This is a genomic window from Anaerocolumna sp. MB42-C2, assembly GCF_030913705.1.
Classification (GTDB): domain Bacteria; phylum Bacillota; class Clostridia; order Lachnospirales; family Lachnospiraceae; genus Anaerocolumna.
Map to the genome: position 1 here is coordinate 3364898 of NZ_CP133190.1, position 57671 is coordinate 3422568.

The 57671-nt window shown below is 35.8% G+C and carries 53 protein-coding genes and 2 tRNA genes (2 of these 55 running past the window's edge); 20 read left to right on the forward strand and 35 right to left on the reverse strand.

Annotation, left to right across the window (positions count from 1 at the left end; genetic code table 11):
- The 6 genes from RBU59_RS14835 to RBU59_RS14860 all read right to left on the reverse strand — a co-directional run.
- Nucleotides 1–561: the 5' portion of a ThuA domain-containing protein gene (locus RBU59_RS14835; RefSeq protein WP_308143301.1), read on the reverse strand. 219 nt of this gene lie to the left of the window's left edge; 561 of the gene's 780 nt are visible here — the first part of the coding sequence; the start codon lies at nt 559–561; its stop codon lies off the left edge, out of view.
- Nucleotides 562–816: 255 nt separating this feature from the next.
- Complete coding sequence (locus RBU59_RS14840; protein ID WP_308143302.1) at nt 817–1542, reverse strand: 6-phosphogluconolactonase; 726 nt, start codon at nt 1540–1542, stop codon at nt 817–819.
- Between the two features lie 122 nt (nt 1543–1664).
- Entirely contained in the window at nt 1665–2618 is a 954-nt protein-coding gene (locus RBU59_RS14845) for an ROK family protein (RefSeq protein WP_308143303.1), read from the reverse strand.
- A 181-nt stretch (nt 2619–2799) separates the two neighbouring features.
- The gene (locus RBU59_RS14850; protein WP_308143304.1) at nt 2800–4440 is read right to left on the reverse strand and encodes a DUF3502 domain-containing protein; all 1641 of its coding nucleotides are present in this window, start codon (nt 4438–4440) and stop codon (nt 2800–2802) included.
- 131 nt (nt 4441–4571) lie between these two features.
- Complete coding sequence (locus RBU59_RS14855; RefSeq protein WP_308143305.1) at nt 4572–5477, reverse strand: carbohydrate ABC transporter permease; 906 nt, start codon at nt 5475–5477, stop codon at nt 4572–4574.
- A 10-nt stretch (nt 5478–5487) separates the two neighbouring features.
- Nucleotides 5488–6465: an ABC transporter permease gene (locus RBU59_RS14860; protein WP_308143306.1), complete on the reverse strand. Its 978-nt coding sequence runs from the start codon at nt 6463–6465 to the stop codon at nt 5488–5490.
- A gap of 316 nt (nt 6466–6781) precedes the next feature.
- Here RBU59_RS14860 and RBU59_RS14865 point away from each other — a divergent pair, with 316 nt between their 5' ends.
- Together RBU59_RS14865 and RBU59_RS14870 are read left to right on the forward strand one after the other, a co-directional pair.
- Nucleotides 6782–7861 carry a LacI family DNA-binding transcriptional regulator gene (locus RBU59_RS14865; RefSeq protein ID WP_308143307.1) on the forward strand — a complete coding sequence of 360 codons (1080 nt, stop codon included), beginning with the start codon at nt 6782–6784 and terminating at the stop codon, nt 7859–7861.
- Between the two features lie 20 nt (nt 7862–7881).
- Nucleotides 7882–8082, forward strand: a complete 201-nt coding sequence (locus tag RBU59_RS14870) for a hypothetical protein (RefSeq protein WP_308143308.1) — start codon at nt 7882–7884, stop codon at nt 8080–8082.
- A gap of 177 nt (nt 8083–8259) precedes the next feature.
- On the opposite strand, the gene RBU59_RS14875 is transcribed toward RBU59_RS14870, so the two are convergent.
- Entirely contained in the window at nt 8260–8790 is a 531-nt protein-coding gene (locus RBU59_RS14875) for a spore maturation protein (protein WP_308143309.1), read from the reverse strand.
- 129 nt (nt 8791–8919) lie between these two features.
- A complete protein-coding gene (locus tag RBU59_RS14880; RefSeq protein WP_308143310.1) occupies nt 8920–9504 on the reverse strand; it encodes a nucleoside recognition domain-containing protein in 585 nt (194 codons plus the stop codon).
- A 227-nt stretch (nt 9505–9731) separates the two neighbouring features.
- Here RBU59_RS14880 and RBU59_RS14885 point away from each other — a divergent pair, with 227 nt between their 5' ends.
- Nucleotides 9732–9989 (forward strand): AbrB/MazE/SpoVT family DNA-binding domain-containing protein, encoded by a 258-nt coding sequence (locus RBU59_RS14885; RefSeq protein ID WP_308143311.1) that lies wholly within the window; start codon nt 9732–9734, stop codon nt 9987–9989.
- A 55-nt stretch (nt 9990–10044) separates the two neighbouring features.
- Here RBU59_RS14885 and rsmI read toward each other — a convergent pair whose 3' ends face one another.
- From rsmI to RBU59_RS14920, 7 genes are all read right to left on the reverse strand, one after another.
- Nucleotides 10045–10893, reverse strand: a complete 849-nt coding sequence (gene rsmI / locus RBU59_RS14890; protein WP_308143312.1) for a 16S rRNA (cytidine(1402)-2'-O)-methyltransferase — start codon at nt 10891–10893, stop codon at nt 10045–10047.
- Nucleotides 10894–10920: 27 nt separating this feature from the next.
- Nucleotides 10921–11658: a tRNA1(Val) (adenine(37)-N6)-methyltransferase gene (locus RBU59_RS14895; RefSeq protein WP_308143313.1), complete on the reverse strand. Its 738-nt coding sequence runs from the start codon at nt 11656–11658 to the stop codon at nt 10921–10923.
- 206 nt (nt 11659–11864) lie between these two features.
- Nucleotides 11865–12773, reverse strand: a complete 909-nt coding sequence (locus tag RBU59_RS14900) for a PSP1 domain-containing protein (protein ID WP_308143314.1) — start codon at nt 12771–12773, stop codon at nt 11865–11867.
- Nucleotides 12766–13767, reverse strand: coding sequence for a DNA polymerase III subunit delta' (gene holB, locus RBU59_RS14905; RefSeq protein WP_308143315.1), 1002 nt, complete (start codon nt 13765–13767; stop codon nt 12766–12768). The genes RBU59_RS14900 and holB overlap by 8 nt, the downstream gene beginning before the upstream one ends.
- Nucleotides 13768–13786: 19 nt before the next feature.
- On the reverse strand, nt 13787–14227 hold the full coding sequence (locus tag RBU59_RS14910; protein WP_308143316.1) for a YaaR family protein: 441 nt from the start codon (nt 14225–14227) through the stop codon (nt 13787–13789).
- A gap of 139 nt (nt 14228–14366) precedes the next feature.
- The gene (locus tag RBU59_RS14915) at nt 14367–14963 is read right to left on the reverse strand and encodes a guanylate kinase (RefSeq protein ID WP_308143317.1); all 597 of its coding nucleotides are present in this window, start codon (nt 14961–14963) and stop codon (nt 14367–14369) included.
- Between the two features lie 22 nt (nt 14964–14985).
- The gene (locus tag RBU59_RS14920) at nt 14986–16524 is read right to left on the reverse strand and encodes an aminotransferase class I/II-fold pyridoxal phosphate-dependent enzyme (protein WP_308143318.1); all 1539 of its coding nucleotides are present in this window, start codon (nt 16522–16524) and stop codon (nt 14986–14988) included.
- Nucleotides 16525–16933: 409 nt separating this feature from the next.
- Between RBU59_RS14920 and RBU59_RS14925 the strand changes: the two genes are divergently transcribed.
- Nucleotides 16934–17557, forward strand: a complete 624-nt coding sequence (locus tag RBU59_RS14925) for a flavodoxin family protein (RefSeq protein WP_308143319.1) — start codon at nt 16934–16936, stop codon at nt 17555–17557.
- 283 nt (nt 17558–17840) lie between these two features.
- On the opposite strand, the gene RBU59_RS14930 is transcribed toward RBU59_RS14925, so the two are convergent.
- The 6 genes from RBU59_RS14930 to dcm form a co-directional block, all read right to left on the reverse strand.
- On the reverse strand, nt 17841–18836 hold the full coding sequence (locus RBU59_RS14930; protein ID WP_308143320.1) for an SPL family radical SAM protein: 996 nt from the start codon (nt 18834–18836) through the stop codon (nt 17841–17843).
- Between the two features lie 395 nt (nt 18837–19231).
- On the reverse strand, nt 19232–20965 hold the full coding sequence (gene ilvD, locus RBU59_RS14935; RefSeq protein ID WP_308143321.1) for a dihydroxy-acid dehydratase: 1734 nt from the start codon (nt 20963–20965) through the stop codon (nt 19232–19234).
- Between the two features lie 459 nt (nt 20966–21424).
- Nucleotides 21425–22315, reverse strand: coding sequence for a damage-control phosphatase ARMT1 family protein (locus tag RBU59_RS14940; RefSeq protein ID WP_308143322.1), 891 nt, complete (start codon nt 22313–22315; stop codon nt 21425–21427).
- Nucleotides 22316–22332: 17 nt separating this feature from the next.
- Nucleotides 22333–22866 (reverse strand): GNAT family N-acetyltransferase, encoded by a 534-nt coding sequence (locus RBU59_RS14945; protein WP_308143323.1) that lies wholly within the window; start codon nt 22864–22866, stop codon nt 22333–22335.
- A gap of 50 nt (nt 22867–22916) precedes the next feature.
- Nucleotides 22917–24122, reverse strand: a complete 1206-nt coding sequence (locus RBU59_RS14950; protein ID WP_308143324.1) for a restriction endonuclease — start codon at nt 24120–24122, stop codon at nt 22917–22919.
- On the reverse strand, nt 24119–26641 hold the full coding sequence (gene dcm / locus RBU59_RS14955) for a DNA (cytosine-5-)-methyltransferase (RefSeq protein WP_308143325.1): 2523 nt from the start codon (nt 26639–26641) through the stop codon (nt 24119–24121). The genes RBU59_RS14950 and dcm overlap by 4 nt, the downstream gene beginning before the upstream one ends.
- Before the next feature lie 356 nt (nt 26642–26997).
- Between dcm and RBU59_RS14960 the strand changes: the two genes are divergently transcribed.
- Nucleotides 26998–27552 carry a sensor histidine kinase gene (locus RBU59_RS14960; RefSeq protein ID WP_308143326.1) on the forward strand — a complete coding sequence of 185 codons (555 nt, stop codon included), beginning with the start codon at nt 26998–27000 and terminating at the stop codon, nt 27550–27552.
- A gap of 68 nt (nt 27553–27620) precedes the next feature.
- On the opposite strand, the gene RBU59_RS14965 is transcribed toward RBU59_RS14960, so the two are convergent.
- The 4 genes from RBU59_RS14965 to trmB all read right to left on the reverse strand — a co-directional run bounded on the left by RBU59_RS14965 (nt 27621) and on the right by trmB (nt 29310).
- A tRNA-Lys gene (locus RBU59_RS14965) sits at nt 27621–27693 on the reverse strand.
- Between the two features lie 341 nt (nt 27694–28034).
- The gene (trxA, locus tag RBU59_RS14970; RefSeq protein ID WP_308143327.1) at nt 28035–28352 is read right to left on the reverse strand and encodes a thioredoxin; all 318 of its coding nucleotides are present in this window, start codon (nt 28350–28352) and stop codon (nt 28035–28037) included.
- A 106-nt stretch (nt 28353–28458) separates the two neighbouring features.
- Nucleotides 28459–28599, reverse strand: a complete 141-nt coding sequence (locus tag RBU59_RS14975; protein ID WP_308143328.1) for a hypothetical protein — start codon at nt 28597–28599, stop codon at nt 28459–28461.
- Between the two features lie 75 nt (nt 28600–28674).
- The gene (trmB, locus tag RBU59_RS14980; RefSeq protein ID WP_308143329.1) at nt 28675–29310 is read right to left on the reverse strand and encodes a tRNA (guanosine(46)-N7)-methyltransferase TrmB; all 636 of its coding nucleotides are present in this window, start codon (nt 29308–29310) and stop codon (nt 28675–28677) included.
- A 274-nt stretch (nt 29311–29584) separates the two neighbouring features.
- Between trmB and RBU59_RS14985 the strand changes: the two genes are divergently transcribed.
- The 14 genes from RBU59_RS14985 (at nt 29585) to RBU59_RS15050 (ending at nt 46124) form a co-directional block, all read left to right on the forward strand.
- A complete protein-coding gene (locus tag RBU59_RS14985) occupies nt 29585–29896 on the forward strand; it encodes a hypothetical protein (RefSeq protein WP_308143330.1) in 312 nt (103 codons plus the stop codon).
- 15 nt (nt 29897–29911) lie between these two features.
- The gene (locus RBU59_RS14990) at nt 29912–30946 is read left to right on the forward strand and encodes a V0D/AC39 family V-type ATPase subunit (RefSeq protein ID WP_308143331.1); all 1035 of its coding nucleotides are present in this window, start codon (nt 29912–29914) and stop codon (nt 30944–30946) included.
- Nucleotides 30947–30964: 18 nt separating this feature from the next.
- Nucleotides 30965–32863 carry a V-type ATP synthase subunit I gene (locus tag RBU59_RS14995; RefSeq protein ID WP_308143332.1) on the forward strand — a complete coding sequence of 633 codons (1899 nt, stop codon included), beginning with the start codon at nt 30965–30967 and terminating at the stop codon, nt 32861–32863.
- 14 nt (nt 32864–32877) lie between these two features.
- Nucleotides 32878–33297: an ATP synthase subunit C gene (locus tag RBU59_RS15000; protein WP_308143333.1), complete on the forward strand. Its 420-nt coding sequence runs from the start codon at nt 32878–32880 to the stop codon at nt 33295–33297.
- Nucleotides 33298–33316: 19 nt separating this feature from the next.
- Nucleotides 33317–33625 (forward strand): V-type ATP synthase subunit F, encoded by a 309-nt coding sequence (locus RBU59_RS15005; RefSeq protein ID WP_308143334.1) that lies wholly within the window; start codon nt 33317–33319, stop codon nt 33623–33625.
- 34 nt (nt 33626–33659) lie between these two features.
- A complete protein-coding gene (locus tag RBU59_RS15010; protein WP_308143335.1) occupies nt 33660–34229 on the forward strand; it encodes a V-type ATP synthase subunit E in 570 nt (189 codons plus the stop codon).
- A gap of 57 nt (nt 34230–34286) precedes the next feature.
- Entirely contained in the window at nt 34287–36053 is a 1767-nt protein-coding gene (locus tag RBU59_RS15015) for a V-type ATP synthase subunit A (RefSeq protein ID WP_308143336.1), read from the forward strand.
- A gap of 12 nt (nt 36054–36065) precedes the next feature.
- A complete protein-coding gene (locus RBU59_RS15020; RefSeq protein ID WP_308143337.1) occupies nt 36066–37463 on the forward strand; it encodes a V-type ATP synthase subunit B in 1398 nt (465 codons plus the stop codon).
- A 403-nt stretch (nt 37464–37866) separates the two neighbouring features.
- Entirely contained in the window at nt 37867–38490 is a 624-nt protein-coding gene (locus RBU59_RS15025) for a V-type ATP synthase subunit D (protein ID WP_308143338.1), read from the forward strand.
- A gap of 285 nt (nt 38491–38775) precedes the next feature.
- Nucleotides 38776–39864: a GntR family transcriptional regulator gene (locus tag RBU59_RS15030; protein WP_308143339.1), complete on the forward strand. Its 1089-nt coding sequence runs from the start codon at nt 38776–38778 to the stop codon at nt 39862–39864.
- Between the two features lie 153 nt (nt 39865–40017).
- Nucleotides 40018–41685 carry a ribulokinase gene (araB, locus tag RBU59_RS15035; protein ID WP_308143340.1) on the forward strand — a complete coding sequence of 556 codons (1668 nt, stop codon included), beginning with the start codon at nt 40018–40020 and terminating at the stop codon, nt 41683–41685.
- A gap of 193 nt (nt 41686–41878) precedes the next feature.
- The gene (gene araA, locus RBU59_RS15040) at nt 41879–43363 is read left to right on the forward strand and encodes an L-arabinose isomerase (RefSeq protein WP_308143341.1); all 1485 of its coding nucleotides are present in this window, start codon (nt 41879–41881) and stop codon (nt 43361–43363) included.
- A 23-nt stretch (nt 43364–43386) separates the two neighbouring features.
- Nucleotides 43387–44094 (forward strand): L-ribulose-5-phosphate 4-epimerase, encoded by a 708-nt coding sequence (gene araD / locus RBU59_RS15045; protein WP_308143342.1) that lies wholly within the window; start codon nt 43387–43389, stop codon nt 44092–44094.
- A gap of 575 nt (nt 44095–44669) precedes the next feature.
- Nucleotides 44670–46124: a D-alanyl-D-alanine carboxypeptidase family protein gene (locus RBU59_RS15050; protein WP_308143343.1), complete on the forward strand. Its 1455-nt coding sequence runs from the start codon at nt 44670–44672 to the stop codon at nt 46122–46124.
- A gap of 72 nt (nt 46125–46196) precedes the next feature.
- Here the strand turns inward: RBU59_RS15050 and RBU59_RS15055 are convergent.
- The 3 genes from RBU59_RS15055 to RBU59_RS15065 all read right to left on the reverse strand — a co-directional run bounded on the left by RBU59_RS15055 (nt 46197) and on the right by RBU59_RS15065 (nt 48700).
- Nucleotides 46197–46270, reverse strand: a tRNA-Arg gene (locus RBU59_RS15055).
- A gap of 57 nt (nt 46271–46327) precedes the next feature.
- A complete protein-coding gene (locus tag RBU59_RS15060; protein WP_308143344.1) occupies nt 46328–47218 on the reverse strand; it encodes a DUF3881 family protein in 891 nt (296 codons plus the stop codon).
- A gap of 417 nt (nt 47219–47635) precedes the next feature.
- Nucleotides 47636–48700 carry an HD-GYP domain-containing protein gene (locus RBU59_RS15065; protein WP_308143345.1) on the reverse strand — a complete coding sequence of 355 codons (1065 nt, stop codon included), beginning with the start codon at nt 48698–48700 and terminating at the stop codon, nt 47636–47638.
- A 412-nt stretch (nt 48701–49112) separates the two neighbouring features.
- Here RBU59_RS15065 and adhE point away from each other — a divergent pair, with 412 nt between their 5' ends.
- Nucleotides 49113–51734 carry a bifunctional acetaldehyde-CoA/alcohol dehydrogenase gene (gene adhE, locus RBU59_RS15070; protein ID WP_308143346.1) on the forward strand — a complete coding sequence of 874 codons (2622 nt, stop codon included), beginning with the start codon at nt 49113–49115 and terminating at the stop codon, nt 51732–51734.
- A 230-nt stretch (nt 51735–51964) separates the two neighbouring features.
- Here adhE and RBU59_RS15075 read toward each other — a convergent pair whose 3' ends face one another.
- From RBU59_RS15075 to rsmG, 7 genes are all read right to left on the reverse strand, one after another.
- Nucleotides 51965–52477 carry a DUF4446 family protein gene (locus tag RBU59_RS15075; protein WP_308143347.1) on the reverse strand — a complete coding sequence of 171 codons (513 nt, stop codon included), beginning with the start codon at nt 52475–52477 and terminating at the stop codon, nt 51965–51967.
- Between the two features lie 16 nt (nt 52478–52493).
- The gene (locus tag RBU59_RS15080) at nt 52494–53393 is read right to left on the reverse strand and encodes a ParB/RepB/Spo0J family partition protein (RefSeq protein WP_308143348.1); all 900 of its coding nucleotides are present in this window, start codon (nt 53391–53393) and stop codon (nt 52494–52496) included.
- Nucleotides 53394–53629: 236 nt separating this feature from the next.
- The gene (locus tag RBU59_RS15085; RefSeq protein ID WP_308143349.1) at nt 53630–54397 is read right to left on the reverse strand and encodes a ParA family protein; all 768 of its coding nucleotides are present in this window, start codon (nt 54395–54397) and stop codon (nt 53630–53632) included.
- A 320-nt stretch (nt 54398–54717) separates the two neighbouring features.
- Nucleotides 54718–55368 carry a response regulator gene (locus RBU59_RS15090; RefSeq protein ID WP_308143350.1) on the reverse strand — a complete coding sequence of 217 codons (651 nt, stop codon included), beginning with the start codon at nt 55366–55368 and terminating at the stop codon, nt 54718–54720.
- Complete coding sequence (locus RBU59_RS15095) at nt 55368–56474, reverse strand: sensor histidine kinase (RefSeq protein WP_308143351.1); 1107 nt, start codon at nt 56472–56474, stop codon at nt 55368–55370. Before RBU59_RS15095 ends, RBU59_RS15090 begins: the two co-directional genes overlap by 1 nt.
- A 110-nt stretch (nt 56475–56584) precedes the next feature.
- A complete protein-coding gene (locus RBU59_RS15100) occupies nt 56585–57049 on the reverse strand; it encodes a GNAT family N-acetyltransferase (RefSeq protein WP_308143352.1) in 465 nt (154 codons plus the stop codon).
- Nucleotides 57050–57554: 505 nt separating this feature from the next.
- A protein-coding gene (rsmG, locus tag RBU59_RS15105) for a 16S rRNA (guanine(527)-N(7))-methyltransferase RsmG (RefSeq protein WP_308143353.1) crosses the window boundary here: on the reverse strand, nt 57555–57671 show its 3' end. Its footprint extends 603 nt past the window's final position; 117 of the gene's 720 nt are visible here — the last part of the coding sequence; the start codon falls outside the window, past its right edge — the gene reads right to left on this strand; its stop codon occupies nt 57555–57557.

Here is a 57671-nt window from a genome sequence, read left to right on the forward strand (position 1 = left end):
AAGTCCCCATCTGGATACTACATCCGGATCGGAATAAGCCGTTGCCAGAACTTTCACGGGCACATTCCACGGATTAGTTAATAAGCAGAACAGTTCTTCCTTGGTACGAAAAGGTGTTACTCCCTTTGTAATGGGATGTTTTATTTCTGAATCAGCATCATTCATGGATACATCAAAATAGTTAAAATCACCATGGTTTGCAATATCTCTCCATAAAAGGCCAATCATTTTTTCAATTTCCGGATTGTTTTCAAAACAAGGATGAAGCCCATGATAGAATAAAACACCTTTACCCTCTCTTACAGCCTCAGCCAGATTATCTTCCGTTTCTTTCTTCTTCCAATACTCATCAGAGCAAAGGAAGAAAAATAAATCCGCATTTAAAACTTTAGTACGGTCTAACATATAATCTTCTATAGAAAGCTTTGCATCCGGGTATGTACCGGCTACTTCTACATTAAAAATACCAGTTTCCGTTAACCACCTGCTGACTATGGTACAGATCCGGTTTACATCATGTCCCATTGGGCTGACCAATAAGACAACACGATATTTATCCATCTTAACACCCATTGCGTAGCACATCTGTTTACAGATGTGTTACTGCCACAAATAAAAAGTGTGCTTTAGAATCAATTTGTGGCATTCCTTTCAGTTATTATATTTTTCTAATGACTAGCATGTCTTGGCGAGGCTTTTCACACTACACCCATGCTTTTTGAGCATAAATCTCGATGAATGGCTCGTATGTCTTACGCGGAACTATTCACAATACGCCACCTAAAACTCGTCTGCATGTTTGACTAATTCTTTATATTATAACATTGATGCCGCATCTGCATCCAGCAATACTTCACAATTAGGATGAAGCTGCAATACCGAAGCCGGAATATCCGTTGTCACCGGTCCTTTCAGCGCTTTCTTAATTATTTCCGCTTTATGTTTACCCTTTGCTATTAATACAACTTTTTTCATATTCATAATACTTTTGATTCCTAAGGTTAAACCGCCTAATGGATAATTATCATCTACTCCGGTTTCTTTTCTTACCCTTGCTTCAAAAATCGGATCCATGGGTGATACCCAGGTTGTGCTATGAAAAGGCGTCCCCGGCTGATTGATTCCGATATGACCGTTCCAGCCAATTCCAAGCATCTGCAAATCCACGCCGCCGGCCTTTTCTAAGGATTCATCGAAATTCCTGCATTCCAGCTCAAAATCATCGCTAAAAGTTGGCGGCATTATAAAATGTTCCTCCGGTATATTTAAATTATCACAAATCTGCGTTTTTATCATAGAAAAGCAGCTTCCAGCGTAAGTCCTCGGTAAATTTGTCAATTCATCTACATTGAAAATCCTTACCTCCTCAGTAAGAAAAGGATTTGCCTTATATATATCACTTACAATTTTATGCATGTTTTTGGTTGTCTCACCTGTTGACAATCCAATTACGGAATTCGGTTTTGATAACATCTGACCAATAATAGTCCAGGCTGCCCTTTGGTCAAATTTCTGTTCATTTTTCGTTATGGTTATCTTCATATTAACACCATTGCATAACACATCTGCAGACAGAGGTGCTATTACCACATTATAAATGTGAAGAATCTACATGTGGCACCCTTTCTATTCTTTTTCTTTTCATTTAATACCATGATCTAATGTCAGCTATGTAATTCCCTGTATATCTCAATTCCCTGTGCACCTGCACCTATTAATCCTACTAATCCGGGATTAAAGCTGGATTGAATTACACCGTTTCTAACCCCTCTCATAGTAGAGGCATTAAATTTTTCACAAATCTTAGGCAAAAGCCAACCATCACTCAAAACTCCACCTCCTAATATAATGGTATCCGGGTCAGTGGTACGTACCAGATTCATAATTAAATTACTTATATTTAGAATAGCTTGTTCCGTTAACTTTTTACAAAGCCCGTCACCCTCATCCGCTAAATGAAAAATCTCTGAAATATTTGCTTTATCACCTGTATTCAGTTTGCCAAGTTTAGTAGGATACTGATCATATAAGCAAAAAACCTGATTGGTAAATCCGGAACCGGATGCAATACTCTCCACACAGCCGTGCCTTCCGCAGATACATAATTCTTCTCTTGTTATATCTACTACACAATGCCCTACTTCTCCGCTGTTATTGTTGGCACCTCTTAATATTTTCCCTTCTACCACAAATCCAGCAGAAATACCTGTACCAATATTAAGATATATAAAATTATCGCTGTATTTACCCTGTCCGAACATCATCTCAGCTTTTGTGGCACACTTAACGTCGTTATCCACAGCAACCGGTACACCTAATAGTTCCGATATATTGGAAGCTAAAGGGATAGGGGTGTTTTCAACATGATCTATGGATTTCCATATACCATTTTCATAATCTACCACACCTACGACTCCTGCTCCTGCTGCTTTTGGTGTTCCAAGAAAGCCGACCTGATCTTTATAGTCAGTAAGACAGGAAAGTATGTAATCTGCTGCTTCCGTATGTTTTTTAATCCCTGTATCATACCGTTTACTTTGCAGTATCTTACCGTCTTCATCTATTTCACCGATCAGCAGTTTTGTACCGCCAAAGTCACATCCTATGAATGTATCCATTATTTCCTCCAAATTTTAAATACTAAAGTAATTGGAAAACAAGATTATTAAATAGCTATCCAATTGCCTATTTTAAAAAAGGGCTGCCTTATCCGTTTACCTGGTAAACACTGTTCCTGACAACCCTTTTATATTTTTGGCAAAAGCCAAGAAAAACTTAACTTAATTATTTGCCTGTCCTTTATTGTTGCGTGCTGCTATTGTATTCCTGCATCTGGCGCTCGACCTCTTCTATATAGGAATCCATTCCGGCATTGGTAAGAGCATCTCGGTATTGTTTTACTGCATCTTCCGGATCGCCGGCCTTACCAAACTGAATGGCCGGCAGCCAGGTGGTTCCTGCTTCATTAATTGCAGTAACCTGTGAATTGACTGCTGAGGTATCTACAATAAAGGAACCCCAAGGATACATTTTAGTCCATGGTTTAATTTTAGCATTTACTGCATCAATCTGTTCTTTAAAAGGATTGTATTCCGGAATTTCGAGCGCATCATTTCTGGTGCTCCACATATCCCAAAAATATTCATCCTTGTCTTTATTATACCCCTCCGGTTTTTCACGGAACCCGTCTTTATTTACAACATATTGCTGTCCCTCAATACCATATTGGGTAAGATGATAAATATCTTTATCATACTGGAATAAGTCGTACATCATTAAAGCTCTCTCCGGATTTTTTGCATTTGCCGTAATGGAGCAGGCATCCTGAGTCATTACATCCGAAATGCAATAACCTCTCTTTTCATCAAAGAAAAATGCATCAAGTTCTGCATCCGGATTTTCCTTATCCAGATCCTGGAACAGTGGATAATAATTAGATACATTCATACTGTAGATACCGGATTTGCCGGAAAGAAAAGCTGTTTTTGTATCAACTGTTGCAGACATAACATCTTGAGGCCAGAAACCTGCGTCGCCCCATTCTTTCATTTTCTTAGCAAAATCTAAAAATTTATCATCAAATACAGGAGATGCCAGCTTCCAGCATTCCTCGTAACTTTTGTTTACTACAGGCGCCGCCATACCTACGCAGCCCGGTCCCTCAACATAATCCGTGTTCTGACGCATCCACATGGAATATAATTCGTTGGAAGATGCACTACCGCCTACATTATATGGTACTACACCTGGTTTATTTGCTAAAATACCTTTGCAGTATTGTTCCAGAGTATCCATGGAATCCACTTTTTCTATCCCGAATTCTTTTGCCCAGTCTTTACGGTATGCAAATATGGGGGTGGATAACTGCCATTTTCTATGCTCAGGAAGAGCTACAATTTTACCTTTATAGGTACATCCATCCCACTCTTCTTTCTTGGTATCCGCCCATAACTGAGGCGCATAATAAGGAATCATTTCCGTCATATCCATAAAAGCGTCTTTCTGAGCATTATCCCATAAATTAAGCCAGGTAGAAGATGTGAAAATCAAATCGATATCACTGCCTGAAACTAGTTCCATCTGGTATTTCGTTTCATAGTTGTTCCATTCAATCCATTGAATATCTAATTCTGCATTTAAACGTTCTTTAAATATTTTATTTAATTCTGCAAGAACATTTTTATCGGCACCACTTTTTGGCGGATCTCCTAAAACAAGCATTTTTACAGTAACAAATTTAGAGGTGTCAATTTTACCGTCAACAACAGGGGTATTACCGCTGGGACCTTTATAGCTATTGCTTTTAGAATCTCCGCTTTGTGCTGACTGGGTACCGTCTGTTTCATTAGAATTTGTTTCTTTTGATTTGCTGCAGCCGGCTAAAGAAAGACTTAGCATTACCACAAGCACTACCATAGAAATAAGCCTTTTCATTTTCATATCACTTCTCCTTTTATTTTGATCTGGTTAGGTAATTGAGAAACTACATAATTTACTGGTTATGGCATAAAATTTAATACATGTTTTAAGCTCCCGTCACGTTCAGTCTCAGATTCAGTTCTGAAATATTATCAACCTTTAACGGCTCCTACGGTAATCCCCTGAATAAAATATTTCTGGACCATAGGATAAGCTAAAATTACCGGACCGGTTGCCAGTACCGCGGTTGCCATTTTAACCGTTTCAAGAGGCAGATCCTGCATTTGTATATTTTGACCGGCCATGGAATTTTTTAAGTACTCTGCCTGGTTGATTAAATTATATAAAAGCAGCTGTAAGGGGCGAAATTTAACACTATTGTCTAAAAACAGCATAGCATTATACCATTCATTCCAATACCCAAGTCCGATAAATAACCCAATGGTAGCAAGGGCCGGCTTCGACATAGGAAGAATTACCTTCATAAAAGTTACAAAGGGGGAAGCCCCGTCTATATTGGCTGCCTCACTTACGGAATGTGGAATACTGTTTTTAATAAAGTTTTTAATCATGATAATATTCCAGGCACTGATTAAGGACGGCAGTAATACTGCCAAATAATTGTTCTTTAACATCAGATATCTGGTCATTAATAAATAAAACGGAACCAGCCCGCCTGAAAATAAAGTTGTAAAAAACAAAAATAAAGATATCATATTTCTTCTCTGAAAATCAGGTCTTTGTAAAGCATATCCAGTCATAGCTGTAACAAACAGACCAAGACTTGTTCCAACCACAGTCAATAATATGGTTACGATATAGGAACCGACGATTTCATTGCTACCTTTTAAAATTACATCATAAGCAAATGTGGTGAAATTTCTTGGAATCAGACTATAGCCCTCTAATACTAATGTTTTCTCATTCTCAAAAGATGCCGACACCATTATCAGGAAAGGCAGTAAACAGGCTAATGCTAAGATGCCAATGAATATGTAACCAATCACACGTATGATACGCCCTGATAAATCTTCCTTTTTCTTATTTTTCTTATACATAAGCCTTCTCCTAAAATAGTGCATAATCTGGTTCGATTTTTTTAACAATTGCGTTCGTAGTGAGTACTAATATAAATCCGAATACGGATTGTACAAAGGATACTGCAGCTGCCGTACTGAATTGGAAGTTACTGGTCATTGCGCGGAAGATATAGGTTTCCAAAACATCGGTAGAATTTTGTAATATAACATTGCTTTTTCCTACCAGGTTATAGGTCAGATCAAAATTACCGTGTAAAATTCCGCCGATGGATAATAATACTAAGATAATTACAGTCGGTTTCAGACTTGGAAGCGTAATATAACGTATTCTTTGAATCGTACTGGCCCCATCTACCTGTGCAGCTTCTAAAATCTCGTGGTCCATACCGGTTAATGCAGCAAAATAAACAATTGATCCATATCCGGCACCTTTCCATAAATTTACTAAGACCAAAATAAGCGGCCACGCGGAAGGCATAGAATATACCGATACATTTTCTTTTCCGAATCTGGTCAGGATTTCACCAAATATACCATTCGTACTGTTAAAAATCGCAAAGCTGAATAAACCTACTAAGACATAAGAAATAAAGTTCGGTAAAATCAAAAATGACTGGGAGAATTTACGGAATTTTTTACTCCTGATTTCATTTAACAAGATCGCTATAGCGATCTGTACTACATTACTGGTAATTAAAAATGCCAGATTATAGAGTACTGTATTACGAATAAGTAAACCCAGTTTACCTGACATAGTAATAAATTTAAGATTATCCAGTCCTACAAAAGAACTTCCAAAAATCCCCTTCGCATAGTTAAAATTAGTAAATGCTACATATATTCCCGGCATCGGCAGATATGCAAAAATCAGGAAATATAGGATTGTTGGTATACACATGATTAAAAACGCCCTGTCTTTTCTCATAGAAACTTTCCAGCTGCTGAATTTACCTTTCGGCAAAAACTTTATTTGCCCAGCTGAGTTTTTATTTGTCGCTTTAATCAAATAATCACCCCTTTGCTTTATTTTGAAAACGTTTTCACTTCTTCAATATATCATACAGTTATTTTATTGTCAATACATTGTAAAATTGATTTATAATTTTAATATTATTTTGTTTTTATTGTGCATTATATTTAATTATTTTATTTTTATTTTTTATAATTATCAAAATAAGAAAACCTTTTCATATTCTATTGCATTTTTTTACAAATCATGTTATATTAATTAAGCTAGCTGTTCTGCTGCTTATCGTATCAATAGCAAAAATTATTAAAGGTATAAGAAATCCATATAACCATTATGAAAGGAAACATGTTTTATGTCTGAAAAAGAACATATTACCATAACACAGATAGCAAAGGAATCTAATGTATCAATTTCCACCGTATCCAGAGTATTAAACGGGAATGCTCCGGTATCGCCGGATAAGCGTAAACGAGTGGAAGAGATCATTCAGAAATATAATTTTACACCTAACGCACTTGCGAGAGGTCTTATATCCAAGCAGACAAAAACTTTAGGTGTCATATTACCCGATATTTCAAATCCTTATTTTTCATCCATGTTTCTGGAAATTGAACGTTACGCACTGGAATCCGGTTATACCCTTTTGCTCTGTAATACATTATTCGGCGGTTCTTCCCATGGCATCCGCAATACGAAAGAAGAGTCCTATTACTTCCAGATGTTAATTGATAAACAGGTGGATGGGGTTCTGATTATAGGCGGCCAGGTAGACTTAACTACTGTAGACAATTCTTATAAATTGGCTCTTAAGAGGCTGGCTGAGCAGCTACCGGTTGTGGTTATCGGTCAGGAAATAGAAGATGTCGACTGCATTTTTATACAGGCTGAGACCGGTCAAGGCGTGGTTACTGCCCTGAATTATCTTTATATGCTGGGGCACAGAAAAATAGCTTTTGTAGGCGGCCAACCAAATGTTACGATTACGGAGATCCGTATCAATGCCTATCGGAATGCCTTGAAAGCTTTAGGTCTCCCTGTGGATGAACAGCTTATATCTCTGTCTGATTATTACTCGGAAGACGGATATAATGCAATGAATACCCTTATAAGCCGTAATGCCTCTTTTACCGCATTTCTCGCCATTAATGATAATGTAGCTCTTGGAGCAGAACGTGCTTTATATGACCAGGCTTTAAAAGTACCGGATGATATTGCTGTAATCAGTTGTGATTTATTCCTTACCGGCGAGTATCATATACCCAGACTCACCAGTATTAATCAGCATCATGACCTCCTGGGCCGTCTTGTGATAACTACTCTTATCAATTCCATAAAAGGTATTGGCAAACCGCCTAAGTTTTCTTTTACCCCTGAGTTAGTCATCCGTGAGAGCTGCGGGAGTCACCTTGGTATTAGAACTAATCTATTATAAAAAGAAAAAGGAGTACTATTATGAATCGAACCGAATATTACGAGACCCTGGAACAGATTTACGAAGACCTTGAAAATGCCAACGGCAATTTTCAAAATTCCTTTCCCACGTCTGGAAAAGAACTGACAGATCTAAAAAAATATGCAGCTGTTTCCCTTATGGTAACAGACCGATACTATACCAATTTATCCAAGCTGCAGCATGAAAGAAAGAAATTATAAATGACCTTTTAACATAAAGCAGGGCTGTTGTAAATTTTTAAGTTATTAGACTGATATACTTACCGCAAATGACTTAATATTATACAACACCCCTGCTTTTTTACGTATAAAATCATATATTAACTCAGTACTTTTGATGTAATTAAAGCCTGCGACATACTTTTATTTATTAGATATCTACCTGAATATCAGATTTGTAAGTATGAGACTGGCTATAATACCAATTATACTGGTAAACAACGCGCCTGCCAGAGTATATCTGGTTTTCTTAACTTTAGCTGTCATAAAGTATACGCTCATGGTATAAAAAACTGTTTCTGTACAGCTCATAATAATAGAAGAAAGCCTTCCAAGGTAAGAATCCGGACCGTATTCCTTGAAAATATCAAGCAACAGGCTGGTTGCCGCCGAGGAAGAAAACAGTTTTACCGTAACTAACGGTACAAGTTCCGATGGGAATTTAAGAAAATTTGTAAGCGGCTTCATAATATCTGCTAATATATCAAGGGTACCGGAAGCCCTTAGTATTCCAATAGCCACCATTAACCCGATCAGGGTAGGCATTATATTAAACACTACCTTAAAGCCGTCTTCCGCTCCTTTCGTAAATTCATGAAATACCGGAGCTTTCATAAGTAATCCAAATCCAACAATATAAAAAATAACAAACGGTATGATATAATCCGAGATATAAAGTAAAAATTTCATGTTTACACCACTGCATATCGCAGGCCGGCCTGCGATACTGCCACAAATAAAGAAGAGTGAAAGAATCATCTTGTGGCAGCCTTTCTTTATTCTATATTTTCTTTCACTCTTACCTCTCATTCTGCCAACTTATTTCGACTTACTTAATTTTCTGGCTGCAACAGAAAAAATAATGCCGGCGATGGTAGATATGGTTGTAGCAACCAGTGCCGAACCTAAAATTTCCGTAGGGCTGATAGACCCATATTGGCTTCGGTAAGCAATTATATTAACAGGTATTAACTGAAGGGAGGATATATTTATTATGAGAAAGGTACACATGTCGCAACTGGCTGTTTCGCCGTTTTTATTTAGTTTCTGTAGTTCTCCCATTGCTTTTAACCCCATGGGAGTAGCTGCCCACCCCAGTCCTAATATATTTGCAATCATATTGGAAGCTATGTATTCATTGGCCGGATTGTCCCTGGGGATATCCGGAAATAATAAGCGCAGTATGGGATTTAAGGCTTTCGTTAAGGCATCCATGATCCCCGTAGCTTTTGCTACCTGCATAATACCAGTCCACAAAGACATAATTCCTAACATGGTAATGCATAATGTTATGGCTTCTTTGGCAGAATTAATGGAAGCCGTGCTTACATCATCAATTTTCCCATTTAAAACACCTACGATAATTCCTATTACAATCATGAAACCCCATAAATAATTTAACATAAGTAAGTCCTTTAACAAGTTTCTTATTAATTACTATATTCTGACTTAATAAAATACATTACAACTAAGTAAATCAAATCGACCCACCGCTATTTTTTTTACTTTTTAATACTCTTTTTACAATATTTCCTATAAAATACTAAATAATTGCTAAAATATCATAATTAATTTATTGACTTATCAATTCGTGTATGCTATTTTATTAAAGTATTGTAGGAGGTACATATATGAAAAGCACAGGAATAGTAAGAAAATTGGATGAATTGGGAAGAATCACTCTCCCTATTGAGCTAAGAAGGACTTTAGGCGTAAGCGAAAGAGATCCTCTTGAAATTTTTGTTGATGAGGATAGAATCATATTAAAAAAATATGAACCTACCGATATCTTCAACGGTTCAAAAGATAATCTTTATGATTATTGCGGTAAGAAGATTTCGAAAGAATCTATCTTAGAACTTGCTAAGTTAGCAGGCATTACTGAATAAAATAAGCTCAAGGAAAGAGCCTGTCCAAAAGGACAGGCTCTTTAACATTCCGCTTTTATTCTTTATTATCCAGAAGCATCTGATATATCTCCCTTTTAGGTACTCCTCTGTCAACGGATACAGCTTTCATGGCTTCCTTTTTATCCATACCTTTATCTAAATAAATATCCATGTGTTCCTGTATTGATAAAGCCATCCATTTATCCTGCCCTTCTTTTTCGATATCTTTCTGCAATTTTCCTTCTATAAGAATGACACATTCTCCTTTGGGTTCCTGTTCGCTATAGTATAGAGTCGCTTCTGATAAAGTTGTTTGGAACGCAGTTTCATATCTCTTAGTCAGTTCCCTGACTAAAGTCATTCTTCTTTCACCCAGAGCTTCCAGCAATTCCTTTAAAGTCTTAACCAACCGGTGTGGTGCTTCATATAATATTATGGTTCTGGTCTCATTTTGTAATTCCTTTAAAACCAGCTGCTTTTCTTTTTTATCCGTGGGAAGAAAAGCTTCAAAAGCAAACCGTCTGGTTGATAAACCGGATAGGGTAAGCGCCGTAATACAGGCACACGGTCCGGGAAGCGAGGTGACCTCAATTCCGGCCTCATATGCCATCTTAACCAGTTCCTCTCCGGGGTCGGATATACCAGGTGTCCCTGCATCGGTTATAAGTGCTATATTTAAACCTGACCTTAACTGTTCAACTAGATACTTCCCTTTTTCTATTTTGTTAAACTCATGATAACTGGTCATAGGAGTATTTATCTCAAAATGATTTAATAGCTTAATACTGTGCCTGGTATCCTCTGCTGCAATCAGATCAACTTCCTGTAAAGTTCGTACAACACGAAAGGTTATATCCTCCAGGTTACCAATGGGAGTGGCGCACAAAAATAATTTCCCTTCCATTTGACTATGCCTCGTTTCTTAAATTAATTAATATCCATAAATATCGTAAATTTCATCTGTATATACATTCTGTTCTTTATATACAATCAAGGGTGCCTCCACTTTAATCATGGAACCGCCGCCCTTAACGCATTCTATCAGTACCATGTTGGGTTCCTTATGAACAAAGGGATGCACCAGTTTCATTCGTTTCGGTTCCAGCTTATAAGCGGATAAGGTGTTAATAATCTCCACCAGCCGAAAAGGACGGTGTACCATATAAAAGCGCCCTCCAGGCCTTAATACTTTCCCGGCCTCCCTTACCACATCTTCTAATGTACATAATAATTCATGTCTGGCGATGGCTTTTGGCAAATTCGGATTGGTAATACCATGATTGTCGTTCATATAAGGAGGGTTACTGGTTACTACATCAAAGGAGGCTAAACCAAATATCCTGGATGCCTCCTTTATATCACCTGTAATAATATCTATTTTGGTATTAAGCTGATTTATAGCTACACTTCTTCTTGCCATATCCGCACTTTCTTCCTGAATTTCCAGTCCGATAAAATGCTTTCCTTCCGTTTTGGCCTCCAGCAGAATGGGAATAATACCGGTTCCGGTTCCTAAATCCAATGCTGTTTCATTCTGCTTTACTTTAGCAAAACCGGATAATAAAACAGCATCCATTCCAAAGCAAAACTTATTCATATTCTGAATAATCTTATAACCATTTCTATGAAGTTCATCAATTCTTTCATCTGCTTTCAGATTATCATTCACATTCACACTTCCAATCATGATGACGCAACGCGGCATCTTAACTAATCTTTTAAAAATATGCAAGGAGTACTCTTTGTACTTTTATATATAATAGGGCTGTTCTCAACTTTTTGTTTCTATTACTTAAAAGTTGCATCTTTTCAACCAAAATAAGTAATATAAACTTGAAATTGCAACAGCCCTTACTAATTATAACCTGTTTTTTATTATTCATCATCCAGATGGGATTTTACTTCTTTCATTTCAAGCATTTCCAATGCCCTTAATTCTTCATCTATCGCAATCTTTTCTTTCCGTTTTCTCGGTTTGAATTTTAAGTCAGTGGTTTTATATTCTCTTACTTCCTTTTCATCGTTTTCCAGGGTAACGATAACCTTAACTAACTGCTTTAATACCGTAACGCTTAGTACTTCACCTTTTAATCCATCGCTTGTAGTTACAAAGTCTCCTACATTGGGCAAGGTACTGTTTAGCTCTTCATATGCTTCTTCTTCATTCTTAAGACAACACATTAAACGTCCGCATACACCGGAGATTTTGGTAGGATTCAAAGAGAGATTCTGTTCTTTTGCCATCTTAATAGAAACGGGTGCAAACTCTGACAGATGTGTGTGACAGCATAACGCTCTTCCGCAGATACCAATCCCACCGACTACCTTAGTTTCGTCCCTTACTCCGATCTGCCGCAGTTCAATACGGGTTTTAAAAACAGATGCCAGGTCTTTTACCAATTCCCTGAAATCAATTCTTCCGTCTGCCGTAAAATAAAACAAGACTTTATTATTATCAAAGGTATATTCCGAATCAATTAATTTCATCTCAAGCCCGTGTTTCTGGATCTTTTCCAGACAGATAGCAAAGGCTTCTTTTTCTTTCATTTTATTCTTACTCTCTATTTCATCATCCTCAGGTGTAGCTGTCCGTATAACCGGTTTTAAAGGCTGAATAATTCTGCTTTCTTCCACATCCCTTGGGCCGATTACAACTCGTCCGTACTCCACCCCTCTTGCTGTTTCAACGATGACATTATCGCCTTGATTTATTTCATAACCGGCAGGGTCAAAGAAATATATCTTACCTGCCCTTCGAAATCTTACTCCAATTACATTAATCATTACTGTTCTCCTTTATAGTAAATAACATTAATTCTATCGCTATATCAAAATTAACATTTGCATTTAATCGTATTTTCGCTTTTTCAATGGCATTTATGATTTTCTCAATTCCTTCATAACTTTTTAAATTAGCCTGTTTCGTTATATCTAAATATTCCTCTTTATATGTTAACAGATTCAGGTTCCTGGTCACTTTATACATTAATACATCCCGATACCAAAGAATCATTAAATCCAGGTAGTCATTTATATTGCTCTTTTTCTCTGAAATCCTTTTCAAGCCATCAATAATTTCATATAGTTCCATGTCATCTATATATTTTAAAAGATGAAGAACATCCTTTTTTATTTCAACAAATTCATCGGAAGAAGCGTATTTAACAGCTTTACCTACATTACCCTGTGCAAATACGGCGCTTAATTCTGCCTGATAATCCGGAATTTTATATTCTTCCATTAGTAATTTCTTAATTAATTCCTTATCAGCCGCCTTACATTTCAGGGTCACACATCTGGATAAAATGGTGGGCAGCAACGCATTTAAATTGTTAGTAAGTAATAGTATAACCGCATAAGCTGGCGGTTCTTCTATCGTTTTAAGCAGAGCATTCTGTGCCGCTTCCGTCAGCTTTTCTGCTTCGTCTATGATATATATTTTATAAGGGCTGCTATATGGCTTTATCTGAATATCATTATTAACCTGAATTCTGATATCATCAACGCCAATGCTGGCCTTTTCGTGTGTTACTCTTATTATATCCGGATGATTATTTGATGCAGCCTGGATACAGGACTTGCATTTGCCGCAGGTTTCTGATTTATCTTTCCTGTCTTCACACTGCAGACTCGCAGCAAAAGCGCTAGCCAGCAGATTCTTACCCGAACCGTCTTCTCCGACGAAAATATAAGCGTGGGATACTTTCCCTGACTTAATTGCATCCTTCAAATGCTGTATTATCTGCTCATGTCCAACAATATGATTAAAATCTAACATTAACAGCACCTCACTTCCATTACGCAATAAGATCTAACAGCATACCTCTTATTTCATCTATTTTGTTTAATATGGAAATATTATCTTTCTCCTCCTTTATAAGTTCCATGGCTAATTCGTCCAGGTTCTGGTCAATGAGTTTAATCATTCCGTATACACGGTGACGGCCTCTTCGATCCAGGAAGTTTTCCCTGCTGAATTTGTGAGAGCGGTTTACGATTTCATTCATGAAATTTTTGATTAACTGACGATACCGTCTCATATCCCGAACATCCATATGTTTGGACAGACGTTTTCCCTGCTGGGTAATGTCTTCCATCATAAGGTTCAGCCGTGCCTGTAATTCCTGTTCCTCAATATTACTGATAAGGGTAAATTTAAAAGAACCGTCTGCTTCCGGCAGGGGCGCTTTCTGTTCCGCTTGATTTACAATAGGTGTCTGGTTTACCTTAATATCCATAGGAGTCACCGCCTCACTTTTATTATGTGTTTATGATCTTGTTGCTCCGATCGGAATTTACAAGCAAGCTTGCAATTCCTCACTACGCTTTCATTATATCATAGATTAATTATAATAAATAGAAAAATTTTATGGGTGTTTATTCATCCGCACAGCCCTGTTTTATGTCCTTTATTATTTCATTAAGACAAATATCTATATCCTTATTTTCGTAACGTTTTGTGATATTTAATTTTTTTAAATTCTCCTCTGAGAAGTCCTCCTCATCAGCTAAATACCGCCGGCACAGTTCTGCATACTTTGGGTTTTCCTGGCTTTGTTCCCTATGTAATGCCCTTTCTAAACGTAAACCGTCTTCTACTTGGATATAGACAGGTACTACATATTTCTCACCATAAAAGTTTCTTATCTGTTCAAAGGTCTCCAAAGTACCGATCATTATATAATTGGAGTGGCACAGGTCAATCTGCCCGTCGTCGGCTGTAAAGTAGTTCCAGATTCCATGCATGGTATGATAGGCTCTGTGTTCTATCACTTTATTGTTTTGTTTTAGCTCCATCAGTTTCTCTTCCGTAACGAAGTAGTATTCCACTCCTTCCGTCTCACCGTTTCGAATAGGACGGGTTGTATAACCTACTACGGATTTTAGACCCAGTGCTGCATTTTCTTTGAGTTTTTTAAAAATACTATCTTTTCCGGTAGCACTTTTCCCCATAACAATAAATAATTTGGACATATTATAGTTCTCCTCCCGCAGCTTAAGTTTCGTTTTTAATAACTTTTATACACTTTCCGGTATCCTCCAACCCCTGAATCGATAGCCCGCTCTCTTGATAACCGATTATTTTTAAATAAATATCTTTGCTGATTTTCTCGCCGGGCACAAGTAAGGGTATCCCCGGGGGATAAAGGTTAATATATTCTGCTGTAATTCTTCCGATGCTGTCTGATAAAAGAATAACTTCACGGGGTCTGTTATATGCATCATTGGAGGACATTACCCTTTGTGGGTATACATGGTTATCTGCATAATCACCAACTTGTTTGTTATCTGATTTTTCTATGGTATTCTTTTGTAACATCAGATCTTTTTCATTTCTGCTGTTGTTTCCTGATTCGTCTTCATTTTCTTTCTTGTCAGAATTCTTATTATCCTGCAAACGACATTCTTTATATTGGTTATCTATTTCTAATAATGCATCTCCCAGCCGTTTAAAACCCTCACGGGTATCTCCGATACTAGTCATACCAAGAATATAATCTTTAGATACCATTTCCATTTGTATATGGTATTGCTTTAATAGACAGGTATATAAATCAATGCCGTTTTTCTCCAGACCTTTTACTGAAATAACGATTTTAGATGGATCAAAGGCAAAATATCCGTTACTTTTAACCCTGTCACCGGTTAGTATTCTTAAATACTTTAACCCTTCCATTCGATTATAAAATAAAGTAAGCTGATTATAGTATTCTTCAAACAGTTCCTCTCCCTTTTCTTTAAGCAGCGTTATGCACTGTTCAATTCCTGCCATTAACAGATAGGAGGGGCTGGAACTCTGATAGATCGCAAGATATCTTTTTATTTCTTCTACATCTGCCAGATTACCGTTAACATGGATTAATGCAGACTGAGTAAGAGCAGGTAATGTTTTATGAATGCTGTGGATGACTATGTCAGCCCCCAGTCCCACGGAACCTTTCGGAAATCCGGGGTGGAAACCCAAATGAGCTCCATGTGCTTCGTCTACCATAAGAGGCACACCGTATTTATGAGTTATATCTGCTATGGATTTTATATCCGATAGAATTCCCTCATAAGTAGGTGACGTTAAAACCACCAGCTTGATATCCGGATGTTTTATCAACATCTCTTCGACTTTTTCAGGAAAAATTCCACCGCTGATGCCAAATTGGGGTTCTGTCTGTGGATAAATATAAACCGGTTCCAATTCATTTAAATAAATCCCATGATATACTGACTTATGGGAATTTCTCGCCACCAAAATCTTATCTCCCTTTTTGGTACAGGCAGATATTCCGGTTAAAATTCCTGCTGTACTGCCGCCTACCAGATATCCTGTAAAATGAGATTTATAAAGGTCTGCTGCCCGTTCCATGCCCTGTAAGAGAACTTCCTCTGCATGGTGCAGGTTATCAAAACCGTCAATCTCCGTAATATCGATGGAATATGGATTAACCATGGTAAGAAGATCCTTATTCCGCTTATGTCCGGGCATATGCATGGGATAATAATCAGATACCCTGTATTTTAGCAATTTATCATATAAATTCATATGCCAAAAACTTACCTTTCTATATTATTCGGTACTTTTTTTGGTTTTATTAACCAATTTACTCTCCCTTTAAACACTATTTTTATTTTACATGGTACGGCTTGTTTATTCAATCTTTTATTTGATATGATCCTGTCCCCACTTACCTTTTCTATAGTATGGCACTAAATAGTAACTTCTTTCTTTTTTTGCATAAATGATTTATACTGTTAATAAAATTAATAACTTGGGATGCTTTTTTATATACCGTTAAATGAGTGGGAGTAATGACAGCTCTGTCTTATATAAATTGCATCCGGTTTTGGAGCAACGGTTGACTTAACCAGGTTTCGTCCTAAAAAACTTTATACCGGGTATGCCGTACAAGATTTTATGTATGCGGATTTCAAACATCAGAATGGAGGATAATATGAAAGTATTACTTATTAATGGAAGCCCTAAAATTCACGGATGTACTTATACTGCACTAGAGGAAATTGTGAAAGAATTAGAAAAAGAAGCTATCGAAACGGAAATTTTTCATATCGGAAATAAACCTATAAGAGGTTGTATGGCTTGCGGCGGTTGTTATGACGGTTCCGGTAAATGTATTTACAATGACGACACCGTAAATATAGCATTAGAAAAAGCAAAAGAAGCAGATGGTTTTATCTTTGGTTCACCGGTTCACTATGCCGCTGCATCAGGACAGATAACTTCCTTTTTAGATCGTTTTTTTTATGCGGGAGACGGTTACCAGTACAAACCCGGTGCAGTTATTGTCAGCTGCCGCCGCGCAGGTTCCACTGCCGCTTTCGAACAATTGAACAAGTACTTAACAATTTCTAGTATGCCTGTGGTTTCTTCCCAATACTGGAATATGGTTCACGGCAATACTCCGGATGAGGTTAAAAAAGATTTAGAGGGTATGCAGACCATGAGAACAATCGGTAAAAATATGTCCTGGCTGTTAAAATGCATACAGGCCGGAAAAGAAGCCGGAATCGCTCTGCCTGAAAGAGAAACAAGAGTGGCTACAAATTTTATTCGTTAATTTATAATACATATTTGTGCGCTCTCTGCAATAAAGGGCTTTGAACACCTTTACGCTGGCGTGATACTGAATTTAGTTCAATGAGTAACTGTATGAAGTCATTGGTACATCAGGTCTGTAGTTTAGGTCCTGATGTACCGCTACGTACTTCATCCAAGCGAGAATGCGTTACAAATGAACTATATTCTGTATCCCATGGTCAGAAATAAAATTGTGCAAATTGATGATCCATAATCTAAAATTGACCTTTTAACACTCGAATCCTATTTATATATTAATTTTCCTAGCTAAAATACAATATTTTATCTTTTCCAAATCTTTTGTCAATCTCGTTTAGAAGCCAGGCTTCTCCTTCCTCCCTGACTTCTGCCTTATAGCAATATTTTCCCATACCCCTGCCTTTCATACGTTCTTTATCATATAATTCCATAGCATCCGGAAAGGCTTCATTATTTATCTTTCTATGAATAAAACTATATGTCATAAAAATAATCTCAATAAACATCTGCTTCTGTATTTTCTCAGATAACTCGTCTTTTAGTTGATCTAACATTTCCAGATAAAGCTCTTTCCAATTATCTAACATTATAACAGGTGCAATCAGTATACCTACTTTATAATCGGCCTCCCCCATTTTATTAATGGCTTGTATACGGTGTTTTAAGGACGCGGTGCCTACTTCAGCATTGCTTATAATATATTGGGGATTCACCGACATTCGAAAAATTACCCGACCCTGATGGGAAAGAGGAAGAAGAGGCTCTACCATATTGAATTTTGTGGGAAAAGTTAATTTTCCTTTTTTATTTTTTAAAAAGTTTTCAATTGTCCACGGAAGATTTCCGGTAATGGTATTCTCCAGAACAAGATCACTGTTACTTCCGATTTCAAAGGTAAGTTCCTTTTCGCTTTTATTGGAGAAACGGATTAACCTGTCCATCATCTGCTCCCGGTTTACAAAAAGCCTCAGATAGGAGCATTTATTATAGTTACATACCAGATAGCAATACAGGCACATTGCGGTGCATCCTGAGGAGGTATACGGCACCAGATAATCCGATACTTTATAATTTTCAGTATATTTATGTGTCTTACGTATGCCTATAATCAGCAGTTGTTTCATTTTGGCAAATTCCGCATTTTCTTTTTTTCTTAGTTCTTCAATATTGTTGTGATTTTCGATTGGATTCCACTCTATCTCTTTAAATTGTTCCTTAAGCTGCTTACCGAGGGTATAATTTAAAACCTCGGGTTCAAAATATATTTTATCCGGCCGCATATTATTACCTCTTTTACAATTATATTTCACTAATTTCCTATAAAATGACACAGCCTATTGGTGCTGTATATAATTAATAGGCAGTATAACTGAATCGCTCCATCCTTATAATGCATTAAAACTTCTATAAATATGTGCCGGACTTAACAAGATTTATAGATTTTATCTATTCATTTTTTTCAGCTGTTTGAAATTTCTCTTATGTAAGTTAGGTATAAAAATAAAGCCGGTCTAATATCCGGACGGTAACAGTACTTATGCTCCGTCCGGATAACTACCCGGTTTTATTGTTTGCTTTAATATTGCTTACGAATCGTGATGATTACTACTCACGTTTCCGTTGGTTTTTGCTAATTTGGCAGTTTAATCAATGTTTTCCGATTGCGCACCGATGCTTATTTCATATATCCACCTTTCATTGGAGAAACCGCATGTTTGGCAAATATATTTAATACTCCGGATTTATATTTTTCTTCCATGGGAGCCCATTCCTTTTTACGTTCCTGTAATACTTTATCCACTTCTTCCAGGGAACAGCGTTTCCCGTCTATACCTACTATTTGTAAAATACGGTTTTCAATATCAATTTCTATTATATCGTTTTCCATTACCAATCCGATTGGTCCGCCCTCTGCTGCTTCAGGTGAAACATGACCTATCGCAGGGCCTTTAGATGCTCCCGAGAAACGTCCGTCCGTTATTAATGCTATGGATTTGCCAAGTTCAGGATCTGAGGATATAGCCTCTGTGGTATAAAACATCTCCGGCATACCGCTGCCTTTAGGTCCTTCATAACGGATCAGTACTGCATCACCCGGTTTAATCTCCTTGTTAATAATGGCAGCTATGGCATCCTCTTCACAATTAAACGGCCTTGCTCTTAATATTGCCTTATGCATCTCCTTAGGAACTGCCGAATGCTTAACAACAGAGCCTTCCGGCGCTAAGTTACCCTTTAAGACGGCAATTGTTCCATCTGTTCCGATGGGATTGTGAAAAGGCCTGATGATATCTTCCTTTTTACGTCCTACTTTCTCAAGATAAGAATAACATTTCTCGTAGTAACCGTTTTTCTTTAGATCTTCCAGATTCTCTCCTAAGGTCTTACCGGTAACCGTTTTTACATCAAGGTGAAGTTTATCTTTAATTTCCTCCATGATTGCAGGAACACCGCCGGCATAATAGAAATACTGGGCAGGCCACTTTCCTGCAGGTCGGATATCAAGCAGATAATGGGCACCCCTGTGAAGGCGGTCGAAGCTTTCACTGTCCAGTTCTAAACCAAACTCTCTGGCAATGGAGGGCATATGGAGCAGACAATTGGTGGAACCGGAGATTGCTGCATGAACCATTACTGCATTTTCAAAGGATTTCATAGTAACCATATCTCTTGGTTTCAATCCCAATTTAGCAAGATTTACAATCTGTTTTCCGACCTCAAACGCATAGGTGTTTAAATCCTCACACATAGCAGGCATTAAAGCGCTTCCCGGAAGCATAAGCCCTAAAGATTCAGCCATAATCTGCATACTGGAAGCGGTTCCCATAAAGGAGCAGGCTCCACAGGAAGGACAGGCATTGTGTTTGTAAAAAGTTAATTTTTCCTCCGTAATTTCACCGCGCTGGTACATGGCATTGTAAGCACCTATCTGCTCTAAAGTAAGCAGGTCAGGACCTGCATCCATAACACCTCCGGTTATCATAATAGAGGGAATATTAACCCTGCCGATTCCCATTAAGTGTGCCGGAACTCCTTTATCACAGCTGGCTACAAAGACACCTCCGTCAAAAGGTGTTGCACCTGCATGTATTTCAATCATATTAGCGATCATATCTCTGGAAACCAAGGAATAATTTATACCATCATGGCCTTGGGACATACCGTCACAAATATCTGTTGTAAAATATCTTGCGGCTTTTGCATCCATTTCATTAACACCTTTTACCGCACTGTCCACAAATTTTAATAAATGGGCACTTCCGGGATGACTGTCACCAAAGGTGCTTTCAATCATGATCTGTGGTTTGGATAAATCCTCTACACTCCATCCCATTCCTCTGCGCAAGGGATCTAATTCCGGTGCGATTTTTCTTAGTTTTTGACTTGTTAGGTCTTCATTTTTAATCATACTACTTTTTCCTCCGGTAAATATTTTATGTTGGCTGTATATTGATATCTGAACTTTAACTATTCTGAATTCCCTTAAAATCCAGGTATTTTGGGTTGTTTAAACAACGCTTTAAGATACCTCTATGTCGATTAATCATACCTGCCTAATTTAATAAAAGCGCTTTCCAAACCAGTCGCTATGAATTCTTCGTTAACTTTCATTATAGCAGACTCGATAAAAATACAAAATGTTTTTTTGTATTTAATTACATATGTAAATTATTAAATGTAAATTAATAATTATGTTACTGTTCACTCCCCTGCAAAAAGCAGCAGTTCCGCGAACAATAACACGCTTCGCGTTGCACACAAAACGTGAAGACAGCGTTTTGGCGCTGCAGTTCTCCGGTTTTCTGTGACTTTCGCTTCGCTACACTCACAAAAAACACGTCGCTTTTATTGGCCTGTGAACAGTATCTTAGTTATACTGTTTCATCGTATCCACCAGGTTTTTTTCATTGAGAAAAACCCCTTTAAACTTCTCTAATTGAAAGCGCCGTAAAAACCAGTCACATTTGCATAAAAATATATAATATATATTTAATCCGCAGCCGTTTAAGGTTTCAAAATTACCTTGCCCTTTTGAAATGATTAAGTCTGCTTTTTCAATTTTTGCTCTGGCTGATTCCTCTATTTTCTCCAAATAAGTACCCGGTACATCCAATCCGTTGCCCATTACCGGTACCAGTTCATCCAGTTTAACCAATTTAGCATCTTCTAATGTGGCATCATTTAAGATTGGCTTTCCCCGAACAATCACTGTTATATTAAGCTTTGGATATTGTTCTTTTATTATTTTAATAAGCAGCTTATCCAGAACGATCTCACCGCAGTTATCCGTTAGATAAACCAATTCTTTTGCCATGCTGATATCCTTTAAAAAAGCTTCATACTCTGTTTCGTTTATCTCTTCTTTATGAGCAGTCTCAAGCAGTGTCTCTAATTTATTATTATCTACGCTGCCCATGGCTCCAAAATCTATATAGTTTCCTACTCTTGCATATTTGATTGCTTCTAATAACCGGTCAGCGGAAGCGGTAATCTTATGGTATATAGCCTGTTCTTTTTGTAACATAAGGTTGTTATACTTTTCTTTTAACTCATCAAAACTGTACGAGGTTTTAAAAAAATCCAGATGAAGCCTGTTAATCCTGGCGGTAATTACCGGTGCTGCCAGGTCTTCAGAATCTGTAATTATTTTTAAAACATTTTTCATATATTCAGCTTTTTTAACTTCATCCTGACATTTTTCAACATTTTCCATCTGTCTTTTTATCATGCAATACATGCAGTATGCTCCAAGTTTCATGGTGTCCCCTTTCCTCATTAAACTTTATTTTGGATTTCCATATCATAAAGGTACCAGGTTTCCTCTTTGTAAAGAAAAGGTTCTTCCCGGAGCCTGACATCCGTAAATCCAACTGCATAATAACAATTATGGGCTGCCCCATTTCGATCAAAGACAACAAGGGTAGCTTTTTTAACTTTTAATATCTCAAAAGCATATTTTACTGCAAGAAATACCATCTCTTTCCCGTAACCTCTGCCCCGGATTTCAGGATTCATAATAATAAAACCAAAATGAACACTATCTTTTTCGTAATCCGCATTTCTCATTAATAAATGCCCGGCCGGTGTACCACTCTCATCCAATGCTGTAAAACTCCAGGCATTTTCCTCTTTATCATAAGTTTCTTTATATTGCATTAACTGTTCTTCGGTAAGAGGATAAGAAAATTTATTGGCACACCACATAGTAAAAATACGCTCCTCTTTGGCCCAATCTAATATATATGGTATATCACTTATTTTAAACGGTCTTAAACGAAGCATATCCATCATCCTTTCTTTAAAAAACAAAGGTATAACCCCCTTAACTTTGATTAAGATGTTATCCTTTGCTTTTCCACCTAATAAAAGTAATCAATCGTCTGTAATACGGCATTAAAATCCAAAAGTTCTATATCGTTAAATTTATCTGTATTCAATCCTGTATTTAATATCTTCATAAAGTCCTCAAAATTATAAATAGGATTAACCTTTTCATCGGTCAGATTTTCTTTGATTGTTCCGGCCTTGGCGATCAGACATTGATATTGGTATTCTTTATTAATGTATTTCGTATTATTTTCCGGATGGGCATAAACAAAATGCTGGGTCGGAGTTAAGGCAATCAGATTTTCTAAGTAATCTGCAATTTCCGGATGTTCGGAGACCGGGAAGATGTGGTGTATCTGACTGGCCAGATCCACCATATGACGTTCCTCATAAACTTCACTTTTACCGTCCCTGTATGTATCATTGTATTGTCTGACAATCTTTTTGGCTTTTTGAATTTTATAATCAGCCATTTTATTATCCGGCTTTAATGTTGCTTCATACTCTTCCCTGGTTTTCTCCTTCGGTTTTTCCGAATAAAGATCTCTCCAGTTTTTCTGATTATACATGAGCATATCCTGAGTAATAATGTCTTTCGATATGCTGCCTTTTACCGTACCAAACTTCCGGTATTTACATGCCAGGGGATTTAATACTTTTATAAATATCCGGTTACATTCCACTTCTCCGTTAATAGGCGTGTATTTTATGGTGAAATCAGAAAATCCCTTCTTCATACTTAAGAATGTATTCTTATTCGGAGTATGAAAAAAAACATCAAATAAATAATAGATGCCACTGTCTCTGAGAACTTTCTCAATATACAGGTATAGAAACAAAAAAGCATTTCTTTCCCGGATGCTGATATATTCTAATACTTCCCGATTCCCTACGGTATAATAATTTCTCCCGCTTCTGGTATCACAGTTTAAAATCTTACTATAACCAAGGAGTTTTATCGGTTGTCCAAACCACTTATCATATTCATTTTGTGCCGCATGTTCCGGGTTTGGCTTACGAAAGATCTCCTGAACGTTCTCTATGGTATAGGGACTGTGCCAAATATCACCTACCGCAAACTCTTTATCAAGATCCGATTTGGTATGTTCCAGTATACAGTCCGCGATTAAAGATATTACATCCATGGTGCACTTCTGATCGATCCATCTTGCATCATGGCTTTTCCGTATATCGTAATCATACTGGTTCAAAAAGTTTCTTATTAACTCTTCACTCAAATTATGTCTTCCTCCTTAGCAAGTCTACCGAACCAGAAGCAGCTGTTACTGTCCACATTTAAAGATCTGGTTTGATAATTTCGTGCTATTTTATAAAATTCCCGGTACTCCCCGGTGGAAAAATATTTCATTTGATATTCTGTAAGGTCAACCGGCTTTTTCGGAATTAATATAGCCACAGAACCGTTTACTATAATATCCGGTTTCATTTTGGTAACTCTTGGCTTATAGGTCATATTAGGTGTCAAATATACGTTCAAGTCATTAAAATACTTATAAACTGCCAGTTTCTCGGCTTCCGTTCTCTCCATATAGGCATCATAGCCTTCTATAGCCAGGATTTCTGTTCCGTCATCACTGATATTTCTGGACTTTAAGACCCGTATAAAACCCTTTTTCTTTTCCAAAATACTATTCGTATTGGTTATCTGCCTGTCACGGAATACACTAAAAATATTAAACTCCATTTTCTTTGCTATTTTATCAAAAAAAGTATTCCTGTAGATAATCCAGTAAGGAAATCGATTGTCAAAAATATAGTTTTGCTTTTGTTCCAATTCGATATTTAAGGTTAATGATTTAATTTTTGTTTTGTATGGTTTATTTCTCGTATTAACCAGAATACAGATAGTCTCCACCAGAACTCCTTTAAAACCATTTTCTCCGAAATCTATTATCCCCTCGACCCTTAACTGCTCCAGCATTTTTCTTGTGGTTTCGAATTCAGGGGTGTTAAGTAATGCCTTGGGTGTTATCATCGCAACAAAATCACTTGTCTGGACCGCTTTCTCAAGAAAAAATTCATATAAATTAGTTGTAGCCTTATTAACATTAAACTCCATGTAATCCTTAACGTCAGTTGCCTTCATCTTCGTAAACGGCGGATTTCCAATGGTTAAGTCGTAGTGTTTCTCCCTGTATTTCAGGGAATCCGTATTGACAAACTTAAGGTGAATATTATCAGGGATCTCCATCTTCTCCAATAATAATTTAAGAATCTCCAGAGCATCTTTATCTATGTCTACCACATCAATATTAACACTGGGAATACTTTCATATTTTTTAAAAATAAACGGGAGGAAATTTCCGACACCTACCGATGGCTCTATTACATGGATTTCTTCTTTTTCAAAATCCGGTAATTCTTTGAATATTTCATTGACAATAAATTTATTGGTAAAATAAGCTGAATTATTTTCTCTCTTTGAATTCACTAGCTCAGCAATTCTTGCTAAGGTAGCATTTCCCAGGTTTAATTCATTCTGCTTAATAAATTTTTTTAATTTTTTTATACTTTTAAGGTCATAATTTATAATAATCTTATTGATTTCCTGAGCCGATAAATGATTTTGCGTAATGAATTTCTTAATATTGCAGGCGATCTGATAGAAAATTGTAGTAGGTACTGCTTCCCCGATGCTTTGCCTGATATTAATTTCTTCTTTCTTAAGCAAAGCCGATTTCTCCTCAAGGGATAGTTTATTTAATTTCTTAAGCTCCATATCACACCATTTAAAGTCGTAGGGAATTGTCATTAACTCCATTAATTCCCGGATAGTAAATACCCTGTCTTCCTTCGGGTGTACTGTATTCTGACTGGCTAACTGATCATTTCTGGTGTGAATGCAGGGAGCAACTTTACTCCATACCTGCCTGGTGTATTTATCTCCGTTCTTTCTCTGATTCTGAACGATGGTATTATTAATCACTTTATGAGGCCGTTTCTCAACCTCTTCATTATCAAAGGCACTTTCTCCTTCTTTTAAATCATGAATCCACTTCCGCATTTCTTCCGGATAGGTTCTGAACTGATGATAGAAATCCTCCGGTGCGAATTGTCCCCAGTCTAATTCCGGTAAATGACCGATCACATCCCTTAAAACTTTTTCCTGCCTGTAAGTCGGAAACAGCTCAACAGGGGCAATAAATTCAGCCAGATGTTTTTCCACTCCGATTACTACGGTTCTTGTTCTGGAGGAGTTGGCACCATAATTCTTAAAGTTAAGAATCTGGTTCATTATTATGTAGTCCGTTCCTAACTCTTCCATTATAACCTGGCCTATCGCTTTAATACTGCCGTCCGGAGCCGTACAGCCGGTTTTCCAGAACGCAGATACATTCTCAAACAGAAAGAAACGGGGTTTAATCTTTTTAATGATTTCCACACTTTCAACCACTAAACTGTTTCTTATTATTTCATTATCGGCTTTTTTATGATTGGCAACAGACATACCCTGACAGGGAGGTGTCGCAATTACTACATCTACTTTATCATTACCCTCGGATTCCCATTTCTTAATCTCGTTAAAGATTAATCCTTTGGTTTCTTCTTTTGTAATATCCCCTTCAATATAACCATCGGGGTACTTACATTTTTTATTAATCTTTTGAATATTTAATCTCCGATGAATGAGTTCATTTGTAGCTATACACTCAAAACCTGCCTGCTTAAACCCATAGCAGCCTACCCCTGCAGATGAAAATAAGCTTATGTATGTTAAAGTATTATTTGCTATCATTCTAATTACCTCTTTATTCAAGTTTTTATCCTTGTTGTTTTTAATGTGTATATCTCTTCCTTTTAGCTAAATTTCTCCCTGCAAAGATATGTTCGATTTTTATGTTTCTATTATAGCAACTTTTTTCGTAATCAACAAGCTTGTTTCTTATAAGCTAAAAATTACCGAAAAAATTAAAGGCCCTATGTAATCCAAAGATAAGCCAACATAACATCCTAATGTTACACAGTTTTTGACGACTACCGCTTTGCCCAAACGAAATAAAAAAAATACCTACATTACTGTAAGTATTTGTGTTAAAAATATAGGATTATTGGCTAGGCAGTGTATCCAGAATCTCAGGTACTCATAAATGAGTGTTTCGGGAACCTGTTTATAATACCATAAAAAATCATTTACAGACTATTGAAAAATTGTATCAAAATTCTAAATTTCAAGAAGCAGAAATTTATCAAACAAAATTATATGAGGAAATAAATAAAAGCAGTACCAAAATATACACTCTAAATACAGCGTTAAATATTATCCTTAATGATAAAATTGAGACCGCCGGTAAATATCAAATTCAAATCAGCTTAAAAATGGACAATGACCTTAAATTTATGACTGACTATGATATTGTAGTTGTTTTTGGTAACTTATTTGATAATGCAATTGAAGCCTGTTCAAAATTAACGCAGAAAGAAAAATATATCGAACTAAATATAATAAAATATAATAACTACCTTAATATAATAAATATAATTAATCCTCTTGAAATACCGGCAGAAAAAAGATTATCAAACAATCATCAGGGATTAGGTCTGATTAACGTAAAATCTATTGTTGAAAAATATAATGGCAATATGAATATTTATACTAACCATGAGAGGTTTGAAGTTAATATTCAACTCCTCTCTCCTCAAATCTAAAACTTTTTTTCCGCACAAAAAAGCCCCTACCCAGCAGCTCCTACGTCTGCCAAACAAGGACTTTACAGTGCGCCTCCAGGGGTTCGAACCCTGGACACCCTGATTAAGAGTCAGGTGCTCTACCAACTGAGCTAGAAGCGCTTACGTTATGTCTTGAACGCAAAAATCATTATACTTGATAGCTTAACAAATTGCAAGCATATTTTTATATTTTTTTAAGATTTTTTTACGAATTATTAAAAATAAGATAATTTTCTACACCAATAAACATAATAAGCCTCAATTCTTGTAGCTGATAACTCTTAAAATTTCAATAAAATTGCTTTAAAAGGACACTTAAGATTCAATCATCTTGTATATGCCTTTCATTATAGACACCGCTTTCAATTTAACATTTTAGAAAATTATGGCTTACCCTTCGAAATAAAAATCAATTGACATAGGTCCGTATTACCGAACCTATGTCAACGGCTTTTAAGTGCCTATTTATATTGATCCAGTTTCTCAACAACTTTTGATTTTGGTACAGCACCAACGATCGTATCCACTACTTCGCCATTTTTCAAAATTAATAAGGTGGGTATGGACATAACCCTATACTTACTGCTGGTACCCTGTGCTTCATCCACATTAAGTTTGCCCACTTTAACTTTACCGTCATATTCGTTTGCAATTTCTTCAATAACCGGAGCCATCATTTTACATGGTCCGCACCAGTCTGCATAAAAATCAACCAATACCGGCAGTTCAGATTTTATTACCTCTGATTCAAAGTTTTCATCTGTAAATTTTAATTCCATTATCTTTCCTCCTTAGATTAACAATCTGATTAATTTTAACTCTTCCTGTTATATAGCATGCCACAGGCAAATCAGAATATGCACCACGATACCATGGCTAAATTTATCAGTTTTTAGGTTTCTGTTTACCTTTGGTAATTAAACCTGCAACTTCATCCCAGGAACGTTTTACAAGAACCGCTTTTTTATTCAGTTCAACATTACCGCTTAAAGCTTTTGAAAGCTGCATTTTAAATGAATTTTTCATGCCATCTCACCCGAATCTTCCTTTTGTTATACTTATTATATGAGATGTCAAGATATTACTCTACTTCTTTCAACCTTATCGGTAGGCTTCTAATCTGTGAATGGGATTTCCCATTGACGAGAACTTTTCTTCATATTCGGTTTTTACGTTGCCCTCGGCGTATTCACTATGATGTAAATCATAGGTAAAGTTGCGTAATTTCCACCCCGCTGTTTCCACCTGCTCCAGAGAAAAATCAAATAAAATGCGATTATCTGTTTTAAAAATAACTTCTCCGTCCGGTTTTAAAAATTTATCGTATTTGGCCAAAAATTCCTTTGAAGTAAGTCTTCTTTTAGCATGACGGTCTTTCGGCCAGGGATCAGAAAAGTTTAGATATATTCTTTCTATCTCATTTTTATCAAATATATCATTAATATATTCTGCATCAAAACGTATCAGCCATAGATTCTTTAGTTCTGATTCTTTTCTCTTTTCGACTGCGCGGATTAAAACACTGGAGTACTTTTCAATACCAATATAATTAATATCCGGATTTAAAAGTGCAAGCTGAACTAAAAACTTTCCTTTACCCATACCAATTTCTATATGAATCGGATTATCATTTTCGAAAAATTCATTCCATTTTCCCTTTAAATTTTCAGGATCATGCACCACATATTCATTTGCCGCTATTACTTCCCTGGATCCTGTTACATTCCTTAATCTCATAAAGCTTCCCATACCTTTCCATTAAAATTCTATTATAAAGGGATAAACAATTCCTTCTACCCGAATCGAAAGATAAAATACCGTTTTACATTATAACATAGTGTTAGAGAAAAACAATTAAAATATTAATTTGTGCAATTTAACTATGGTAATTTGCGGAAAATATAGTAATATATATACATATTATTAAATTGATTTAACGGGTAAGTTTTACTTACTTTAAACCGATTGACGTAAGACAGCGTCATGTCGAAAGGTGTGAAGGGTGAGAAATATGGAAAGAGTAATTAATCTATTATATGATATTGAAGAAAAGGCAAATCAAATCGTCAAGCGGGCCAACGAAGAAAAAGCTAAATTACACGAAAAACTGCAAGAAGACATGGAATCCCTGGATAAAAAAATAACTGCTGATAATGCCTTAAAACTGGAACAATTAAAGGTTCAGGCGGAAAAGGAATTAAATCAGGAAATGGAAAACTTAACTAACGATTGTATAAAACATATCGCTTTCATGGATGAAAATTATCAAAAGAATCACACATCCCTTACAGATAGAATAGTTAACGAGGTAATAAGTTCATAAAAAAGGAGGAAACTGATGGGTAATTTATTATCTTATGGCGGAATTGTTACTAAGATTCGGGCAATGCAGGCTAATCTGATACATTCTGAGGATTATCAGGTCATTGCCAATTTAGAATCAACGTCTGAATTTATCGCATTTCTAAAAAACCACCCCGGATACCGGGAAATATTTTATAATTATGATGAACATGTGTTACATCGCGGACAGGCAGAAAAGGTTTTTATAAACGGCTTGTATCAGGATTTTTCTAAAATATATGAGTTTGCTGATCTGGAACAAAGAAATGATTTAAATTTAATTTTCTTTCGTTATGAGGTTGATGTTTTAAAGTCTTGTCTGCTAATGATTTATGCTAACATCAAAGATTATACTTTGGATATATTCACTCCTTTTTTTGACCGTCATTCCAATATAGATATTAAAACTTTGACTTCCTCCCAATCTATAACGGAATATATTAATAATTTAAAAGATACCCCTTATTATTCTCTGTTAAATAACCTGTCCACTACCCAGCCTCCGACCCCTTTTGATTGTCAGATGCAGCTGGATATATACTATTTTAAAAAAGCCTGGCAATTAAAAGATAAACTTCTAAAAGGAGAAAATCAATCGGCTTTCACTCACCGGCTGGGCTCAGAAATTGACCTGCTTAACGTTCTGTGGTTATATCGTTCTAAAAAGTACTTTAATGTACGCTCTACCGACTCTTACGCCTATGTTATACCAATAACATATAAACTAACCAAAGCAAAACTGGTGCAGCTTATGGATGCAGCATCTATTGAAGAATTTATCACCTTAATCAAAGCAACTCATTATGAACCTCTTATATCCTCCATGGCAGATGGCTCTATGGAAAACACCTGTCAGAAGCTGATTGAAAAAATATATAAAGACAATTCGTCCTTATACCCGGCTTCCATGTCACCGGTCAATTATTATTTGTACCAGAAACAAACGGAAATCCGACGTCTGATTACAGCACTGGAATGCATTCGATATAAGCTTGGTCCCCAGGAAACTTTAAAATACGTTCTGACTTAATTTAGAGGAGGTGAAATAATGATTGAAAAAATGAAATTTCTAAGCATCACCGGGCCGAAAAGTGATTTTGACCGTGTGGTAAATATTTATCTGAACAAATATGAAATACATCTGGAGAATGCTTTATCCGAACTTAAATCGGTACATGATTTAAAACCTTTTATAGAGATAAATCCTTATAAGGATGTCCTTCTAAAAGCAGAAGACCTTGTTGACAAATTTGATAATAAGGTTCCGGCTGTAGTTAACAGTTTATCTCCCGGTGCCGCTTCTGATCTGATTTATTCCCTTTCGGCCGAACTGGAGGAATTGGATAAAAGAAAAAATGAATTAAAGGAGGAGCGGGAGCACCTTAGGGATTTGCAGTCAAAAATAATTCCGTTTCGTCATCTGGATTATGAGATTAATAAAATATTAAATTTTAAATTTACAAAATTCCGTTTCGGTAGAATTTCACATGAATATTTTAATAAGTTTTCCAGGTATGTATATGATAATTTAACTACACTATTTTTTGAATGTGACAGTGATGCAGAATATATCTGGGGTGTTTACTTTGTTCCTGCTGCCTATTCCGTTAAGATAGATGCCATCTATTCCTCACTGCATTTTGAACGGATTTATCTGCCTGCCGAATACGAGGGCACACCGGAGGAAGCATATAAATTAATTTCTGACAAGCTGGATACAGTCCTTGATAAGATTAAAGAAATTTCTGCACAGGAAAAAGAAAAACTAATAAATAGATCAGATGATATTCTTCTGGCTTATGACACTTTAAGTACTTTTTCTAAGAATTTTGATGTAAGGAAATTAGCTGCCTGCACTAAATCCTCCGACAGTGACTTATTTTATTTTATATTATGCGGTTGGATGACGGAGGATAATACCCGCTCTTTCTTAAAAGAAATTGAAAATGACCCCAATGTTTATTGCTTATCGGAGGACAATCATGAAGACATGATTACAAAACCTCCTACCAAACTGAAAAACATACGGCTTTTCAGACCTTTCGAAATGTTTATTAAAATGTATGGCCTGCCTGCCTATAATGAAATTGATCCTACTTCTTTCGTTGCCATTACCTATTCAATGCTTTTCGGTATTATGTTTGGCGACGTCGGACAAGGGCTTTGCCTCGTTATCGGCGGAACACTGATTTATAAATTTAAGAAGATGAATCTTGCCGCTATTATAGCTACTGCCGGGATTTTCTCTACCATTATGGGATTTTTATATGGAAGTATCTTTGGTTTTGAAGATGTTATTCCTCACTTGTGGTTAAGTCCAATGGATAACGTAATGACCGTCTTAATGGCCGCTGTCGGTTTTGGTGTTATATTAATCTTAATCTCAATGATACTTAACATAATAAACGGCATTAAAGCAAAAGATACCGAAAAAATATTTTTTGATACCAATGGTTTTGCGGGGCTTGTTTTTTATGGTGCAGCCATAACCTGTGTCCTGCTCCTATATAACGGAAAACATCTTCCTGCTGCCATTATTTTAATCCTGTTTTTTGCTGTTCCGTTACTGCTCATATTTTTCAGGGAACCCCTTTCTCATATTGTGGAAAAGAAAACGAAAATATTTCCGGATAATAAAGCCATGTTTTTTATAGAATCTTTTTTTGAATTATTTGAAATTCTGTTAAGTTATGTGACTAACTCTATTTCTTTCCTTAGGGTTGGTGCATTTGCTTTAAGCCATGCAGCAATGATGGGGGTGGTTATGTTATTAGCGGGTGTCGAATCCGCCAATCCGAATATTTTTATTTTAGTATTAGGCAATGCATTCGTTGCCGGCATGGAGGGCCTTATCGTAGGCATCCAGGTCCTGCGTCTGGAATATTATGAAATGTTCAGCCGTTTTTATAAAGGAAACGGCAAAGTTTTTAAACCATACAACCATTAAAGGAGGTCTATATTATGTTGTTAAAAATAACTTTCATTGCAGCATTGATTTTAAGTATTATGATACCCTTCGGTGCATTTTTACTGGGTGAAAAGAAAAAAGGCAATTTAAAAGCAGCTCTTGCCTGCAATGCTTTATTTTTCTTTGGTTCCTTAATAATAGCTGACATTTTATTATGGAACGGCCAGGTTTTTGCTGCTGATACTAACACAGTTACCGCTTCCGCTACAGATGGATGGAGGTACATGGCTGCCGCACTTGCCACCGGTTTATCCTGTATCGGCGGCGGAATCGCTGTTGCCTCGGCAGCCTCTGCCGCATTAGGTGCGATGAGCGAAGATTCCAGTATTATGGGTAAAGCTCTGATTTTTGTTGCTTTGGCAGAAGGAATTGCCCTTTACGGATTAATTGTTTCTTTTACCATCTTAGGTTAAGCCTTAAGGAGGGAATCCTATGCGAATGTTTCTCATCAGTGATAATGTGGATACCTATACCGGAATGCGCCTTGCCGGAGTAAACGGTGTGGTTATACATTCAAGAGATCACTTAAAACAGCAGCTTGATACGGTGCTGACAGACAAAACCATCGGAGTTGTATTAATAACCGAAAAACTAAGTGCAGAATTTCCGGATATTATTAACGACGTAAAATTAAACCGGAAGCTGCCTCTGATCGTGGAAATACCGGACCGGCACGGAACCGGACGGAAACCTGATTTCATTACTTCTTACGTAAATGAAGCGATAGGGATAAAGATATAGGCTCTTGCGTAAATTTAAAGGAAGGAGACTCCGTATGACTTTAGATGAAAAATTAGATCAATTTTATCATGCTGCCATAGATAGTGCTACAAATCAAAATGTTCAGATCGTAGAAGAATATAAGAAATCTCTTAAGGAAATCTATGATGAATATAAAAAAGAAGCCGAAAGAAAAGCCGAAGCTCTTTACCAGGGAGAATCTGAAAAACTGCTTCAGGAGAAAAACCGTACCCTTTCCGCGGAAGCTATCAAGTTGAAACGAAAAATCAGTGATAAATCTGCGGAATTATCGGAAAAACTGTTTGCGGAAGCAACCGAAAAATTAAAAGGGTTCATAAACTCACCGGATTACTTTAATCTTCTTTGCAAGCAAATCAGTGAAGCCATGAATTATGCCAATGGAGAAGATATGACTATTTATATAAATCCCTCGGATGAAGGTTTAAAAACCTCTTTAGAGGATAAAACAAAAGCCTCCTTAACCATCAGCAACAGGGATTTTATCGGAGGTATCCGGGCTGTAATCCATGAAAGAAATATATTGATTGACAATTCGTTTTTAACAAAATTAGAAGAGTTGAAAAACTCATATGTAATTCAATAGCTGGCACTTATTTGCAAGTGCCTAATTAAGCCTCAAAAGAAAGGAGATATTCCATTTATGAATAAAACGGGCTTAATCTTTGGCATTAACGGACCAATTGTATACGTATCAGGAAATCAGAGTTTTAAAATGGGGGAAATGGTCCTGGTCGGTAAGCAAAATTTAGTGGGTGAAGTAATCGGGCTTACCAAAAAAGAAACAACCATCCAGGTATATGAGGAAACCTCCGGACTAAAACCGGGGGAAGAAGTGACGTCTACCGGTGCCGCTATCTCCGTAACCCTTGCTCCTGGAGTTATCAGTAATATTTTTGACGGCATAGAACGTCCCTTAAAAGAAATTCAATCCCGCTCCGGCATCTATATAACACGCGGTATCAGTGTAGAACCCCTGGATATAACTAAACTGTGGGATGTCCATATTACCGTTAAAACCGGAGATGAGCTATATGGCGGCGGAATTTTTGCCGAAGTACCTGAAACCCCGGCGATACTGCATAAAGCCATGGTCCCACCCGGAATGTCGGGTATTGTCACAAAGGTTGTTTCTGATGGTAAATATACCATTAATGATCCGATTATTACTTTAAAAGATTTCCAAGGAGAGGAAAAGATACTAACTTTAACACAAAAGTGGCCGATTCGTGTCCCAAGACCGGTAAATAAGCGCTTCTCTTCAGACCGGCCGTTAATTACCGGTCAGCGGATTCTGGATACCTTGTTTCCCATAGCAAAAGGAGGTACCGCTGCCATACCGGGCGGATTCGGCACAGGAAAAACCATGACTCAGCATCAACTGGCCAAATGGTCGGATGCGGACATTATTATTTACATTGGATGCGGCGAACGGGGAAATGAAATGACGGAAGTTTTAGAAGATTTCTCAAAACTGGTCGATCCGAAATCAGGTAATCCTCTCCTTGACAGGACCACCCTTATCGCCAATACCTCCAATATGCCCGTTGCTGCCAGAGAGGCCAGTATCTACACCGGTATCACTCTGGCCGAGTATTACCGTGATATGGGGTATCATGTAGCCATCATGGCTGATTCCACCTCACGTTGGGCAGAAGCCTTAAGGGAATTATCCGGACGTCTGGAAGAGATGCCGGCGGAAGAAGGTTTTCCGGCCTATTTAGCTTCCCGTTTATCCGGCTTTTATGAAAGAGCCGGATTTATGGAGAACTTAAATGGCACCGAGGGAAGCGTCTCCATTATAGGTGCTGTATCTCCCCAGGGGGGCGACTTCTCTGAACCGGTTACCCAAAATACCAAGCGGTTTGTCCGTTGTTTCTGGGCCCTCGATAAATCTTTGGCATATGCCAGACATTTTCCGGCAATTCAGTGGCTTACCAGTTACAGTGAATATTTATCCGATCTCTCCCCCTGGTATACGGCAAATGTAGGAAATGACTTTGTAGACTGCAGAAATCAGCTGCTTAGTATCCTAACTCAGGAAAGCCAGTTGAATGAGATCGTTAAATTAATCGGAAGCGATGTGCTTCCGGATGATCAGAAACTGATTCTGGAAATTGCACGAGTCATACGTTTAGGTTTTGTTCAGCAGAATGCCTATCATCCCTCCGATACCTTTGTGCCATTAATAAAACAGCTTAAAATGATGCGGACCATACTGTATTTGTATACCAAAACCAAACAATTAATTGCTATGGATATGCCTATGTCAGTATTAAAGCAGGAAGATATATTTGAAAAGATTATTTCCATAAAATATGATGTGTCCAATGAGGAATTGGATAAATTCGACCAATACAGGATTATGATCGATGAATTTTATCAACAGGTCTTACTTAAAAATGCGTAAGGAGGAGATCCTATGTCAATTGAATATCTGGGTCTTAGTGAAATTAACGGCCCCTTAATTGCTCTGGAAGGGATTCGTGATGCATCTTATGATGAAATCGTAGAGTTATCCGTAGAGGGTAAGAAAAAGATAGGCAGAATTATTGAAGTATATGAAGATAAGGCAGTAATCCAGGTGTTTCAGGGAACGGAGGATATGTCTTTAAATAATACCCATACTAAATTAACCGGACATCCAATGGAAATGGCCCTTTCAGAGGATATATTAGGCCGTATTTTTAACGGTGTGGGGCAACCCATTGACGGCCTGGGTAATATTATCCCAGAACAAAAGCGGGACGTAAACGGACAGCCTCTTAATCCCTGCGCCAGGGAATATCCTCGTAATTATATTAAAACCGGAATATCTGCCATCGACTGTCTTACTACCCTTATCAGAGGACAAAAGCTTCCTATATTTTCCGGTAATGGTCTTCCCCACGATCAGCTGGCTGCCCAGATCGTAAGACAGGCATCCCTTGGTGAAAACAGTGACGAGGAGTTTGCTATTGTATTCGCCGCAATGGGTGTTAAGCATGACGTAGCGGATTTTTTCCGCCGTGCCTTTCTTGACAGCGGGGCCAGTTCCCATGTGGTCATGTACTTAAATCTTGCTAATGATCCGGTAGTGGAAAGGTTGATTACTCCCAGAGTGGCCTTAACGGCTGCAGAGTATCTGGCATTTGAAAAAGGGAAACACATCCTGGTTATTTTAACGGACGTAACTTCATTTGCAGAGGCAATGCGTGAGGTCTCTTCTTCTAAAGGAGAAATCCCAAGCAGAAAGGGTTATCCCGGTTATTTATACAGCGAACTTGCCACTCTTTATGAACGTGCCGGAATCGTGAGAGGTTCTAAGGGTTCCGTCACCCAGATACCTATTCTTACCATGCCAAATGATGATATAACACACCCGATACCCGATCTTACCGGGTATATTACCGAGGGGCAGATTGTATTAGACCGTACCTTGCATCAGAAAGCTATTTACCCTCCCATTAGTATTCTCCCTTCACTTTCCCGTTTAATGAAAGACGGCATTGGGCTTGGATATACCAGAGAGGACCATCAGGATCTGGCTAATCAGCTGTTTTCTTCCTATGCCCGGGTTGGTGAAGCCAGAAATTTAGCAAGCGTTATCGGTGAGGATGAATTATCTCCCGCAGATAAAAAGTATCTTGAATTCGGTACCGCCCTGGAACAGGAATTCATTGCCCAGAATCGTAATGAAGACCGCTCCATTCTTGATACCTTAAATAAAGGCTGGAAGCTGTTATCCATCCTGCCAAGAGAAGAATTAGACCGTGTTGATACAAAAATATTAGAGCAGTATTACCATCCTTCTACGGATATATATCCGGACTCGGAATAAATAGGTATTTTCGGAACTGCAGTGGGCAACTGAAACTAGAAACAAGTATCAATTGTATGGCATATTCAAAAAAGCCATATAATTTTGCAATTGCCTATATAGATTCGAGTCTCAAAAGCCATACAAATAATCCACATTCGTCGATTTGCATATCTATAACTCAACATTAGCGCGATGCAGAATATAGTTCGATGAATAACTGTATGAAGTCGTTGGTACTTAGGTCCTGTATTTTGATGCCTTTTTACCACTTCGTACTTCATCCAAGTGAGAGCGTGTTATGAATGAACTATATTCTGCATCACATGGTCATAATATTAATTGTGCAAATTGATGAAGCCAAAGTATAAAATTGACCTTTTGGCACTCGAATCCAATATAAGATATATGAAAGGAGGTTTCTATGGACCCTAATAATTTTCCTACTAAAGGTAACTTAATATTAGCCAAAAACTCCTTAGCTCTGGCAAAACAAGGTTATGATCTAATGGACAAGAAACGTAATATCTTAATCCATGAATTATTGGAATTAATTGATAAAGCCAAAAACATTCAATCTGAAATTGACATTACCTTTAACGCTGCCTACCAGGCGCTGCAACGGGCTAATATTGAGATGGGTATACGTAATGTAGAAGATTTGAGCAGTACCGTACCTGAGGAGACTTCCATTTTGATTAAACAGCGCAGTATTATGGGAACCGATATCCCCTTGGTTGAATTTAACAAAACCGATAATAAACCGACTTATTCTTTTTATAATACCAGGATATCCTTAGATGAAGCGGCCAGTCATTTTAAAAAAGTAAAAGAATTAACTTTAAGACTTGCTATGATAGAGAATTCTGCTTACCGGCTGGCTGCTAATATTAAGAAAACCCAAAAAAGGGCTAATGCTTTAAAAAATATAACCATACCTTATTATACTGGATTATCCAGAGAAATCCAGTATTTTCTAGAGGAACGGGAAAGAGAAGAATTCACTCGGTTAAAAGTAATAAAACACCGGCGTATATCTAGCTCATGACCTATGAATTACCAAAATTTAACTTTGTCTAATATGACACCTTTGTAATGGGCATTTAAACAGCTCATTATCCTGGTTGCTTCTCTTATGGTCATCCTTAGAACGCTTGATTGGAATTTAAATATTTATAAGTTAAGGGAACAATTATCTCTTTCCCTTAACTTATATTTTTGAATAATGTATTAACTTATAGTACACTTTTTATACTTGTATTTACAACCTGGTAATTTTATAGTAAAATGATAAGAATGAATTACCTATACCAGAGAAGAACGCGGTGCATATATGAACAATAATGAGCTTTCCAAACATGCGGTACTTAGTTTATGGATTAAAAAAAATATCGCTGATAATACCTTTAAAATCGGAGATAAGATTCCATCCGAGAACGAATTGGCTTCCCGGTTTATGATTAGCCGCCAGACGGTCAGACAGGCAATCGGTACACTGGTTGCCGAGGGTATTCTCATCAGAGAACATGGAAGAGGAACTTATGTAAATTTTCCGGTCAAAAAAGAACCTGCCGATAAAACCAAACGAATTGGTGTTATTACGACATACCTGGATGATTATGTATTTCCCGGCATTATTCACGGGATTGAAGAAGTTTTAACCGACAGCGGTTATACCATGTCCCTGGGAATTACTCACAATAAGCCCTCCGATGAGGAAAATTGCCTGCTCCAGATGATGCAGAGCGGAGTGGATGCTTTCATAGTAGAAGGCACGAAATCAGCTCTTCCAAACTTCAATAAACGGCTTTACGAACAAATAAAAGAGAACCAGATTCCAACCGTGTTTATAAACGGCTATTACAGCGGTTATAACGATTCCTACATTATATTGGATGATGTAAAAGCCGGTGAAATGGTAGCGGATGTTCTGATACAAAACGGTCATAAATGCATAGGCGGCTTTTATAAATCTGATGACTTTCAGGGCATTAAGCGGTATGAGGGTTTATTAAAAGCACTTAAAAAGAATAACCTTACCATAAATGATACCTCTATTATATGGTATACCACTGAAGATTTTAAATATTACTTTGAAGGTTCCATGGATCATATTATTATGGATCGGCTTTCTGAGGTTACTTCCGTAGTTTGTTACAATGACCTGGTTGCGGCTTCCTTAGTACGTCTCTTAAAGCGCAATGGGAAAAACATTCCTGACGACATATCCATAGTTAGTTTTGACGACTCTTTTTTATCCAAACAAATGGTCCTTAATTTAACCTCTATTGTTTATCCTGCAAAAAAAGTGGGAAAGAAAGCTGCGCAAATCATATTACAACAGCTTAATGTATCAACTAAACCGGAACATGTGGTTTTGGATCCTGTTTTAAAAATCCGGGATTCGGTAAAAAAATTGTAATTTATATTACTTGCTTTTTCAGGTATTTTCATATAAAATAAAAATACATTAACTTGTACGTACATCTTCATCTGCGTACCCTGTGAATCTATTTGCAAGGAGCTACATAACTCCTTAACAAACTATATTTATTTTATTTAGGAGGTATTTTATATGCCAAAGTATTCAATTGGTGTGGATTTTGGTACATTATCCGGGCGGGCATTGCTGGTTAATGTAGAAACCGGGGAAGAATTAGCAGATGCTACATACGAATATCCCCATGGAGTAATGGATGAAACATTACCGGATGGCAGGAAGCTGCCTCCTGACTGGGCTCTGCAGCATCCTGCTGACTACCTGGATGTATTTGGGTCTACCATACCTGCCGTATTAAAACAATCAGGTGTATCAGCAGAAGATGTTATCGGTATCGGCATTGATTTTACGGCTTGTACCATTCTTCCCGTTAAAGCCGACGGAACCCCTCTTTGCCTGCTGGAGAAATACATTAGTGATCCTCACGCCTATATAAAATTATGGAAACATCATGCAGCACAGGATAAAGCCAATAAATTGAATCAGATTGCAACCGATTTGAATCAGGACTGGTTAGCCAGATATGGCGGAAAGATTTCTTCCGAATGGATGTTTCCTAAAATCTGGCAGATTTTAGATGAAGCCCCTTATATTTATAATGAAGCTGATTTCTTTATGGAAGCAGCCGATTGGGTAATCTGGCAATTAACCGGTGTTCAGACAAGAAATTCCTGTACCGCAGGTTATAAAGCAATGTGGCATAAACAAAACGGATACCCGGATAAGTCTTTCTTTAAAGCTCTGGATCCAAGACTGGAAAATGTAGTTTATGATAAATTAAACTGCCCGATTACTCCACTTGGTTCAAAAGCCGGAGAAATTACGGAAAAGGCAGCAAATCTGACCGGACTAAAAGTTGGTACTGCCGTTGCGGTTGCCAATGTGGATGCTCATGTTACCGTCCCTGCTGTTACAATAGACGGCCCGGGTAAATTACTGGCTATTATGGGTACCTCTACCTGCCACATTCTATTAAGTGATGAAGAACATAACGTTCCTGGAATGTGCGGTGTTGTAGAAGACGGTGTATGCCCCGGTTTCTTTGGTTACGAAGCCGGTCAGTCCTGTGTAGGTGACCACTTTGCCTGGTTTGTTGAAAATTGTGTAAGTAAAGAATATTACGATGCAGCTAATGCAGAAGGCCTTAATATTCATCAATATTTAACACAAAAGGCAGAACAATTAAAACCCGGACAGAGCGGTTTAGTTGCTCTTGACTGGTGGAATGGCAACCGCTCCGTATTAGTAGATGTAGATTTAACCGGTATGATATTAGGTATGACGCTTCAAACGAAACCGGAAGAAATGTACCGGGCGTTAATTGAAGCAACGGCTTATGGTACCAGAAAAATTATTGAGACTTTCCGTGCAAACGGCGTACCGGTAGATGAATTTTATGCATCCGGCGGAATTTCCCTTAAAAATCCTATGGCTATGCAGATTTATGCTGATATTATTCAGATTCCTATTAAAATCGGCGGAACAACCCAGGGTCCTGCTCTTGGCAGTGCAATCTTCGGTGCCGTTGCAGCCGGTTCTATTAATGGCGGATATGATGATGTCTTTAAAGCAGGCAGTGTAATGGGCAAACTTCGTGATACCATTTATACACCAATCCAGGAGAATGCTGAAGTCTACGATTTATTGTACGCCGAGTATTCCAAATTACATGATTATTTCGGCCGTGGTGAAAATGATGTAATGAAACGGTTAAAAGAGATCAAAAAACAACAGAGTGTCTAATGATTTAAAGATAAAACCGGATAAACACCACCCATGTTTAACCGGTTTTATCTTAATAATCTGTATAGCTGCCCCGTAGTGGTAAGTATATTAATTTAGTTTATAATATGATTCAAGCGTCAAAAAAGTTAGATAGTTGTACGTACTTTAATAATTACACTGATACTTAATTACACGATAGGAGGTATAATTTATGTCAGCAATAAAAGGTTATGAATTCTGGTTTATTACAGGTTCTCAGCACCTTTACGGTCCGGAGACTCTTAAAAAGGTTGCTTCCCACTCTCAGATAATTGCTAAAGGTTTAAATGATTCAGGTAATATACCATGTTCCGTAATTTATAAACCCATTGTTACCACTCCGGATGAAATTACAAAAGTAATCAAAGAAGCAAATTATGATGAAAAATGCGCCGGTATCATTACCTGGATGCATACATTTTCACCTTCTAAAATGTGGATTAATGGATTATCCGTTTTAGAAAAACCATATTGCCATTTTCATACCCAGTTTAACCGTACGATTCCCAATGAAGAAATTGATATGGACTTTATGAATTTAAACCAATCTGCCCATGGAGACAGAGAACATGGTTTTATCGGAACCAGAATGCGTATACCTCGTAAAGTTGTAGCAGGTTACTGGGAAGATGACGATGTTCAGAAAAAAATCGGAAACTGGATGCGTTCAGCTGTTGGTGCGATTATAAGCAAAAATCTGAAAGTAATGCGTTTCGGAGATAACATGCGTCAGGTTGCCGTAACTGAGGGCGATAAGGTGGAGGCACAGATTAAGTTAGGCTGGCAGGTTAATACCACCGCGGTTGGTGATCTGGTACTGGAAATTAATGCCGTAACAAAAGAACAAGTGGATTCTTTAATAAAAGAATATCAGGAAAAATACATCCTCGCGACCGATAATATGGAGGCTGTCCGTTATCAGGCCAAATTAGAGATTGCCATGAAAAAGATGCTGCTGGAAGCCGGCTGCGGTGCCTACACCAACACCTTTGAAGACCTGCATGGTATGGAACAATTACCCGGCCTTGCCAGTCAGAGATTAATGGAAGCCGGTTTTGGATACGGCGGAGAGGGAGACTGGAAAGTATCAGCCATGACCCATATTATGAAACAGATGGCGGATGGTCTAAACGGCGGAACTGCTTTTATGGAAGATTACACTTATGATTTGACCAAAGGTAATGAGTTATCCTTGGGAGCACATATGTTGGAAGTATGCCCTACCCTCGCAGCGGATAAACCAAGAATTGAGGTACATCCACTTGGTATCGGAGGCAAAGCCGATCCTGCACGCCTGGTATTTGAGGGCCATCCCGGTCAAGCTATTGTAACCTCCTTAGTGGATATGGGCGGACGTTTCCGCTTAATTGTACAGGATGTTGAAGCTGTTAAACCTATCTATGAAATGCCAAATCTTCCGGTTGCCCGAGTTATGTGGAAAGCGATGCCGGATCTTAAAACCGGTGCAGAATGCTGGATCTTAGCCGGAGGAGCTCACCATACGGTATTTTCCTATGATTTAACTGCTGAACAGATGCAGGATTTTGCTGAAATTATGGGCATTGAATACGTTCACATTTGTAAAGATACTACTATAGAAGGATTAAAACAGCTGTTATTTTTACAGGATATTGCGTTTCGCAGTTACCTAAAATGAATATAACCCGGAAAGGAAAACCCATGTTAGAAAAATTAAAAAAACAAGTATTTGAAGCAAACATGTTATTGCCCAAATATGGGCTGATAACATTTACCTGGGGGAATGTCTCAGGAATTGACCGAGAATCCGGTTATATCGTAATTAAACCATCCGGTGTGGAATATGACGTTATGAAAGCAGACGATATGGTTGTTGTAGATTTAAACGGTAACCGCGTAGAAGGAGATTTAAATCCTTCCTCCGATACGGCAACCCATCTGGAGTTGTATAAAGCATTTCCCGGTATCGGTGGAATTGTACATACCCATTCCCGTTGGGCAACTACGTTTGCTCAAGCCGGGCAGGGAATCCCTGCTCTTGGCACTACTCATGCCGACTACTTTTACGGAGAAATTCCCTGCACCCGTAAAATGACTCCGGATGAGATCAGCTCCTCCTATGAAAAGGAAACCGGTAATGTAATTATTGAACGTTTTCAACAAGGTGATATTAAAGCAGAAGATGTTCCGGGGGTCGTTGTATACAGCCATGGACCATTTACCTGGGGAAACGATCCGCATAATGCTGTTCATAATGCTGTCGTTCTGGAAGAAGTTGCATTTATGGCATGGCATAATCTTGTTCTTTCCGGCGGTACTATACCACCTATGCAGCAAGAACTATTGGATAAGCATTACTTACGGAAGCACGGTAAAAATGCTTATTATGGACAGAAAAACACCAAATAACAATAAGTAATTATAGAAATTACTAAATTAAAGTAAAAACACGACGGGAAATTTTATTTATTAAGCAGTAATGAAAGCATTAAGGTTATACCGCTATTAACAAAAGAGGGACATCAAAAATTATTTTAATAAAATAATTTTGATGTTCCTTATTTATTTGTTTAACGAAAGTTAGAAACCGCAGTTTTCCATCCTAAATGTTATCGATACCATTCCCTCTCATGAAATAGAATTTTAGCGTAGGGATTTTTTTGATTTACTTGGTTATACTTAGTCTTACTTATGGATCTATATTTATTTATATTCATACGTTTCTCCAGATTTTGCCGAATTATGAATTGTGAATTTTTCTTAAATATCTTATTTTTTCTTGATACAAATGAGGAAATAATCTATAATATATGTATTATTTTCATATACTATGATTCGATGTGAGTTGTACAAATTAATTAAATTGAATTAAATTTATAAGTTTATATAAATAAATATAAAAGTTATTCACTTGAAAATAAATAAATTATATTTACATGTTGCTAAATCAAAAATACCATTCGGTTTTATATAAAGGAGTTACTATGAAAAAGTCTATAGCCCTAATAAGCATTCTGTGCTTATTATTCATTAATATATCTACCTGTTATGCCAACCCTGTTTCAAACGCTATATCTACCGCTAAAATAAATGATACAAAAAGTACAAAATCTTCTAAAATAAAATGGCCGGATAACAAACCTACCGTTAATTCCGAAGCAGCAATTGTTATGGAAGCCTCTACCGGTGCTGTTTTGTATTCTAAAAATATCCACAAGACCTACTTCCCGGCGAGTATCACTAAAATTATGACTGCTTTATTGGCCATAGAAAATTCATCCCTTGGAGAAACTGTAACTTTTTCGAAAAAAGCAATCTATGATGTTGATTTGGACAGCAGCCGAATCGGTATTGATGTGGGAGAAAAACTTACCATGGAACAATGCCTTTACGGAATTATGCTGGAATCAGCCAATGAAGTATCTTATGCTATTGCTGAACATATTTCCGGCAATGTTGAGTCTTTCGCAGATCTTATGAACAAAAAAGCTGCTGAACTGGGCTGTACCGACACCAATTTTGTAAATCCTCACGGTTTACCGAATCCAAATCATTATACCTCTGCTTATGATATGGCTTTAATCTCAAGAGCAGCGATTAACAATGATGTGTTCAGGAAAATAACTGGTACCAGAACCTATGCTATTCCTCCGACTAATGTACAAAATGAGACAAGGTATCTGGCTAATCATCATAAGTTTATAAAAGGTGATCTGGATTATGATGGAGTGATCGGCGGTAAAACCGGCTATACTTCAAAAGCTTTATATACCCTGGTAACCTTTGCAGAACGGGATGGAATGACTTTAATCAGCGTAATTATGCACTGTGACAGCATACAACATGAATATGCTGATACGGCTAATTTATTAAATTACGGTTTTGATAATTTCAAAATTTATAATATTACGGATAAAGAGAATCCGGACATGGAAGAAACAGCTCCTTTATTTGCAAAATACAGTCCTTTATTCAGCAGAACTACTTCCAACCTCCAGATAAGTTCTAAAGGAAACATAGTGCTACCTAACACAGCTGACTACAAAGATGCAAAAAAAGAAATCGTATTAAAACCGTTAGATAAAATTATGGACGGCGAAAATGTGATTGGCTCAATTCAATACACATATGGTGATACCTTTGTTGGTTCGGCTGATATCATTTATAATAATGTACCCTCACAAAATGTATTGAAGGGTTCCTATATTCCAACCCCTACAAAATCTCCTGATTCCGGTAACAATCCGGGCGTTAACCGTTTTGATGATTCCAATAATTTAAAACCGGTTATCATTACTATTATTGTTGGATGTATTATAATAGGCTTTCTTTTATACATGGTATTTATTGAATTGCCATTTCGTAAAAGAAGAAATACCTATCTTGAGAAAAAAGGCAGAAAAAAACATTACAATAAAAAAGATTATGTAGACTTTTAACTTATAAAAAAACCCTCTTAATAATACTCGTTATAACATAACTTCGTATTATTAAGGGGGTTTAAATTATCATGCACCTAACTGGATTCGAACCAGCGGCCTACCGCTTAGGAGGCGGTCGCTCTATCCTACTGAGCTATAGATGCATTCCCTGCCATATAGCAGCAAAACTATTCTACTATTTAATTTGAATTTAGTCAACCTTAATTCAAACATTTCTCTGAATTAAAATCGATATTCCCCTGCAACCATATATTTCCTTTAAATCTTCTGCCCACAACCGGTTCACCAAGAAGATCCTTTTTATTGATTGCCACTTGAAAAATAACATCATTACAAGAAATCATAAGGCTATAGATTTCTTCTCCTGTTATCTCATTAATTAGAGCATCCATATCTGTTATGGTTCCCAAAACCGTATAATTATCTGATTCTGAACCATAAGGGGTGAATGTTGTCTCAACAATTGTATAGATATCTTCTACCTTGGCCCTTCTAGATATCATAGCATACATATCGATATCATCAATGGTTAAACTGTCAATTGCTTCCTGATTACCTTTCTTGGCTTCAGCTATTAATTGTCTTCTATACTGTACGTCAGCACTATTATTTTTAGCCAATTTTTCATCTAACTCCATTGGAAGAATAATTTTTCCGGATATAGACAAAGCTGATAAAAAAATCGGAAACGGTCTGTCTGTTTTATTTTTTCCATCAATTAAATAATCCACTACATTTTGCAAATAAAATATTAACGACACACCAAGCCTTACGTCATCGCACATACCGGTATAAGCTTCCGCATCAACTCTTTTAATAATAGATGTCTCTTCTTTTGTACTCATATATTGGCTTTTATAAAATGGGAAATAATGTTCCATATAAAACTTACCATTGGCATCAATTTCTCCCCGTAAGGTTATTCCCATCTGTTTAGAAAACAGTTTCGTTATCTCAGTAAATACTTTTTCATTTGTCATATTAAATACTTTTTTCTCTGTTGGCTGATCTATGATTATGCCCAACAATTTTTCTAATTCTATCCTATCTGTCACTTCACTAAATCCTATTGCTCTTAAATAACTATGCACAATCATCCACCACCTAACTTATATATTTAATGGGTATTACCTCATTATATGGAGTTCAGCTTATTTATCATACCCATTATCTTAAAATTTATTCAAATTATATTTATCTATTACTTATATCATATTTTTACGTTATCTGCAAGATTTATTCCTATTTGTAAGAGTCAAAGTATTACAGTATGTTACTATTCACCGGCAACAAACGCGTCGTGTTTTTTGTGATTGCATTGTCACAAAAATCGGAGAATTGCGGCGTAGGAACATGCCTCGTCTTTTGTGTACATCGCAAAACGTGTTATTATTAACGGAGCTGCTGCTTATTGCAGTAAAATGTACAGTAACATTTAATTTACGGTTTAGACAAAAAATTCTTTCACCCAAAAAGATGCTAAGGATGAAAGAATTTCAGCTTAACTATCATAGTTCGATTGTATCCTCAATAATAAGAGTCAATTCCTTGTTTAAGTCTTTCTCAACCCAGGTTGTGTATTTATTGCCCTTCGAATCCGAGATCATATGTAAAACAGGCCTTGTCGGACATTTTGCATTTTGCCTAATTACAATTCCTTTTTCACCAGTGTTTGTAATTACTATCGTACCATTTGGATATGCCGCAACCGATTCAATAAAACAATTTACAATATCAAAATCAAACTTTACTCCGGCCTGACTTACAATATAATCAATTGCATGATGTACTTTCATTTTAGGACATAGGAATCCATAAACAAAACTGTCAAAAGCATCACATACAGCTACTATTTTACTTCCTATTTTAATTTTGTCAGCTTTCTTATGAAACGGATAACCAGATCCATCTAATTTTTCATGATGACATAATATAATATCTTTAGCAGCTAAAGTTAACCAGTCTTCTTTAATTACAGCGGAATAACCATAAATAACATGCTTCTTTAATTCTTTCTGCTCTAATTTATTAAAATCAGTATAATTATTATTCATAAAATCAAATTGCATGGAATTGTATCCTATATCATGTAAAAGACTTCCAACAGCTATCTCTCGTACCTTCACTTTCGGTAGTCTCATCCTTAAGGCCAGTAATACGGATAAGGCACATACATTTATGGAATGTGAGTAGGTGCTTTCACTTTTTCTTCTTACTCCAGATATATTAAAAAGAACTTCTGGCTGTTGTATCATATCTCCGATAATTTGCTCGGCTACTTCTTGAATATTTTCTAAATCTCCATACCCTTGATAAGAGTACTTTTCTATTATATTTTTAACTATGTCCTGACACTGATTTTTTATCTTTTCCTCTGTGTTATCCTCATCCGCAATCCCTTTGGATAATTCATCTTCAACATAGACATAAAATATATCTAATTCTATTAGTCTTCTAACATATTCCTTTTTAACAACCGACCCTGCCGACATGATTACAATTCCACTGTTACTTATGATATCTCTGGCAAGCAATTCATGTCCCTTGATAGAATCAAGTAACATTCTTCTCATATGAAACACCTCATAATATAAGCATTTGGGGATAATGAGCATTAAGTCTAATTGTATAATAATTTCCCGAGGCCTTACTTATCCACCTATATAATACAATATCCAATAAAACAATTAATGTCAATATTATGATTAATTAAAAATTAATTAATATTGTTATATTTTTAACATAAAGTATAATTTATTAAGTGTTGTTTGTATATTTCATATATCAATTATAACCGATTTGTATAATATGTATATTTTTATAAATTGATATTTAATAATTTTTACATTGGTTTGTATATAACTTATAAAATTTCATTTGACAAATTTCGTGTTCTTTGATATATTCAAATTGTAATCTAGATTTAAAGTTATTTGTTAATAAATTAACATAAATTTAATTATTTTAATAGGAGGATTTTAAATTATGAGTGAAAAAAAACAACAACCAACACCTCAGGAACATGTAGATCTACTGGTTAAAAATGCGCAAGTCGCTCTTAAAGAATTCATGAGTTATGATCAAGCAACTATTGATAATATAGTACATGAAATGGCTTTAGCCGGACTCGCCAAACAACAGGTATTAGCTAAATTGGCAGTTGAAGAAACAGGTAGAGGTATTTATGAAGATAAGATAACCAAAAATATATTTGCTACTGAATATATCTGGCACTCTATTAAGTATCAAAAAACTGTTGGCATTATTGAAGATAATGAAGAAGAAGATTATATGATGGTTGCTGAACCGATTGGTATCGTTGCCGGTGTTACTCCTGTTACTAATCCTACTTCTACTACCATGTTTAAAATCATCTCCTGTATAAAGACACGTAATCCTATTATCTTTGGCTTTCATCCAAGTGCTCAGCAGTGTTCAAAAGCAGCCGCTCAAACTTTATTAGATGCAGCGATCAATGCAGGAGCTCCCAAAAATTGTATTCAATGGATAGAGTATCCCTCTGTAGAAGCTACTTCCGTTCTTATGAATCATCCTGGTGTTGCTTGTATCTTAGCCACCGGTGGCCCTGGAATGGTTAAAGCAGCATATTCATCAGGAAAACCTGCTCTAGGTGTTGGCCCTGGTAATGTTCCTTGTTTTATAGAAAAAACCGCTGTATTAAAAAGAGCCGTTAACGATTTAGTATTGTCCAAATCTTTTGATAATGGTATGATTTGTGCTTCCGAACAGGCTGCTATTATTGAAGCTCCTGTATATAAAGAAGTTATTGAATTAATGAAAAAAGCCGGATGTTATTTTGCAACAAAAGAAGAAATTAAGAAACTTGAACCTGTAGTAATTAATTTGGAAAAAAGAGCCGTTAATCCAGATATTGTTGGTCAATCACCTGTTAAAATTGCTGCTCTTGCTGGATTTACAATTCCGAAGAATACTAAGATTTTATGTACCGAATTAGATGGTGTTGGAAGAGATTACCCGCTTTCTATTGAAAAGTTATCTCCTGTATTAGCAGTCGCTAAAGCTAATGATGTTGAAGACGGACTGTTATTATGTGAAAAGATGCTTGCAAATGGTGGTATGGGTCACTCCTCCGTTTTACATTCTACTGATTCAAAGGTTATAGAAGAATTCTCTAATCGTATGAAAACCGGTCGTATTATAGTTAATTCTCCGTCTACTCATGGTGCTATTGGCGATTTATATAACACAAACATGCCTTCTCTGACACTTGGATGTGGTTCTTATGGCGGCAATTCAACTACTCACAACGTATCTGCTGTAGATCTTGTTAACATCAAGCGAGTAGCGAAGAGGAGAAATAATATGCAATGGTTTAAAGTACCGAGTAAAATATATTTTGAGTCAGGATCAACTGCTTACTTAGCAAAAATGCCAAATATCAGCAAAGCTTTTATCGTAACTGACCCTGCTATGACTCAGTTAGGATACGTAAATAAAGTATTATACCAATTAAGAAAAAGAGAAGAATATGTTCACTGCGAAATTTTTGATCAGGTTGAACCGGATCCATCTTTAGAAACAATTATGAAAGGTGTAGATTCCATGAATAAGTTCAAACCGGATGTAATAATTGCTTTAGGTGGCGGTTCTGCTATTGACGCTGCAAAAGGTATGTGGTTATTCTATGAGAATCCGGAAGCTGATTTCAAGAATATGTCATTAAAATTCCTGGATATTAGAAAGAGAACTTATAAATTCCCTCAGCTTGGAAAGAAAGCTAAATTAGTAGCAATTCCTACTACTTCCGGTACTGGATCTGAAGTTACTTCTTTTGCTGTTATTTCAGATAAAACAGAAAACAAAAAATATCCTTTAGCAGATTATGAATTAACTCCTGATGTTGCTATTATTGACCCTGATTTTGTTATGTCAGTTCCGAAAAAATCAACCGCTTGGACAGGAATGGATGTTTTAACACATGCAATTGAAGCATATATCTCCATTTTAGCATCTGATTATACGGATGCACTTGCAATTCATGCAATTGAGATGGTATTTAATTATCTTAAAAAGTCATATGAATTTGGTGCCAATGATCCGGTAGCGCGTGAAAAAATGCATAACGCCTCAACTATAGCAGGAATGGCATTTACAAACGCTTTTCTTGGTATCAACCACTCTTTAGCTCATAAACTTGGCGGAGAATACCATGTTCCTCATGGATGTGCAAATGCTATATTATTGCCTCATGTAGTACGTTATAACGGAACTTCCTGCCCAACTAAATTTACTTCATGGCCAAAATATGAAAGTTACATCGTAGGAGACAAGATCTTTTCCTTAATGAATAAATTAGGATATAAACCAAAGAACAATGATGATGCAGTTGAAATTCTTGCAACTGAAATTGAGAAGTTAAACGCTTTCTTAGAAATACCTGCAACTTTAAAAGAATATGGTATTGACGAAAAAGACTTCTTAGCAAAAGTTGGTTCTTTGGCGGATTTAGCATTTGGTGATCAGTGTACAACAGCTAATCCTAGACTCCCTCTTGTTTCAGAACTTGAAGAGTTATATATGATTTCATATTATGGAAAAGGAAACGTACCTGTTAAAAACAAATAATTAATTTATGCATTATGCATTTCTAATTATTTTATATAACTAGCTGGTTATATGTTGATTATAAATTATTATTGAGTAATACTTTCATAATTAACAAATACAAATCGTTTCAAAGTTCATAAATTATTAAATTAGATTCAAAAAAAGAAACTCATTGTGCGAGTTTCTTTTTTTGAATCTATAAATAATTTTTTTCTATGATTTGACTCTATATTTTGGGATATTGAAGCTTAATCTAAGATATTTCTGGAATTTTTTGCTTCTTCTAAAGCTAATCTTTCTTCTTCTGCCAAAACAACAAATGCTTCACCTTTAATTACTTCTTTAACATAAGTATAACAGCCTTCTCTGCTAGAGTGCATCGAATTTAGAATAAAACCGTCATTATTATCATTTAACATAGCTAAAGCAAAGCTTAATTTTCCGCCCATTTCTTTAAATGCATCGTATTTTACAATACCAACTTTCTGATAAGTAAAAACTAAGTTTTCATTGATTTTATTAATTTTATTTTTCAATTTTTTACTCTCTAATTTTAATTCATCTACTTCAGCAAACCTTGTTATAAACTGACTTTCTAGGCTTTTGCCATCTGCACCTATCATAAATTTTCTATATCTTTTATTTATTTTACTTACTCTAATTGCTAATGTAATAAAAAGTATAAATAATATTATAGAAAACCCGACAACACCGATTAAAACATAACCTATATCTATTCCTAGTGTATCAAAAATCTGCATTTGTATTTATTCTCCTTTAATTAATTGTTTCGAATAACTCTATTATACGTTCTAATTCTTCTATTGAATAATAATCAATTTCTATTCTACCATTGTTATTAGATTTTTTCTTTATTGATACCTTGGTCCCTATTATTTTTTTCATTTTTTCTTCCAAATCTCGATAGATATAGGAATCTTCTTTTGTTAGAGCTGTTTCTTTTTTTACTTCTTCTTTTGTATTCATTAAATTTTTAACTAATTTTTCTGTTTCTCTTACACTTAACTTTTCATCAAATACCTTTAACGCTATCTGATACTGTAACTCCAGATCTTCAACAGATAATAATGTTCTAGCATGACCACTTGAAATCATACCATCTATAAGCATTTGCTGTACTTTTGTACTCAATTTTAATAATCTCATGGAATTAGTGACAGCGACTCTGCTTTTTGATACTCTTTCTGCAACTTCATCTTGCTTAAGATTAAATTCTTTTATAAGATTTTGAAATGCCAAAGCTTCTTCAATCGGATTTAAATCTTCTCTTTGCAAATTTTCTATTAATGCAATTTCCATTATTTCTTGAGGAGAATAATCTTTAATAATTGCAGGTATTTTCTTTAATCCAGCTACTTTAGCAGCTCGCCATCTTCTTTCACCTGCTACAATTACATAATATTTATCTTTTTTTTGAAGAATCAATGGCTGTATTATACCATATTGTTTTATTGAATCTGCTAATTCTTGAATTGCATCTTCATCAAAATTCTTACGAGGTTGACCTTTATTAGGTTCAATTTCATTTATGCTTATTAATGTTTCACGTGAAACATTGTCATCCTGTTGTTTGATAGATTGATTGCTATTCTTATCCACTTTTTCTGGTATCATAGAATCCAGGCCTTTACCCAAACCTCTTTTTGTTGTTGCCATTTTCATATTCCTTTCAATAAACTCTTAACTTTATAGTATATTCTTCAAAATATTTGTATATATAACTTCAAAGAATAAACTTACAATATTAATATTAACTATAGTTATATTCCAATTAAATGCAAAAGTATTTTAAATTGGCTATTTACATATGAATACTAAAACATTTATATATATTATCTATCTTCCTAATAAAAAGACACAACTAAATAAAAATAAAAACTAGACTTCAATAGTTAATTACTATCTCTTTCAATAACTTCATCAGCTAAATCTCTATATCCTTCAGCACCCGCGGATTTTGGATCATATATATTAATTGGAAGTCCATGGCTTGGTGCTTCTGCCAATCTAACATTACGAGGTATAATTGATTTATATATATTTTGTTTCAAATTCGTCTTAACGTTTTCAACCACCTGTAATGATAAATTAGTTCTAGCATCATACATAGTAAAAACTACACCCTCAATTTCTAAATTAGGATTTAATCTTTTTTTTACTAAATTGATTGTATGTATCAACTGGGATAATCCTTCTAACGCATAATACTCACATTGAATCGGTACCAATACCGTATCAGCTGTTGTCATTGCATTTACAGTCAATGTATTTAAAGAGGGCGGACAATCTATAATTAGATAATCGTAATTATCTCTTATTTTGCTTATTTCTTTTTTTAATATATATTCTTTTTCTTCTATTCCTATTAACTCAATCTCAGCTCCTGCTAAATTTACATTAGAAGGCAATAGTGATAGATTACTTATTATATTAATTAAAAGACAATCTTCAATAGTGCATTCACCTATCATAAGCTCATATATCGTATTTTCTAGATTATTTTTGTCTATACCTAATCCACTGGAAGTATTACCTTGTGGGTCTATATCTATAGTTAAAACTTTCTTTCCTTTTTCAGCTAAGCAAGCAGATAGATTAATGGCGGTTGTAGTTTTACCGACACCACCTTTTTGGTTAGCCACAGCTATAATACGTCCCATTTAATTCCCCCTTTACAAATCAATTTTTTAACCATTTAATTATAACACTAATTCAAACATATATCTATACTTTACGACATAGTTTACAAAAATGTTTACAACATTTTCAGTTTATATCTAAATTACTGTTAACTTTAAGCAAATTTAAAATATAAAACTGTTTCACTTACTACATTTCTTAAATTATAATAATTTTTACCTTTTTCACTCCTTGAAAATCCTCAGTACAATAGGAATAAATAAATGTTTCACGTGAAACAAAAAAGCGTACAACTCATAATGATTTGTACGCTTTTGGTATAATTATTAAATTATAATAATTACAATATCTCCACTATATTATTTCTGATAGCATAAACAGCAGCTTGAGTACGGTCAGAGACACTGATCTTTTTAAATATATTAGAGACATGATTCTTTACTGTTTTTTCACTAATTGATAATTGATAGGCAATTTCCTTATTAAATAAACCTTCTGTTAATAACTTAAGTACTTCCATCTCCCTCTTGGTAAGTAAATTTTCCTCGGTTAATTCATCTTGATCAGAGTTTTCAAGTTTTTCCTTCATTAAAGAAACCAACTCACTTTGAATATAACTTTCGCCACTGTATACAGAAAATATTGCTTTTCTTAATACGTCACATTCAGAGTCTTTTAAAATATAACCATCCACTCCAATATCTACAGCCTTCATTAGATATTCTATTTCATTATGAATTGTTAAAATTAAAATTTTACTTTTACATTTGTTTTCCTTTAATTTCTGAAGTACTTGCAGTCCATTTAGTTGAGGCATATTAATATCCAATAAAACTACATCCGGATTTAAGTTTTTAATAATTTCAAGACATGATACCCCATCTCCTGCCTCTCCAATAACTACTATATCACCATCTAATTCTAAAAGTTGTTTTAACCCTTCTCTTACCATTCGATGATCATCAGCAATTACAATTTTAATCGGTTCCATTATTTATACGTCCTCCTTGCATGGTTTAGTGGTACCTTAACTAAAATCTTTGTTCCATTATTTTCTTTTGATTCTATATTAAAATCTCCAGACAAAAGTAAAACTCGCTCTTTCATCATGGATAATCCATACCCTGAAACCATATTTGTCTTTGACTCGATACAAGAGTCTTTTTTAAAGCCTTTACCATTATCACTAATAGATAATAAAATAAAATCTTTTTCATAACTTAGTTCTATAAGAATTTTATTTGCCTTACCATGTTTAATCGCATTATTTGACGCTTCTTGTACAATCCGAAATAAAGTTAAATTAATAACCGGTAATATACTCTTTTCTTCATTCAAAACTTTTAAAGAGATGTCAATTTCATGATTCTTTTTGAAGTCCCTTATATATCTGTCTATTGTTGCTATTAAACCTAAATCATCTAATGACATAGGCCTTAAGCCAAAGATAATATTTCTCATATCATTAATGGTAGATTTAATTGTATTAATCATAGTTTGCAATTCAAGTTTTGCACGAATTGGATCAACATCAATTAACCTTGTACACAGTTCTGTTTTATGCATCATATTTGTCAGGTTTTGTACAGTGGAATCATGTAAATCCCTTGCTATACGCTTCCGTTCATTTTCTTGAGTTTCTAAAACATTAATTCCCATTTCTAAACTGATTTTATTTTCAATATTATAATTAGCAGTTTCATTAATCATTCCCGTATCTTCAATACAATTGCTTTTCATAGTATAAAAACAATTTATCAAGTTATCAAGGCTGTTTTTTCGTTTAATAAAAAAGAGAAAACTTTCTTCTGCATCTTTAATTTTTAATTCAATATTTTGCTTCTCAGCATTTAAAAAACTTATTCGATTATCCTTATCATTTTTGATAGACGGAGAAAATAAATCAGCATTAGAATTATTTTTGCTATTAATAACATCTAAACTATTATTAATTTCTTTTAACTCTTCTTCTAAACATTTGATTGTAGTATTAATTTGATCAAGTTCTTTCTGGGTCTGCTCTTCATTTTGTGTTAAAAAATTAAGTGCATCACTTAATTGTTCCATAAACCCCATATTATCATCTTGATGAATCATAATAATATAACTCTCCCTATTTTTTAACTATATAATATAACATATTTAGCTTTTTTTAAAGCCTTAAATGTAAAATAAAAAATAATTTTTCTTAAATTAAACTAAAATAGTTATTTTTTGTCACATTTCTTGCAGAATGAATGAAGTAATACTTTCATAGCTATATGATCAATTCCTGCTTCTTGAAAAATATCTCCATAGGTTATAAAACCTATTTTTTCATAAAAGGGAACTGCTTTTACCTGTGCATTAATGATTACTTCCTCTGCTCCAGATAAAAAAGCTTTATTTACTAAGAGCCTGACTATAAAATCACCATAATACTTTCCTCTTTCTTCCTTCAATACTGCTATTCTTCCTACTCTATAATTTTTTCCATCATTATAGACTCTTCCTGTTGCAACAGGTTTTTTATTTTCACTATTATCATATACAAGAGCATGAATTGATAAATCATCATATTCATCAAACTCTTCTTTCTCTGAAACCCCTTGTTCTTCTACAAAAACTTTTCTTCTTATATTATAAACATCAGATAAGTCATCACCATAATATAGATATTTACCTTGTACCAATATTTTTCACCTCTTTTTTTACTTATTTCTATTTATATTATAATACTTATTTGTATATTATGGTAAGTTATTTCATAAATATAAAATAAAGTGCCAACCGTCTTTACAGGATGAAATGCATAAAGATATTAAATAAATAATTTATACACTTAAGACAAATTGACACTCCAATATTTTTGTTATTCTAAAAAATTTTAGATAATTAATTAGTTACTATAAATAAAATACCACATATTACATATTTCGTCAATATATTACATAATTCATCATTATATTTGTTTAATAGCTTAATAAATTTGATCATTATTTTAATTAATATATTAATATGAATAACCTAAACCAAATAAAAGAATTGTACCAACTATTTATTAATACAGGCGCACTAAAAAAATACGAATTAATAAAACTAAACAACCATATTATAAGAATTAAGTCCATATCCCTATAATTAAAATACATTTTAAAATAGCTTCTTTAATTAAAATTTAAAATTCAATTCTGATTATTACATTATAGGTTCTTTTGAAGGTTTTCCGGCACTCCTTGGATAAGAATTAGGTGTAGTTTTTATTTTCTTAATTTTAATTAATGTTCGTTCCATATCGGAATCGGGTAATTTAAA

What these genes read in the sequence shown, in the direction of transcription:
- adhE (WP_308143346.1), top strand. Translation starts at nt 49,113, where the DNA reads ATGAGTGAAAAAAAACAACAACCAACACCTCAGGAACATGTAGATCTA.
- RBU59_RS14845 (WP_308143303.1), bottom strand. Translation starts at nt 2,618, where the DNA reads ATGGATACATTCATAGGATGTGACTTTGGCGGTACAAAACTGCTGATC.
- RBU59_RS14930 (WP_308143320.1), bottom strand. Translation starts at nt 18,836, where the DNA reads ATGCGGCCGGATAAAATATATTTTGAACCCGAGGTTTTAAATTATACC.
- ilvD (WP_308143321.1), bottom strand. Translation starts at nt 20,965, where the DNA reads ATGATTAAAAATGAAGACCTAACAAGTCAAAAACTAAGAAAAATCGCA.
- RBU59_RS14875 (WP_308143309.1), bottom strand. Translation starts at nt 8,790, where the DNA reads ATGAAATTTTTACTTTATATCTCGGATTATATCATACCGTTTGTTATT.
- holB (WP_308143315.1), bottom strand. Translation starts at nt 13,767, where the DNA reads ATGTTAGATTTTAATCATATTGTTGGACATGAGCAGATAATACAGCAT.
- RBU59_RS15000 (WP_308143333.1), top strand. Translation starts at nt 32,878, where the DNA reads ATGTTGTTAAAAATAACTTTCATTGCAGCATTGATTTTAAGTATTATG.
- araA (WP_308143341.1), top strand. Translation starts at nt 41,879, where the DNA reads ATGTCAGCAATAAAAGGTTATGAATTCTGGTTTATTACAGGTTCTCAG.
- RBU59_RS14885 (WP_308143311.1), top strand. Translation starts at nt 9,732, where the DNA reads ATGAAAAGCACAGGAATAGTAAGAAAATTGGATGAATTGGGAAGAATC.
- RBU59_RS15030 (WP_308143339.1), top strand. Translation starts at nt 38,776, where the DNA reads ATGAACAATAATGAGCTTTCCAAACATGCGGTACTTAGTTTATGGATT.
- RBU59_RS14900 (WP_308143314.1), bottom strand. Translation starts at nt 12,773, where the DNA reads ATGATTAATGTAATTGGAGTAAGATTTCGAAGGGCAGGTAAGATATAT.
- RBU59_RS14915 (WP_308143317.1), bottom strand. Translation starts at nt 14,963, where the DNA reads ATGTCCAAATTATTTATTGTTATGGGGAAAAGTGCTACCGGAAAAGAT.
- araB (WP_308143340.1), top strand. Translation starts at nt 40,018, where the DNA reads ATGCCAAAGTATTCAATTGGTGTGGATTTTGGTACATTATCCGGGCGG.
- RBU59_RS15015 (WP_308143336.1), top strand. Translation starts at nt 34,287, where the DNA reads ATGAATAAAACGGGCTTAATCTTTGGCATTAACGGACCAATTGTATAC.
- RBU59_RS15025 (WP_308143338.1), top strand. Translation starts at nt 37,867, where the DNA reads ATGGACCCTAATAATTTTCCTACTAAAGGTAACTTAATATTAGCCAAA.
- RBU59_RS14940 (WP_308143322.1), bottom strand. Translation starts at nt 22,315, where the DNA reads ATGAAACTTGGAGCATACTGCATGTATTGCATGATAAAAAGACAGATG.
- rsmI (WP_308143312.1), bottom strand. Translation starts at nt 10,893, where the DNA reads ATGGAAGGGAAATTATTTTTGTGCGCCACTCCCATTGGTAACCTGGAG.
- RBU59_RS14870 (WP_308143308.1), top strand. Translation starts at nt 7,882, where the DNA reads ATGAATCGAACCGAATATTACGAGACCCTGGAACAGATTTACGAAGAC.
- RBU59_RS14880 (WP_308143310.1), bottom strand. Translation starts at nt 9,504, where the DNA reads ATGTTAAATTATTTATGGGGTTTCATGATTGTAATAGGAATTATCGTA.
- RBU59_RS14840 (WP_308143302.1), bottom strand. Translation starts at nt 1,542, where the DNA reads ATGAAGATAACCATAACGAAAAATGAACAGAAATTTGACCAAAGGGCA.
- trmB (WP_308143329.1), bottom strand. Translation starts at nt 29,310, where the DNA reads ATGAGATTAAGGAATGTAACAGGATCCAGGGAAGTAATAGCGGCAAAT.
- RBU59_RS15090 (WP_308143350.1), bottom strand. Translation starts at nt 55,368, where the DNA reads ATGGAACCGATTAAAATTGTAATTGCTGATGATCATCGAATGGTAAGA.
- RBU59_RS14855 (WP_308143305.1), bottom strand. Translation starts at nt 5,477, where the DNA reads ATGTATAAGAAAAATAAGAAAAAGGAAGATTTATCAGGGCGTATCATA.
- RBU59_RS15085 (WP_308143349.1), bottom strand. Translation starts at nt 54,397, where the DNA reads ATGGGACGTATTATAGCTGTGGCTAACCAAAAAGGTGGTGTCGGTAAA.
- RBU59_RS15050 (WP_308143343.1), top strand. Translation starts at nt 44,670, where the DNA reads ATGAAAAAGTCTATAGCCCTAATAAGCATTCTGTGCTTATTATTCATT.
- RBU59_RS14985 (WP_308143330.1), top strand. Translation starts at nt 29,585, where the DNA reads ATGGAAAGAGTAATTAATCTATTATATGATATTGAAGAAAAGGCAAAT.
- RBU59_RS15065 (WP_308143345.1), bottom strand. Translation starts at nt 48,700, where the DNA reads ATGAGAAGAATGTTACTTGATTCTATCAAGGGACATGAATTGCTTGCC.
- RBU59_RS14990 (WP_308143331.1), top strand. Translation starts at nt 29,912, where the DNA reads ATGGGTAATTTATTATCTTATGGCGGAATTGTTACTAAGATTCGGGCA.
- araD (WP_308143342.1), top strand. Translation starts at nt 43,387, where the DNA reads ATGTTAGAAAAATTAAAAAAACAAGTATTTGAAGCAAACATGTTATTG.
- RBU59_RS15080 (WP_308143348.1), bottom strand. Translation starts at nt 53,393, where the DNA reads ATGGCAACAACAAAAAGAGGTTTGGGTAAAGGCCTGGATTCTATGATA.
- RBU59_RS14995 (WP_308143332.1), top strand. Translation starts at nt 30,965, where the DNA reads ATGATTGAAAAAATGAAATTTCTAAGCATCACCGGGCCGAAAAGTGAT.
- RBU59_RS15020 (WP_308143337.1), top strand. Translation starts at nt 36,066, where the DNA reads ATGTCAATTGAATATCTGGGTCTTAGTGAAATTAACGGCCCCTTAATT.
- RBU59_RS14920 (WP_308143318.1), bottom strand. Translation starts at nt 16,524, where the DNA reads ATGAATTTATATGATAAATTGCTAAAATACAGGGTATCTGATTATTAT.
- RBU59_RS14910 (WP_308143316.1), bottom strand. Translation starts at nt 14,227, where the DNA reads ATGGATATTAAGGTAAACCAGACACCTATTGTAAATCAAGCGGAACAG.
- RBU59_RS14865 (WP_308143307.1), top strand. Translation starts at nt 6,782, where the DNA reads ATGTCTGAAAAAGAACATATTACCATAACACAGATAGCAAAGGAATCT.
- RBU59_RS15005 (WP_308143334.1), top strand. Translation starts at nt 33,317, where the DNA reads ATGCGAATGTTTCTCATCAGTGATAATGTGGATACCTATACCGGAATG.
- RBU59_RS14975 (WP_308143328.1), bottom strand. Translation starts at nt 28,599, where the DNA reads ATGAAAAATTCATTTAAAATGCAGCTTTCAAAAGCTTTAAGCGGTAAT.
- RBU59_RS15010 (WP_308143335.1), top strand. Translation starts at nt 33,660, where the DNA reads ATGACTTTAGATGAAAAATTAGATCAATTTTATCATGCTGCCATAGAT.
- RBU59_RS14850 (WP_308143304.1), bottom strand. Translation starts at nt 4,440, where the DNA reads ATGAAAATGAAAAGGCTTATTTCTATGGTAGTGCTTGTGGTAATGCTA.
- RBU59_RS15075 (WP_308143347.1), bottom strand. Translation starts at nt 52,477, where the DNA reads ATGCAGATTTTTGATACACTAGGAATAGATATAGGTTATGTTTTAATC.
- RBU59_RS14925 (WP_308143319.1), top strand. Translation starts at nt 16,934, where the DNA reads ATGAAAGTATTACTTATTAATGGAAGCCCTAAAATTCACGGATGTACT.
- RBU59_RS15095 (WP_308143351.1), bottom strand. Translation starts at nt 56,474, where the DNA reads ATGATTCATCAAGATGATAATATGGGGTTTATGGAACAATTAAGTGAT.
- dcm (WP_308143325.1), bottom strand. Translation starts at nt 26,641, where the DNA reads ATGATAGCAAATAATACTTTAACATACATAAGCTTATTTTCATCTGCA.
- trxA (WP_308143327.1), bottom strand. Translation starts at nt 28,352, where the DNA reads ATGGAATTAAAATTTACAGATGAAAACTTTGAATCAGAGGTAATAAAA.